We start from the raw sequence: 57,671 nt of genomic DNA, 5'->3' as shown, positions 1-57,671 counted from the left end.
GTGCATTTGCCCTACGAATTGACCGTCAGAGATCACCGTTACCGTTCCGGTAACGATGCCCCTTTCTCTTCAAGATGCTTTCAATTTCAACGTTTGAATTTCAGTAAGATGGAGCACCTTCTGCTACCAAAGTCCCGCGGGTTCCCGACCCCGTGCTACTCATTTTTCTGTAGGGTCCCCAGCACCGTCTGGCCATAAAGCGATGTCGAGTTTAGATAAGGGATATAGCTGAATGTAAACAATATGAGGTTTTTTTCTGAAAAGACCTCCGTCGCGTGTCTTAATGAGCCTGAGACGTTCAGGTTCATAAGAAATGCCATCAACCAAGCATGCCTCAGCTACTTTAGGACTTTGCAAACGCAGACTGGAATAGTTCCGCTTCACCCAGCCACGTACAATCATTTTTAGAACTCGTTCGTGACCTTCGCAATATTTTGCTGGCAAGAACCCAACGACATTCAGGAAGTAACCAATGAGCGAAGCACCTTTATAGTTTGGAGCCGCATCCATGCTCCGCAGCTCGTCATAGAACAGCCGACGAATCTTATGCTTTATAACCTTTCCTGCAGGACCACTAAACTTATAGCCTGCCAACTCACCCCAAACGTAGTTATGCTGAATAGTCCAACACAATGATTCGGGAGCCTTTACTCTTGAAGCTGAAAAAATCACTGAATAAGCCAACCTCGCGACATCATCGTAAACAGTTTCAAATCGTCTGGAACTACTGATTCTAAGAGGCAAATACTCGGGTATATTTTTTTTATTTAAGAGCTGAACTGCGTCACAAATAAACTCAATGACCACCCGCAACTTCTCATGCTCAACCTGCCCCCTCAAATATTTTTCGACCTCATTGAGCCTATGCAGATCTGACACTGCCCCCGCGATGTGATTCAAGGCTATTGATAACGAAGAGGACCTCTTCCAAATATCTCTATTGATCAGATCACCAAAAACCATTAATACAACGCGACAGTAAGCTTGCCACTTAGGTGCATCCCACTTCCACTGCCCAGCCATGTCTGGAGTCAGCAAAGTTCCAATTCCCTCCACTAACCTAGAATCAGAGAACATGGCATGACTTAGTGGCTTATGGTAACCCAGCAAACCCGACTCAAATACATCAGTCTCATGATATAAAAATGAATCGCTATAATCCAAGGCCTCAGACACTAAGTTTTTTGAAAACGTTTCTATTTGTATGCCGTATTTTTGTTGCTTACCCGCTGCTTGAAAAAAAGCTAGCGCGGTTCCCGGGGATGACTGAACAATAGCCCTACAAAATTTCCTATTAGCAATTAACAGCAATAATATATTTGCATATGCCTCGACCTCTACTGGAGCATTCTTAGAACCTTTTGACGCAGAGTCCTCTTTCGAGCGGGTAGTCTTTTTAAAATCTGTCGCATGCGTAACCAAACTCTCAGCCGAATAAGAAAGCTCATCAGCAATTACAGATAATTCTGCCGTCGAACCTTTAAGAATGACCTCATAGAGTGCACTCGCAAAATGCTTCGCGTTATTTTTTGCATAAATCGGAGGCCTTATGAAAGCGTACCAAGCCCAGGTTAAAAAGGTAGCTATATAAATACCACCTAAAATGGCCTGCCACTCCGTTGGTGTTATTATCCCACCTTTCGGGACTAGCCAGCCTTCGGCACGCCAAAGATCAGTTAGTAGCGTCAATATGCCGATCATTGCTACTACAAAGAAAGTGACCTTACGAAGTGGCAAAGGAGCTGCCGCGATTCGAAAACGATAGAGAACGTCCGCGGTGGTCCATGCAAGCACCATCAGAGCAAGCCCAGCCAGAAACTCTGACACGCCGAAAATTTTCTGCCCACTTGGGTCCAATGCAACAAAACACCCAATCCGGTAACATATTTCTGTAGACAACGAATCCCCCTCCTGTCACTACTTCCTATGGCGATCTTGATGCCGTACACGTGAGTCAGCAATGTCTTGTTGCCAAATCTGCACTTTTTTGCTTCAAGAAGGATTTGCTAGCAGCAGTATTGATCATGTATCCCCCGTTGTATCCCTAACTGTATAATGCGCTCGCAAGGTACGAAAAACATGGATGACTCGAGTCTCCCTCGGGCACCAAAATTAAGAAAGGTCTTGCTTAGCAAGGCCTTTTTTTCGTCTGTCGGAAAGAGCCTCCTCTTCACTTAATGGCCACCTGCTCACCAGCGATGAGACCGGTTGCGCGATAAACTTGGCGAAGTATTTATCGCTAAAAGCGAAGAACTTCAGACGCTCGCCACAAGCTCAAAGCCTGCTGGCGATTTCTTGCCACATATGGTCGTAGTTGTATTTCAACCAACGAATCAGCAACTTGTCGAACAACCTGCGAAACCAATTACGCTGCCGCGCCGCAAGCCTTTCCTCTATCTCGCCCCTGAGCCAATCAGGGTCAAAACCTGTCCAGACAGTCGGCAAGACCGCTGCAATGTTCATAAAGCACACCGGCGCAACTTCTGAATAAAAAATCTCGTAGAGCACCGCTGGATCGACGCCTTTTAGCTGGCATGCGATGTAATCGTAATCAGTGGGAAAATGGTTGAACGGTTCGGACAGTGCAGCTCTAACGTTTGTCAGTTGTGGTTCATTCAGAAAATGCTCCAACGGGAAAACCCCTCCATTTGCGTTCCACTGGCGCGGCGCAGTTCAAACGACGAGCCGATACAGGAACTCAGATATCTGGATCAGGCGCACGCGGGGCTTGAACAACTCCCCCAAACAAACGCTCAGCTATCTGACGACCTCGTTCCTGGCCCTCCTCCGTCAACCAGATCGATTTGTTCCTGTTTACCGGATTACTGATGAGACCCTGTTCATGCAATCGGTTCATGACTTCAAAATCGAAGCCTTTCCATGCATTGCCGTCGTCGGAACTGAAAGCGGCCAACAGGGCAAGCACAGCCTCTTCAATCAACTTTTCGTCGTATTCCATGATCGTCGCTCCGCTCATGTGCCTGAACTATCGTTGAGTTTGTCTGGCAGCTCATACTCGCTGGCCATCCTGAGAAACTCGTTCTGTTGCTTAGGTCATTGAATGTCTCGGCGCTGTCCGTGCAACCTGTTTTGCCTAAGGACTGCGCCTGATGCGTCCGCTCAGTATAATCACGCCCGCCCGCACGCGGTCTGCCGTCCGTAGCGGCTTTCGTTGGTCGTTCCGACTTTCAAGACTCATGCTTAAGGACCTCCAAGGCCAACCATGGAAACGTCACTGGAAACCGTCGCCCTGTTCTCTCTCAAACTCGCTTACGAGGAGGAAGGCCTGAGTCCGATTCTGCGGGATGACATGGTCATGGGTGACTATCAGAAAGACGTGTTCGAACTGCTGGTGCGCCGGGGTGATGTCGAGACCATCCAGTTCAAGATGAACGAGTGTCTGGGCTTGGCGATGGATGCGTTGGGCGGTGTCGAGAAACCGTTGGGGCGGGAGCTGCACAAGCTGTCGGCCGATTTCCGTCAGGCGCAGTCGCTGGAGCAGCTTGATCAGCCGCTCCTCGCGCTCAAGGGTTATCTGAAAGACATCCTCTGATCCATCGCGCCGTCCGTACAGTCTTTCAGCGTCGAGCCTTCAAAACCCGAATATCCGTGGGAAATCCATCCGCCCCCACAATCTTCTTCCAGCCCACATACTGAAACTCGCCCCGCTCATCGATGTAATCGCCCTTCTCCACTGACCGACCACCGACGATCGCCACGCGTTTTTCCTCGCCACAGCCGCCATCCGACGGGCGCACGGTATAGATCACATACGGCTTCACATACTGCGTGGCGCGGAAGTGTTGGCCGCAGATTTCGTCGACGGTGATCAGCATGGTTTTCAGGCGGGCTTCGCCGTCCATGTCTTCGTGGAGTTTGAGGAAGGAGATGTCGCCGACGTCGCTGTAGCCGAGTGACCGCGCACGTTTATATTCGGGGGAGTTCTGGTGGGCGATGCGGCCTTGCTCGGCGGCCTGGTTCATTCTGGCGGCGAACTCAGCATTACCTTGCGCAATGGTTGCCTCGGCCTGGGCGGCGACGTTTTCGCATTGCGCGAATTCGCGGGAGCCGAGGTATTGGGGCGTCAGGTTCGAGCGGCGCTGGTTCATGCTCCGCAGGCTGTTGTCGAGGTCGCCGATCACCTCATAGGCGCTGGGTACGCGACCGCTCTGGACGTCGGCGATTTTTTCCTGCATTCGCTTGCAGTTGGCGAGGTAATACTGCCAGCTGCTTTCCGGGGGCTCCTTCCACTCGGCGAATGCCGGGGTAATGACAGCGGCGCACGTGATTGCACAGAGCAAGCGCAGAACGGAAGCGGCTTTTGGCATGAGTAGTCCGTTACAGGAATCAAGAAAGTGGCGCGACGCTACTATTTTGCTATCGTGCCGTCCACTGTCGGCAAGGTGCCGAGCGTTTGTACCGTGACGGGTTTCGAAGGATGGATACGATGGATGTTGTGTTTTTCTTTATCGCCTGGATAGGCATGTGGGTCTGGGTCGTCAGGCAGCGTGGTGCGTGGAATCTGCTACTCGCCAATGTGTTGGGTGCTGCCAGCGGCATGATTGTCGGCCTGGTGGTTTCGCAGCTTTGTGTCGGTCTGTTGGGCTCTAGCCGGCCACCGGTCCCGGGGGTCATGGGATCGCTTCTGGAAATGCTGGCGACTGCCGCGGCGCTGACCGGCGTATGGATGCTGGTGGCCCGTCGCTCGCAGGTCGAACACCCTGTCGCGCGTCAGCTACTGGCCGGCCTTTGCGGCGTTGTGGCCGGCATAACGGCGATCATGTTTTTTGTTCAGATCAATCCGCCCAATCTCGGCATGTGAATGTCTTCGTGGCGTCAGACCTCTATTTTGATATCTTGCCGTCCATCTTCAGCACTCACCGCCAGTGGGTGCTGTTTTGCAGGCTATTGAAGGGTTAAGGAAAGGATCGAATGGAGTTTCTGAGTTTTCTGGCATTTATCGCCGCCTGGGGTTTGATGTGGCGCTGGGTGGTGAAAAACCGCGGCAGCTGGAATCTGTTTTACGGCAACATCGTTGGCGCGGCGGGCGGTTTTATCGTCGGCATGGTGGTGCTGTCGATCTTCCTGTCGTTGTTCCCGTCGGCGCATAAAGCCGAAAAGGCGCCCGTCGAAGACGTGATCGCACAGAACGATGCCACCACCAGTCTGTTGCCCGAAGCCGAGTCGGATTCAACGTCCGCGGTGCTGGAAAACGCGCCGGGCTTTGCCGCGATCGAGCCGGATAACCAACCTTCTCCGCCGGATTCCGCACTGCTGCCGAATTACGCCAGCCGGGCGCCGAAATCGATATCGGAAAAAACCGTCCTGGATCAGAGCGACGCGCAGGGCCGTAAAGCGCTCACCGCGCTGCGCGACAAGCTTGGGCAAAATGCCGACAGCGATAAATCGATGCTCGCGTATGTCATGTGCGGCACGGTGGTCACCAGCACACTGCGCTTCCCAGCGTCGGAGCGCTTCGCCGACAGTTCTGCCATTGTCACCAAGCGCTTCAAAGATCAGGTCTACACCCTCAGCAACAAGGTCACCGCGCGCAACATGAACGGCGATGACGTCACTTATCGCTTCGACTGCTCGGTGCAGGAGCAATCCGCGTCCGCCGAATGGCGACTGCTGGCGCTGAAGCTGCAGAAGGCTGACTCTTAAGCCTCGTTTAAGGGTTCAAGGCGCCGGCTGCGCTATCATCGCCGGCTTGTGCGCCTTGAGTTCTTTGCCCCCGAATGTCCTCGATACCTGCTGACCTGAATCCGATGCCTCCCGTCTTGGCCGGCCCACTGCTGCGCCGGCTGGAACCAACGCGCGTGGTGCTGTGGCTGGTCGGTACGCGTCAACTGTCGCTGACGTTGCGCCTGCAAGGCGTAGGAGACATCCCTCTCGATGCCGGGAAGTGCACGGTCATTTCTGTAGGCCGTCATGCGTTCGTTCATTTGATTGACGTTGTGCTGGACAGCGCCCTGCCCTGTGAGACCGTTGTGGGTTACGACTTGCTGATCGATGGCCAGCAGCGAATTGCCGACTGGGCACCACATCTGGTGTATGGCGATGCTACTTGCCCGAACTTCGTCGTGCGCTCACGGATCGATCAGTTGCTGCACGGCTCCTGCCGCAAGCCGCATCATCCGGCGGCAGACGGTCTGCTCTGTGTCGATCAGTTGCTGGCGATAGAAACCGATCCACAACAACGCCCCGCCCTGTTGATGATGAGCGGCGACCAGATCTACGCCGACGATGTTGCCGGCCCGATGCTGCGGACGACTCATGCGTTGATCGAGCGCCTCGGCCTGTTCGACGAACATCTCGAAGGCGCGGTGGTCAGCGACAGCGCCAAGCTCTACGAACACCCGGCCAGCTACTACCACCGTGCGGATTTGTTACCCGCGCTGGAGAGCAACGAGACCTTGCGCGAGCGATTTTTCGGCGGTGCGCGCAAGCCGATTTTCACCAGCAGCAGCGCCGACAATCATCTGGTCACGTTCGCCGAAGTGATGGCGATGTACTTGCTGGTGTGGTCGCCGGTTGCCTGGACGCTGATCAATCCTGCTGTTCCGTCCCTGACGCCTGAACGCTTGAAGCGCTACACCCTGGAGCAAACCCGCATTGATGGCTTCAAGGCCGGTTTGGGCAACGTCGCCCGAGCCTTGGCGCACCTGCCGAGCCTGATGATTTTCGACGATCACGACATCACCGATGACTGGAATCTTTCCGCGCAATGGGAGGAAACCGCCTACGGCCATCCGTTCTCCAAACGCATCATCGGCAACGCCTTGATTGCGTACATGTTGTGCCAGGGTTGGGGCAATAATCCGGATGCGTTCAAGGATGTGCTGGAGAACACACGACGTCTGAGCGCCAGCGGTAACGATCGTTATCTCGACAGCCCGGTGCAGGACGCGCTGATCGATGACTTGCTGCGCTTTCAGCATTGGCATTTCGTGCTGCCGAGCAGCCCGGCGCTGGTAGTGCTCGACACCCGCACCCGGCGCTGGCGCAGCGAGATGGCACTCAAGCAACCCTCCGGTTTACTGGACTGGGAAGCGCTGAGCGAACTGCAGCAGGAACTGCTTGATCATCCGTCAGCAATCATCGTTTCACCGGCGCCGATCTTCGGCGTGAAGCTGATTGAAACCGTGCAGAAGGTTTTCAGCTGGTGCGGTTATCCACTGCTGGTCGACGCCGAAAACTGGATGGCTCATCGCGGTGCGGCGCAGGTGATCCTGAACATTTTCCGACACACCCGCACACCCGGAAACTACGTGGTGCTGTCCGGCGATGTGCATTATTCCTTCGTCTACGAAGTGCTTATCCGACACCGCAAGGCCGGGCCACGGATCTGGCAGATCACCAGCAGCGGGATCAAGAACGAGTTCCCGAAAACCCTGCTGGAATGGTTTGACCGCCTCAACCGCTGGCTCTACTCGCCGCGCTCGCCGTTGAACTGGTTCACCAAACGCCGACGCATGCGCATCATGCCCTATACCCCGGAACATGCCGAAGCGGGTGAGCGGCTGTGGAATTCGGCGGGGATCGGCCAGGTGTTTTTCAATGCGCAGGGACAGCCGAGCGAGATCATTCAGCACAATTCGAACGGGGCGGTGAAGACGCGGATGCTGGCGCCGGAGTTGGGGGATTATCCTGATTGATATGGTTTCCTTTTGCCCATAGTGAGATTGCAATGACGATACCTTCGCGATTACTTATCACCCGCGACAGCGTACATGCCGGCGATGATTGCGAGGCTCCCCATGCGCGCTGGATCAACCTGCAAGTGAGTGAAACCCTGGAGGATGCCCTGCGCCTACTACTCCACAATGGTTATCTGCCAAGCATTGCTGGTGGATGTGCGACCTGGATCGTACGCGGCCCTCAGGCCCTAGCTGTAGTTGCCCAACAATGGCGGGAGCCGCGTTTTCTGGTCGACGCCCAGTCGACACTGGTCAATTTGGAAGAGTTGAGATTTGTATATTGGTGCCAGGTAGATCCAGAGATTGTTTTCGACTGCCTGCTAACAGGCGCCGAACTTCCTGACAGATACAGCGGATTTAAGACGTCAAAGTAGTCGGAAGGGGATTACAGTTTTTAAGGAAACATCTCTGGAATCGCTGGTTCATACTCTGCCTCCCTTACACAGGAAGCAGAGCCATGCGAAAAAGAAAGCCAGACCCTTTAGAAATCGATACAACGACTTACCTTTTAAGCTCCCCGGCCAATGCTAGAAGGCTGCTGAGATCTATCGCAGAAATGCACAATGGAATTCGTGCAAATACGGACGCCTCTTCGTTCAATTTCGTGCCTCTCAGTCAGTTGAGACCGCCAGCCCCACACCTCTGACAATCATCCCCACCTCCCGCTCATCAATCGTCAGCGGCGGCAACAGCCGTATCGTCTTGCCACGCGTCACGTTGATCAGCAATCCATGATCCCGCGCCGCAATCAGCGTCAGATCGCGGATCGGCTGCTTCAACTCGATACCAATCATCAAGCCCTGCCCGCGAATCGCCAGCACATTGGGGTTGTCTGCCAGTTCGGCGCGCAGGCGGGTCAACAGGCGCTCACCCTGCACCCGGACATTTTCCAGCAAGCCCTGTTCTTCGATGATATCCAGCACCGTGCAACCGACCCGGCAGGCCAGCGGGTTGCCGCCGAAGGTGCTGCCATGGCTGCCGGGAGTGAACAGGTCCGCCGCTCTGCCCCGTGCCAGGCAGGCGCCGATCGGCACACCGTTGCCGAGGCCTTTGGCCAGGGTCATGACGTCCGGCACGATACCTTCATGCTGGAACGCAAACCACTGACCGGTGCGGCCGATGCCGGTCTGGATTTCGTCGAGCATCAGCAGCCAGGCGCGCCGATTGCACACTTCCCGCAGAGCTTTGAGGTAGCCGGGCGGCGCCAGTTGCACGCCGCTTTCGCCCTGGATCGGCTCGACCAGAATCGCCACGATGCGCTCGCCATGCTTTTGCTGCAGTTGATCCAGCGCCGCCAGATCACCGAAAGGCACTTTGACGAAATCCCCCGGCAGATCATTGAAGCCCAGCCGCACCGCCGGGCCATCACTCGCCGACAACGTGCCGAGCGTGCGGCCATGAAATGCGTTGGCCATGACCACCACCAGCGGCTGTTCGATGCCTTTGCTCCAGCCGTACAAGCGCGCAAGTTTCAGTGCGGTTTCATTGGCCTCGGCGCCGGAGTTGTTGAAGAACGCCCGGTCCATTCCCGACAGCTGCGTGAGTTTCTGCGCCAGCTGTTGCTGCCAGTCGATGCTGTACAGATTGGAGGTGTGCAGCAGCATTCCGGCCTGCTCACTGATGGCCGCGACGATCCGTGGGTGCGAGTGCCCGACATTGGTCACCGCAACCCCGGCGACAGCATCCAGGTATTCACGACCGGCCTGATCCCACAGGCGAGTGCCCAGACCTCTGGTGAAACTCAGAGCCAGCGATTGGTAGGTGTTCATCAGGGCGGCGGTCATGACTTCAAACTCCAGTGAAGGTCGGTGTGTTTGCAGTATGGTTAGCCACCAGAACTGGATAAACTCGGCAAAACTTCATTCATTTAAAAGCCGAGCTTGATAATGGACCTGTTGCAGGCAATGAGCGTGTACGTGAAGGTCGTGGAAGCCGGAAGCATGACGGCAGCCGCGTTGCAGTGCGAAATGTCCACGACCATGGTCGGAAATCACCTGCGCGCACTGGAGCAAAGGCTCGGCGTGCAGTTGCTGCAGCGCACCACCCGCCGTCAGCGACTGACCGAGTTCGGCAGCGTTTACTACCAGCGCTGTCTGGATGTTTTGGGTCTGGTGGCCGACTCCGAACGCTTGGCCGAACAGGCCCTAGACGAGCCGCGCGGCCTGTTGCGCATCACCGCGCCGCTGACCTTTGGTGTCGAACGCCTGGCGCCGGCGCTCAGCGAGTTTTCCTTGCAATACCCGCAGGTGAAAATGGATGTGGTGCTGACCAACCGCCGTCCGGATCTGCTGGAAAGCGGCCTCGACGTAGCGTTTCGGCTGGGACATTTCGAGCAGTCGAACCTGATCGCCCGGCCGCTGATCGACTACACCCTGACCGTGTGCGCTTCGCCGGCTTACGTCGCCCGACGCGGCATGCCGATCACCCCGCAAGACCTGCAGCAACACGACTGCCTGTCGTTCGCCTACCCTGCCGGCGATGACTGGCAATCAGTGGAAAAACGCTGGCGCCTCAGCGGCCCGGACGGCGAGATTCTGGTCGACGTCAGCGGCCCGATGCTGATGAACACCTCTGCCGGCCTGCATCAGGCAGCGCGCACCGGCATGGGCATCGTGATGCTACCGGATGCGCTGGTGGAACAAGACCTGCGCGACGGCAAACTGGTGACGGTGATCCCCGATTACCAGCCACCAAGCCGTCCGTTGCATTTGCTGTACGCGCCGGATCGTTATCGTTTGCCCAAACTGCGGCGCTTCGTCGAATTCGCGATGAAAACCTGGGGCAGATCCTGACTCAATTGCTATCGACTACGCTCCGGTGATTGCCGACAAGGATGCTGCCACGTGATGAAGAACGACCATACCGTACGCGATCTGTTGCCCGACGAAGTGGAGCCAGTTCGGCTGTTTCTCGGCCTACATGGCTGGGGACACCGGACAGGCTCCAGCGACTATTTCGCCCAACTCATCGAAAACTCGCAACGCACTTCCGTCGCACTGAGCGGCGAGCAAATCATCGGGTTCGCCCGAGGCATCACCGATGGTTTGTCTAACGGTTATCTGTCGATGGTGGTGGTCGATGACCAGTATCGCCGTGCTGGCGTCGGGCGCGCACTGGTCGAGCATGTCATGGGTGACAACCCCGAGATCACTTGGGTACTGCGCGCCGGGCGCGAAGGTGCGGAGGCGTTTTTTGCCAGTTTGGGGTTTGAAACATCGGTGATTGCCATGGAGCGCCCAAGGCTCAAGTAACACGTGAGAAATCAACTCCCGCTTTTCACCAACACCGGCTTCTCCTGATAACGCTGCGCGAACAACTGCTTCAACTGCGCGACCTTGGGCATGTCGTTGATCACGATGTACGGATAGCTCGGGTGTTCGGTGAGGAAGTCCTGGTGATAGTCCTCCGCCGGATAGAAGCCGTTGTAGGTTTCCAGTTGGGTGACGATCGGTTTGCTGTAGGCATGTGCCGCGTCGAGTTGGGCGATGTAGGCCTGGGCCACCCGTTGTTGATCGGCGTTGACCGGGAACAGCGCCGAGCGGTATTGCGTGCCGCTGTCGGGGCCTTGGCGGTTGAGTTCGGTCGGGTTGTGGGCCACCGAAAAGTAGATCTGCAGCAGGCTGCCGTAACTGACTTGCGTCGGATCGAAGGTGACTTGCACTGACTCGGCATGACCGGTATCGCCTTCACTGACCCGCTCATATTCCGCCGTGTTCGCCGCACCGCCGGCATAACCGGAGACAGCTTTCTGCACGCCTTTGACGTGCTGGAAAACCCCTTGTACGCCCCAGAAACAACCACCGGCGAACACCGCGGTTTCACTGTGCGCCTCAGTGGTTTCGTCGAGGGCTGGCGGCGGGATGACCACCGCGTCCTCTGCACCGAAAGAGAACGCCGAGCACTGACCGATCACACCAGCCATGGCGACGCCGAGCAGTGCACGGCGCCAGTTGTTTTGAGCTTTCATGTTGCGCACTCCCGATCAGCCGAAGGTGAAGGCGTAAGCCGATACGCCCGGGTCAAGAAATTCGATGGTGAAGGTCCGGTCCTTCACCTCGTCGGTTTGCCGCACCAATTGGTACAGGCGCTGTTCGGTCACGCGACCGCTGCCATCCGCAGCGACATCCACACCATGGGCGGCACCCGGCGCCTGACCGTCAATCGAGACTTTGAAACGCACCGGTTTGCCATCCGTGCCCGGGCCCAGCACCAGATGCAGGTCGCGGGCATGGAAGCGGTAGACGATGCGGCTGGCCGGCGCGCTGGCGGTAGCGCGCTCGGCACCGACGGCCCACTGGCCGCCAAGGCTCCAGTCATTCAAAGTCAGGTTGGCCGGTGGGTTATAGGTCGCGACCTTGTCAGGCACCAGCCCGGTTTCCGGTACGAAGTGTTCCGCACGCTGGTAGCCGACGTAGGTTTCCGGTGACAGCACCTGATTCATGTCCGGCGCCTGTTGCACGCCTTGGGCATCGGCGTTGATCAAGCCGTCGGCGACGGTTTTCGCCCCGGCCTCACGCAGCAACTGCTGTATGACCCGTTCCGATTCGGCGTAATCCCCTTCGCCAAAATGGTGGTAACGAATCCGTCCTTGAGCATCGGCAAAATAATGCGCCGGCCAGTATTCGTTGTTGAAAGCACGCCAGATTTTGTAGTCGTTATCGATGGCGACCGGATAGTTGATACCCAGCTCCTTCATGGCTTTGGTGACATTGCCGACATCGCGCTCGAAAGCGAATTCCGGGGCGTGCACGCCAATCACTACCAGGCCTTGATCGCGGTACTTTTCCGCCCAGGCTTTGACGTATGGCAAGGTGCGCAGGCAGTTGATGCAGGAGTAGGTCCAGAAATCCACCAGCACCACTTTGCCCTTCAATGCCTGGACGTTCAGCGGTGGCGAATTGAGCCATTGCACGGCGCCATTGAGCGGCGGCAACTGGCCTTCGACCGGTAGTGTTCCCGGTGCCTTGTCGGCAACTTTCATCGCCCCGCCGGCAGCAGGAATCTGCGCCATCATGGTTCCGTTGCCCGTCGGCGATTTGCTGGTCAGCTTGCCGACCAGCGCCTGTTCAATCCCGCCCGTGGAAGCCGTCGACAGCCGCGCCAACAGCCCGGTGTCGAGGCCCAGCGCAATCGCTGCGACACCCGCGAGCATCGCCGCCCCCAACCCGCGCCGGATCCATTCACCGGTGCCAATCGAGCGCTTCATCAATGCAAAGACCTTACCGCCCAGCAGCAGCGCCGCCGCCAGTGAAGTCGCGGCGCCCGCCGCGTAGGCGAGCAACAACAGCGTGGTGGCGATGCTTGCCCCTTGCAGCGCGGCGCCGGTCAGAATCAAACCGAGGATGGGCCCGGCGCACGGCGCCCAGAGCAGACCCGTGGCGACGCCAATCAGAAACGAGGCGCCGGGACGCGGACGATTGTCCTGGCCCGCGGCTTCGGACAGCCGACTGCCGGCCGAGACCAGCGGTCGCGTCAGGCGCTCGGCGAGGCGCGGCAGCAGCAGCGTCAGCCCGAACAGTGCAACGAACAGCAACGCGAGCCAGCGCCCGTACTGATTGACTTGCACCACCCAACCGCCGCCCACCGCCGCCAGTGTGGCGACGAGGGCGAAAGTCAGCGCCATCCCGGCCAAGAGCGGCAAGCCACTCTTGATAAACGGCTGCCCGGTGCGAGCGAAGACAAAAGGCAGAACAGGCAGGATGCACGGACTGACGATCGTCAGCACACCGCCCAGATAAGCGAGAACCAAGAGCCACATGGTGTCGTCCTGTAGAAAGTGAACATCGAAAAATGGCCATGGCTCATGCCGCCACGGGTTTGAACGTCATCGCCAGGCCATTCATGCAATAGCGCAGGCCGGTGGGTTTCGGGCCGTCGTCGAACACATGTCCCAAGTGCCCGCCGCAGCGTCGGCAGTGCACTTCATTGCGTGACATGCCTAACGATCGGTCCTGACGCGTGGCCACCGCATGTTCCAACGGTGCCCAGAAACTCGGCCAGCCCGTGCGGCTGTCGAACTTGGTCGCCGATGAAAACAGCGCCAGATCACAACCCGCGCAGGCGAATGTGCCGTTGCGATGTTCGTTGTTGAGCGGGCTGGTATAGGCCCGTTCGGTGCCTTCATCGCGCAGGATGGCGTACTGCTCATCCGAGAGCAGCGAGTGCCATTCGCTGTCGCTGTGGCTCACCTCGAAAACCTCATCGGCATGGGCTTGCTCGATCAGTGCGGAGCCCGAGGAAAATTTTGGCAATACACCCGCCACCAGAGCTGCAACCCCCAGCCCGCCGCTCGCTACGAGAATCTGTCGCCGTGAAAACATGGCCTTCTCCAAAAATTCCAGGTGCCTGTCATGGAACACAGCCTAGGCTTGGGTTGATCGCCAAATCCTCACGGGAAGTTAACGAATTCGTGATAACTCGCCCCGAGGAAAACCCGCACAATGCGCTCACTGCGCCGAAGGATTGAGCTTGATGGAATTAACCAGACGCATCCTCGTGGTCGAGGATGACCAACACATCGCCGACTTGATTTGCCTGCACCTGCGCGATGAACATTACGACGTCGTGCACAGCGCCGACGGCGACGAAGGCATGCGCCTGTTGCAACAGGGACAATGGGATGCACTGATCCTCGACCTGATGTTGCCGGGCGTCGATGGCCTGGAAATCTGCCGCCGCGCCCGGGCGATGGCGCGCTATACGCCGATCATCATCACCAGCGCCCGCTCCAGCGAATTGCACCGCATTCTGGGTCTGGAGCTGGGTGCCGACGATTACCTCGCCAAACCGTTTTCAATGCTAGAACTGGTGGCCAGGGTCAAAGCCTTGCTGCGCCGGGTCGACGCCATGGCGCGCAACCTGAAGATGGACGCCGGCAGCCTCAGTCTCGATGGCCTGAGCATCGACCCGATCACCCGCGACGTCGCCCTCAACGGTGCGCGTCTGGACCTCACTCCGCGAGAGTTCGACTTGCTGTATTTCTTCGCCCGACAGCCGGGCAAGGTGTTCTCACGCATGGACCTGCTCAACGCGGTATGGGGTTACAGCCACGAAGGCTACGAGCACACGGTGAACACCCACATCAATCGCTTGCGGGCGAAAATCGAAAGCGATCCGGCGCAACCGACGCGCATCCTCACTGTGTGGGGCCGCGGCTATAAATTCGGCACGGAACAACCATGAGACTGAACCTGTCGCAGCGCCTGTCGCTGGTGTTCGCCGTTTTGCTGCTGGTGTGCTGCGGCACCTCGGCGTGGCTGCAGGTGCGCTCCAGCAAGATGCATGAACTGGAAGTGGTGCAAGGCCTGTCGCGGGACCTGGCGCAGCACATCGCCCATGACACGGTGCTGATGGACAGCAATGGCCTGATGCCCGGCGCCGTGCGCGAACTGTTCAGCAAGCTGATGCTGGTCAACCCGAGTGTCGAGGTGTACCTGCTCGACCCCGAGGGACGGATTGTCGGCAATGCGGCGCCGGAAGGACATCTGCGCCGTGAGACGGTCGATCTGGCGCCGATCCGCCGGCTGCTCGATGACCAGCCGTTGCCGATCCTCGGCGATGACCCGCGAAGTGCCGACGGGCGCAAGGTCTTCAGTGCCGCGCCGTTACGGGTCAACGGCAAGCCCGCCGGTTATCTGTACGTGGTGTTGCTCAGTGAAGAACACGATCGTTTCGCCGAACGTGGCGCGACCAGTGCCGCGCTCAACACTGCATTGCTGTCGATCGGACTGGTCGCATTGCTATGCCTGATCGCCGGTCTCACGGCGTTCAACCTGATCACCCGGCCACTGCGCCGATTGACCGAAACCGTCAGCCGCTTCGACATTGATGGCGCGCCGCAACCTCTGCCTGCACCGTCAGCGACTGTGGATAAAAGCGCTGACCCGGATGAAATCGCCGTACTCGATGGCGCCTTCCGGCAGATGCAAAACCGACTGGGTGATCAGTGGCGCTCGTTGACCCGCCAGGATCAGGAGCGCCGCGAACTGGTGGCGAACATTTCTCACGACCTGCGCACACCGCTGGCCTCGTTGCACGGCTATCTGGAAACCCTGTCACTCAAGGACGCCACACTCACCGCCGAAGAACGCCGGCGTTATCTGGGCATTGCCCTCGATCAAAGCCGCAAGGTCGGCGGGTTGGCGCAATCGCTGCTGGAGCTGGTACGTCTGGAGCACGGTTTCGTGCAGCCGGTACTGGAGCGCTTCTCGCTGATCGATCTGCTGCAGGACATTTTCCAGAAATTCGAACTGGCCGCCGAAGCACGCCACGTCGAACTCAAGGCCAGCTTCGGTCCGAACCTGCCGACGGTGTGCGCCGACCTTGGGTTGATCGAACGGGTGCTGACCAACCTGGTGGATAACGCCTTGCGCCACACGCCTGCGGGCGGTGAAATCGAGCTGGATTTGAAACCCCTGGGCGCCTTGGTCGAAGTCACGGTCAGCGACACCGGCCCCGGCATCGCTCCGGATCTGCGCGAAGGTCTGTTCCTGCGTCCGTTCAATATTGGCGGCGCGCGGCGTGACGGTGGACTGGGCCTGCGGATCGTCCACCGCATCCTGCAACTGCACGGGCGTGAGATTCAGTTGATCGATGTCGCCGGGCGCGGGGCGACTTTCCGCTTCACGCTGCCGACCGATCAGCAAACCGCTGAACAGTGGATGGTGCGCTCGATGAACCTGAACACGCCGGACAAATAATCCGCACCACCGGACTGTTGTTCCGTGACAACGCCGCCCCGCTCCCCTAAATTAACCGGCCTGAAAAAGACCTCGCGCTTTCTCGTTTCCACTCAAGTTAAAAAAGTAGTGAAATTTCAATGTCCGATTTCAACACCGCTGAATCCGTAGTCACCGAATCGTCCAAAGCGGAATACGAAAACTCCATCAATCTTTCACAACACCTTCCACAAGCCAAAATCATCAGCGAGATGGTGCTGGATGCTTTCCAGTCGACCCGCGAAAGTGACCAGATCCGCGAGCTGCGCGCCGCGATCCGTCAGGCGCACGACAGCTTCGATGACGACAAGGCCTACGAGCTGATGGGCCAGCTCAAGGCGCTGAAAGACGCCGAGGCCGCCGACCTCGCCGCCCTCGAAGACCTGAGCAGCAAGTTTTCAATCGGCCGCATCCTGTCCTGCTTCAAGGACGATCCGGCGTTCCAGGAAATCGTTTACGGCCTCGCGCTCAAAGTGCTGAATCAGACACACCAGGCGATCAGCAATCCGAGTGGCGGCAAGGGCAAGGCTGCCAAGAAGAAAGAACTGGAAATCTTCACCATCAGCAAGGACGGCAGCAGCGTGACCCTGCCGCTGCGCACTCCGCGTTCGCGTCTGAACGTTGACCGTGAAGCGCTGGAATTCCTCGGTTTCACCTTCATCGGTGAAGGCGAAGAAGCCGAGCTGGAAAGCGAAACCTTCGTCGACAACGCCGGCACCGAACACGCGATCAACCGCAAGAACATCATCACCGCCCTGCAACAGCAGACCGCGTTCGATGGTTACAGCATCGCCGCGCAGTAATCCCGGCGCCGCCAAAAAAGCCCCGCTCTGAGATTCAGGCGGGGCTTTTTGTTGGGCGGCGCGGCGGTCAGACTTCTGGCTGCAGCGCCGCGATCATGTCGACTTCAATCGCGGCGTTCTTCGGCAACTGATAGACACCGACCGTGGTGCGGGTGTGCCGGCCGGCATCGCCGAGCACATGGCTGAACACGTCCGATGCGCCGTTTGCCACTTCGCTCAGGTCAACGAAGTCCGGGGTCGACTTCACATACACCGTGACCCGCAACAACGCCCGAATCTTGTCCAGCGACCCCACCGCATCGACAATCAGCGCCAGGCAGCGCATGGCACTGATGCTCGCGGCAGCTTGGGCGTCCTTGAGGGTCAACTCCAACCCCACGCGACCGGGATAAAGAATCTTGCCATTGACCCGCGGCACCATGCCACTGATGTACAACTCATCGCGATGGCGGATCAGCGGCGCGTAATTGCCGCCGGCGGTGTTCTCGCCGTAGATGTCGTAGTTCAGCTCGTGTGCCAGGGCAATGAAGCGTTCGTCGCAGGTCATCCTCTCAGTCATTTCGCCCAGCCTTTTGATCAGTGCATGAAGAATCGCAGGTTAAGACCGATGATTGCCGGAGATTCGATTTGTGGCAGGTCATCGACATAGTTGGATCCAAATCTAGGTGTTTCACGAAGTGATAGCAACCGGCCGCTGAGGCATCCTTCGCCACATTTTCACGGTGTGCCGCCATCTCTGCGACGCCCTGCATTAACTCAGCAAACAGATCGCGCTTTTTCATCCAAACCTGCCCCATTAGAAAATAGCCTCTGGGATCCTAACTAATGAAAAGTTTTCTGAAGGTAGGAGATCTCTCTATAAGCAGGCAGTCGTTTCCCAAAGACACGCTCAACCTTAAATAGCACCCAACAAAAAACCCCGCACATCTCTCAATGTGCGGGGTTTTTCTTGAAGCCATCCAGCCTTACGGCGCGTACGTCAGCAGCAGCTCGGCGGGCACCTTGAAGTCCAGGGACATCATGACGCTCAGGGCGGTGATGGTGAAGATCGAGAACACGAACAGCTTGCGTGCCCAGACCGTGTCATCCACCGCCTTGTAGCCGGTCCAGGCCATGTACAACCAGTACATGCCCATGGCCGCGGCAACGGCGAGGTAGCTCATGCCGGCGTAACCGCTGAAAGTCAGCATCAAGGTCGCCACGAGGAACGCCAGGATGTAGAGCAGGATGTGCTTCTTGGCCACTTCGATTCCGCGCTTGACGGGCAGCACCGGAATCGATGCGGCCAGGTAGTCGTTGAAACGGAAGATCGCGATGGCGTAGGAATGCGGCATCTGCCACAGGCTGAACATCACCAGCAGGGTCAGTGCGGCCATGTCGAAGCTGTTGGTTACGGCAACGTAACCGATCACTGGCGGCATGGCGCCCGACAGACTGCCCACCAGCGTGCCGTGAACCGACTTGCGCTTGAGGTACAGGCTGTAGAAGCCGACGTAGATGATGAAGCCGATTACCGCGAACAGGGCGGCCAACGGGTTGGCCACCTTGTACAACAAGGCAACGCCGAGAACACCCAGGATGGTCGCGTAGACCAGGGCCAGTTTCAGGGAGATCAAGCCCTGCACCAGCACCCGGTTCTTGGTGCGTTCCATCTTCAGGTCGATGTCGCGGTCGATGCAGTTGTTGAACACGCAACCGGAGGCCACAACCAGGGAAGTGCCGATCATGGCGGCCAGGAACACCGCCAGATCTACATGCCCTTTCGAGGCCAGGAAGAACCCGCCTGCCACAGAAAGCACGTTACCGAAAATGATCCCCGGTTTGGTGATTTGGATAAAGTGCTTGAGCGACATCGGGTCTACCTCACTTCGCCATCATGTACGTGTGGATGCTGAACATGATCCACAGCGACAGGCCAACCAGCAGCAGGATCACGATGGCCGTAAAGACAAACGCGATCACGTTGTTACGTTGTGCAATCGAACGGTCCAGGTGCAGGAAGTAGTACAGGTGAACAATCACCTGGATTACTGCGAACAGCAGGACGATTGCCAGCGTGGTCGACTTCGGCAAGGTCGGGAACATCACCAGGCCGAACGGGATGGCAGTCAGGATCACCGACAGGATGAAGCCGATGGCGTACGACTTTACGCTGCCGTGGCCAGCATCATGGCTGTCATGGGAGTGTGCATTAGCCATTACAGAGTCCCCATCAGGTAAACAACGGTGAATACGCAGATCCACACCACGTCCAGGAAGTGCCAGAACAGGCTCAGGCAGCTCAGACGGGTCTTGTTGGTCGCCGTCAGGCCGTGCTTGTTGACCTGGTACATCATGATGCCCATCCAGATCAGACCCGCGGACACGTGCAGACCGTGGGTACCGACCAGGGTGAAGAACGCCGACAGGAAGCCCGAACGGCTAGGACCGAAGCCCTCGGAGATCAGCAGGTGGAACTCGTTGATCTCCATGGCGATGAAGCCTGCGCCGAGCAGGAAGGTCATGAACAACCAGCCCAGAACCTGCTGCTTCTTGCCTTTGTACAACGCCAGCATGGCGAAGCCGTAGGTGATCGAACTGAACAACAGCAGAGCGGTTTCGCCCAGCACGTATGGCAGTTCGAAAATGTCGTGGCCCGACGGGCCACCGGCGACGTTGTTTACCAGTACTGCGTACACCGCGAAGATCGACGCAAACAGAATGCAGTCGGTCATCAGGTAGAGCCAGAAACCGTATACGGTCATCTCGCCCGAGTCGTGGTGATGGTCATCGTGCCCATGGTCACCATGGGCGTGTCCAACATTGGTCACTAAGTTCGACATGGTTTAAGCCTGTTCCAACGAGGTTACACGGGTGGCATTGGCCGGGATTTTCCCTGCCGCGACCAGACGCTTGTGCTGCTCGGCTTCGATGCGCTCGATCGTTTCAACCGGAACCATGTAGCCCTGGTCGTCACGTGCGGCGTGGATCACGAAGTAGATGACAGTGCCGGCCAGGCTGGCGATCGCCAACCACCAGATGTGCCAGATCATCGCGAAACCGAAGACGGTCAGCAGTGCGCCCATCACCACGCCAGTGGCGGTGTTGTTCGGCATGTGGATCGGCTCGTACTTGGCCGGAGCCTGGTACGCAGTACCGTTTTCCTTGGCTTCGGTGAACGGGTCGATGCAGTCAGCCTTAGGCAGCACAGCGAAGTTGTAGAACGGAGGTGGCGACGAGGTCGACCATTCCAGAGTGTGGGCATTCCACGGGTCACCGTGTTCGCACATGTTCTCTGGCTTGTTGCGGTCACGCACACTGACGTACAGCTGGATCAGTTGGCAGGCGATACCGACAGCGATCATCACCGCACCGAACATGGCAACGTACAGGTACGGTACCCACTCAGGGTTGGTGGTGGCGTTCAGACGACGGGTCATGCCCATGAAGCCCAGTGCATAGAGCGGCATGAACGCGACGAAGAAGCCCGAGATCCAGAACCAGAACGCTGCTTTACCCCAGCCTTCGTGCAGCTTGAAGCCGAACGCTTTCGGGAAGTAGAAGCCGAAACCTGCGATGTAGCCGAATACTGCGCCGCCGATGATCACGTTGTGGAAGTGCGCGATCACGAACAGGCTGTTGTGCAGAACGAAGTCAGCACCCGGGATGGCCAGCAGTACGCCGGTCATGCCGCCGATGGCGAAGGTCACCATGAAGCCCAGGGTCCACAGAACCTGGCTGGTGAAGCGCAGACGGCCCTGGTAGATGGTGAACAGCCAGTTGAACAGTTTCACACCCGTCGGGATGGAAATCAGCATCGTCGCCAGACCGAAGAAGGCGTTGACGCTGGCACCCGACCCCATGGTGAAGAAGTGGTGCAGCCAAACCATGAAGCCCAGTACCGAGATCGCGCCCGAAGCGTAGATCATCGAGTGGTGGCCGAACAGTTTCTTGCCGGTGAACGCCGAGATCACTTCCGAGAAGATGCCGAATGCCGGCAGGATCAGGATGTAAACCTCAGGGTGGCCCCAGGCCCAGAACAGGTTGACGTACATCATTGGATTGCCACCAAGTTCATTGGTGAAAATGTGGAAATCCATGTAACGGTCGAGGGTCAGCAGTGCCAGGGTAGCGGTCAGGATCGGGAACGAAGCCACGATCAGGACGTTAGCCCAGGTGCAGGTCCAGGTGAAGATCGGCATGTCCATCAGTTTCATGCCAGGGGTACGCATTTTCAGCACGGTGGCGAGGAAGTTGACCCCCGTCAGCGTCGTCCCTAACCCGGATAGCTGTAGCGCCCAGATGTAGTAGTCCATCCCCACGCCAGGGCTGTACTGCAGACCCGACAGCGGCGGATAGGCAACCCAACCAGTCTTGGCGAATTCGCCGACACCCAGCGACAGGTTGATCAGCACCACGCCGGACACCAGCAGCCAGAAGCTCAGGGAGTTCAGGAACGGGAAGGCAACGTCACGCGCGCCGATCTGCAGCGGCACTGCAAGGTTCATCAGGCCGGTGAAGAATGGCATCGCCATGAAGATGATCATGATCACACCGTGAGCGGTGAAGATCTGGTCATAGTGTTCAGGTGGCAGGTAGCCAGGCGAACCCTCGGTGGCCATGGCCAGCTGGGTACGCATCATGATGGCGTCGGCGAAGCCACGCAGCAGCATGACCATGGCAACGATGATGTACATCACACCGATTTTCTTGTGGTCGACCGACGTCAGCCACTCGGTCCACAAGTAGGTCCACTTCTTGAAGTAGGTGATTGCAGCGAACAACGCCAGACCACCGAGCGCGATCATCGAGATGGTGACCATCACGATCGGCTCGTGGAAAGGGATCGCTTCCCAACTTAATTTACCAAACATCGTTTACTCCTCTGCCCCGGCAGCTGAATGCGAATTCGAGTCCATGTCCGTTGCCGCCACTTCTTTCTCTTTCTTCTCGTGCTTCAGCGGCTTGCCCGGTTTCATGCCTTCGTACTTGTCGACGATGGTCTGGAACAGGTTCGGCGTGACCGAGGAGTAGAGCTCGACTGGATTGTTCTGGCTTGGCTTGGCAAGGGCTGCGTATTCAGCTTGTTCAAGCTGTTTAGGTGCCTTTTTGACTTCACTTACCCAGGCGTCGAAATCTTCCTGAGAAGTTGCGATCGCTTTGAATTTCATACCGGTGAAACCAGCGCCGCTGTAGTTGGCGGAGATACCGTCCATTTCAGCGTTGCGGTCAGCGATCAGGTGCAGCTTGGTGGTCATGCCCGCCATCGCGTAGATCTGGCCGCCCAGGCCCGGGATGAAGAACGAGTTCATCACGGCGTCGGAGGTGATCCGGAAGTTGACCGGAGTGTGCGCCGGGAACACGATCTTGTTGACCGTGGCAATGCCTTGTTCCGGGTAGATGAACAGCCACTTCCAGTCCAGCGCAACGACTTCGATGGTCACCGGCTTGACGTCGGATTCAATCGGACGGTACGGGTCCAGTTTGTGGGTCGAAATGTAGGTGATGTAACCCAGGGCGATGATGATCAGAACCGGGATGGTCCAGACCGCCACTTCGATTTTGGTCGAGTGCGACCATTTCGGGGTGTAGACGGCATCCTTGTTGGACGCGCGGTACTTCCAGGCGAACAGGAAGGTCATGACGATAACCGGCACAACGACCAACAGCATCAGCAGCGTGGCGGTGATGATCAGGTTGCGCTGTTCCAGGCCGACCTGGCCCGTTGGATTGAGCAGGGTCATGTTGCAGCCTCCCAGCAACAACGTGCCGAGCAGCGGCACTAGGCCTAGTAATCTGGGGTACCTGTTTTTACTCATCTCACGACCTCTAAAGCAGCTTGCGCAATGCAGTTGGGTTTTGATCGCCAACACTTCACCCTGCCAAGGGTTGGCATTTTCTTTGGATTGAATAAGGGCCGCCCGTCGCGCGTCAGACGCTCGACAAAACCATGGACAGCGGTCAGTTCTTATTCGAATTCGTGGTCAAAGGCCTTGTTACAGACCAATTCCATTTGGTGCGGAAAGTTGGAAGGCACCGACACCTGGGTGTCGCAAAAGCCTTTCGGCCCGCTCGACACCCGACTTCCTGTCCAGTTCCTTAATAAAGGCTGAACAGTGCCGGGAATTCAGTGCGGGCGATTGTAGATAGGTAGCGCCCTATACACCATGTCTTATCCCGAAATAATTTTTATCGCTCAGAGCAACAATCCATCACCGTTTTTGCAAAAGTTCCGCATGTTATCGAAATCGATTCTCAACAAAAACACCAAAAAATGTAGGCCTATACACCTCAGTTCAGACAGCTCCGAAGGGATTTTCCCGGCAGCGAATCGGCGCAAAGCCCGATATTCAAAGGCCTCTGGCCATCTGCCAGAGCCTGTTAAAACTGCCTGATCTGGCACCTGCGTGCAAAACCAGAAAAATGCCGAAACAGACCAATCCTTTTTTGTAACATTACGCCAATCCGGGTCGCCGAAAGGCCCTGCGACAGGGCGCGTGTGACAACATGTCGCACACCTGCCGCACTCTCCATTGCCGTTCGTCACGGTGATTTCACAAACACTCTGAAATGCAAAACGCCCCGAGCGGCTGATCCGCTAATCGGGGCGTTTTCTGTATCGGCCAATCTGCCGAAGAGTTGATTCAGCGCAGTGCTTTTCGGTTACGCGAGGTCAGCAGCGGCACCAGAATCACCACCAGCACGAACGCCACCAGCGCCCATTGCGCCAGCGACAGACCGAGGATCGGCGGGTACGGCGTCGAGCAAAAACCATCGACCTGGAAGCCCAGCGGGAAGATCTTCGCCAGCGGCAGGTCGTCGACAATCGGCTGCAACACATCGATGCCGCAGCTCACCGCCGGATAGAACTGGGTGTACACGTGATGCCCGGCAACACCGGCGCCGGCGATCGCGCAGATCACCACCAGCACTTCGAACACCGTGATGCTGCGGCGGGTGCGCATGGCCGCGCCGATAAAGGCGAACAACGCAATCAGCAGCAATGCATAACGCTGCAGGATGCACAGCGGGCATGGTGCCTCGCCCAGCACGATCTGCATGTACAGCGCGCCACCAATCAACGCCAGGCAGATGATGCCCAGCAGCACCAGAAAGCGCCGCTCACGTCCCAGTCGAATCGTTTCCTCGCTCATCGCGTTTCCCTTGTATGTCCATGGTTCAGCTGGCTGGCGGCTGCGCTTGCAGTTGCGCCAGCAGGCTGATGTTGTCTTCGATATGCCAATTGGCCGCGATGCGACCGTTGTCGATCTGATAGATATCGGTTGCCCGGAAGTCTACACGCTGGCCCTGTCCTTTGAGAGTCTTGAACGTCCCGCTGAAGTGCCCGCGAAAGTGCAGATGCACCACCACGCGGTCACCGGCAATGATCATTTGCTCGATCTCGCAGCTCAGGTCCGGCACCGCCGTGCGAAAGAACTTCGATGCCAGCAACGGCCCGGTCGGCCCCTGCACCCGACCTTCAGGCGGGGTCTTGTCGACAAACTGCGGCGACAAGGCGGCCGTGGCCAGGGCCTCTTCCCCACTGTTCCAGAAACTGCCGTAACGCCGCGCCGCCAACTCCATTGCATCGCGCTGAGCCTTTGGCAGGCTCTGATCGACGATCAGGGTCTGTGGCGTGATCAATGCCGATTCGGCCGCAGCAAACGGACTGGCCAGCAAAGCAGCCGACAGGCCAAGCATTGCCAGGTTCAGACGAGAGGAGAAGATGATGTGCGACATGGGGGCGATCCTGATCAGTTAAACGAACGAGCGCCTATCATCAGCATCGGGGAATAAACGATAAACCGGTTAAGAAACGATTAACCTTTAAACAGAATTTAAGAATCGAGACCGCGTAACGGCCTTCGCGAGCAGGCTCACTCCTACAAGAGATCTGCTTCGTACACCATTTTCATGTACGCCACCGCCCCTGTAGGAGTGAGCCTGCTCGCGATAAAGGCGACTCAGTCCTAAGGATTATTCCAAAGCCGCCGCCGGCCCGAAGAACTCATACCGGCTCTGCTGCTCCGGCACACCCAGCGCCTTCAAATGCCGCTTGATCGCTCCCATGAAGCCCTTCGGCCCGAGGAAGTAAGCGTCGACGTCACGTTGCGCCGGCAGCCATTCACCCAATTGCTCTTGGCTGAGGATCCCGACCTTGTCCGCCGCCGGACTCACGCCGTCGTCTTCGGCGTAGCAATAGAAGCGCTTGAGCTGCGGATGACGCGCCGCCAGCCCATCGATCCAGTCGCGGAACGCATGCACGCTGCCGTTGCGCGCGCAGTGGATAAAGTGCACCGGGCGCTCGGTTTGCAGCGCTGCTTCAAGCATCGCTAGAGTCGGAGTGATGCCGACCCCGCCACTGATCAGCACCAACGGTTTGTCGCTGGCAGTCAGGGTGAACTCGCCCGATGGCGGGAACAGCTGGATGCTCGCGCCGACGTGCAATTGATCATGCAAGTGGTTGGACGCACGACCACCCGGTTCGCGTTTGACGCTGATGCGGTACTGACCTTTATTGGCCAGTGCCGACAGTGAGTAATTACGGCGGATTTCTTCGCCATCAAGGATCAGCTTCATGCCAATGTACTGACCCGGTTCTGCGGCAAGGATCGGGCCTTTGTCCGCCGGCTCGAAGTAGAACGAAATGATTTCCGCGCTCTCCTCGACCTTGTCCACCACGATGAACTCCCGCGCGCCACGCCAGCCGCCGACTGCCTGTTCTTTCTGGTCGTAGATCGCGGCTTCAGCGCCAATCAGAATCTCGGCCAGTTGCCCGTACGCCGCGCCCCACGCGCTCATGACTTCAGGCGTAGCGATCTCGTCGCCGAGCACTTCGGAAATGGCGCGCAGCAGGCAGGTGCCAACAATCGGGTAGTGCTCCGGGAGGATTTGCAGGGCGACGTGCTTGTTGATGATCTTCGCCACCAAATCGCCCAACTGGTCGAGCTGATCGATGTGCCGGGCGTACATCAACACGCCATTGGCCAGCGCACGGGGCTGGTCGCCACTGGCCTGATGCGCCTGGTTGAACAGTGGGCGCACCTCAGGGTATTCGGAGAGCATCATGCGGTAGAAGTGGGTGATCAGCGCTTCTCCGCCGCTTTCCAACAGAGGCACAGTGGATTTGACGATGGCACGATCCTGGACGCTAAGCATAAGAATGACTCCTGAGCTTTTTGAGAATTACCTTAGGCTTATCAGTTTTCGTGCCAGATCATTTATCGTTATGAATCAATGACTTATTTTTTACGTAGTCATTTAGACTCAAAGCGCTTTATAGTCATCACGACTACATCGAGTCTCTTTGACTACAAGACCATGACCGCCAAATCCCTGCTCACCGCTCTACTGCCACTGGTCTCCGACCTGTCCCGCGAACTGCCCGAGGGCGAGCGCTATCGGCGCCTGCTTGAAGCCATGCGCGCCCTGCTGCCGTGCGATGCCGCCGCTTTGCTGCGCCTGGACGGCGAATGGCTGGTGCCGCTGGCGGTGGATGGTTTGAGTACCGACACTCTCGGCCGGCGCTTCAAGGTCAGTGAACATCCTCGTTTCGAGATCCTGCTGGACGGCGCCGGGCCAACGCGGTTCGCCGCCGACAGCGACTTGCCCGATCCTTACGACGGTCTGGTCGATGGTCTGGGCGATCACCTCGAGGTACATGACTGTCTCGGCTGTCCGCTGTTCGTCGATGAAAAACTCTGGGGCCTGATCACCCTCGACGCGCTCGATCCGGAGCGTTTCGAGCCGATCGAACTCGACGCCTTGCAAGCCTTCGCCAGCCTCGCCTCGGCCACGGTCAACGCCGCCGAACGCATCGAACGCCTGGCGCTGCGTGCCGAAGACGAGCACCAGCGGGCCGAGGTCTACCGCCAAGCCAGCGGTCAGCAGCAGCGTGAAATGATCGGCCAGAGCAAGGCGCACAAACGGCTGGTGGAGGAAATCAATCTGGTCGGCGGCAGCGACCTGACCGTGCTGATCACCGGCGAAACCGGTGTCGGCAAGGAGCTGGTGGCGCAAGCGATTCACGCCGCCTCGCCGCGCGCCGACAAACCGATCATCAGCCTCAACTGCGCCGCTCTGCCCGATACGCTGGTCGAAAGCGAACTGTTCGGCCACGTGCGCGGCGCCTTTACCGGCGCCACCAGCGACCGCCGCGGCAAGTTCGAACTGGCCAATGGCGGCACGCTGTTTCTCGATGAAGTCGGCGAACTGTCGCTGACCGTACAGGCCAAGTTGCTGCGCGTGCTGCAAAGCGGCCAGTTGCAGCGGCTCGGCTCGGACAAGGAACATCAGGTCGATGTGCGCCTGATCGCCGCGACCAACCGCGATCTGGCCGAAGAAGTGCGCAGTGGCCGCTACCGCGCCGACTTCTATCACCGCCTGAGCGTGTACCCGCTGCGAGTGCCGGCGCTGCGCGATCGCGGCCGCGATGTGTTGCTGCTCAGCGGCTTCTTTCTGGAACAGAACCGCTCGCGCATGGGCCTCAACAGCCTGCGCCTGAGCAGCGACGCCCAGGACGCGTTGCTCGCCTACACTTGGCCGGGAAACGTGCGCGAGCTGGAACACTTGATCGGCCGCAGCGCACTGAAGGCGCTGGGCAATTGCAAGGTAAGGCCGAAGATCCTCAGTTTGAGCGCGGCGGATCTGGATTTGCCGCGGGAGGTTGTGGATAACTCGGTTGAGCCGGTTGCCGAGGTGCCCGCGATGCCGCTGATCAGCGGCGATTTGCGCAGTGCCACCGAGCAATATCAGCGGCAGTTGATCAGTGCTGCGCTTGAGCGTAACCAGGATAACTGGGCGAGTGCGGCGCGGGAGTTGGGGCTGGACCGGGCGAATCTAGGGCGGCTGGCTAAACGCCTTGGGATGAGATAGACCTCCATTGTGGCGAGGGAGCTTGCTCCCGCTCGGCTGCGCAGCAGTCGCAAAAGCAGCGGACATGACCCACCTGATACACCGCGATGGATGGTTATGGGAGCGCTTCGCACTCCAGCGGGAGCAAGCTCCCTCGCCACACCGTTTGACCCGGATTGAGGATTGAGCCTAAAGCCTGCCCCCGACAAGTCGATAACCCGGCATCAATAGTTTCTGGCGATTTGCACCCTCGCCCCATCACCTTTTTCCACAGAAGGTTTTTATGTCTTCCAACAAAGCCCGCGCAGATTCACTTTCGCTTCTGCTGTTTACCTTGCGCAGCGGCAAGCTGATGGCGATCAACCTGCTGAAAGTCAGTGAAATCATCCCCTGCCCGCCGCTGACCAAAATGCCCGAGTCGCATCCGCACATCAAAGGCATCGCCACCCTGCGCGGCGCGTCGCTGTCGGTGATCGACCTCAGCCGTGCCATCGGCGAGCGACCACTGGAAGACCCGAACGGCGGCTGCCTGATCGTCACCGACGTCAGCCGTTCCAAGCAGGGTCTGCATGTGCAGGCGGTGAGCAAAATCGTCCATTGCCTGACCACCGACATCAAGCCACCGCCGTTCGGCTCCGGCGGCTCGCGTGCCTACATCACCGGCGTGACCTCGGTGGACGGCACACTGGTACAAGTGCTCGACATCGAAAAAGTCATTCACAGCATCGCCCCGGCGCAGATCGAAATGGCCCCGACCGACCTGAGCATGGAGGACGCTGAAGTGCTGGGCAACGCACGGATTCTGGTGGTCGACGACAGCCAGGTGGCGTTGCAGCAATCGGTGCACACCCTGCGCAACCTAGGCCTGCAATGTCACACCGCGCGCAGTGCCAAGGAAGCCATCGACTGCCTGCTGGATCTGCAAGGCACCGCGCAGCAGATCAACCTGATCGTCTCCGACATCGAAATGTCCGAAATGGACGGCTATGCCTTCACCCGCACCCTGCGCGAGACGCCGGACTTCGCCCACCTCTACGTGCTGCTGCACACCTCGCTCGACAGCGCGATGAACAGCGAGAAAGCGCGTCTGGCCGGGGCCAACGCGGTGCTGACCAAGTTCTCCTCGCCGGAACTGACCCAGCGCCTGATCGAAGCGGCCAAACACGTCGCCGCCAACGGTCACTGAGTCTTGGGCCAGACATACTGCTTTCTGATGCGGCGCGACCTTCGCCAAGGCGTGCCGCCGATCCACTGGCCGGAAGGCATTGAGCTGAGCACCTATCGTCCGGAACTGGCGGCGGCGGTGCATCAGCTGATGCAACTCGGCTACCGCGAAGGCGGTGGTCGCGTGCCGGCACTGGAGGAGTGGCAGCAGCGGTTTGAAAGCGATGCCGAATACGATCCTGAATTGTGCTTCATCGCCCGCGATAACGAAGGCGTGATCGGCGTGGCGCAATGCTGGACCAGTTCGTACATCAAGAATCTGGTGGTGCATCCGCGCGCTCAGGGCCGAGGTTTGGGTCGGGCGTTGCTGTTGAATGCATTCAAGGTGTTTCAGCAAAGGCGCGAAGGATTTGTCGATCTGAAGGTGCTGGAAGACAATCTGCGGGCGCAGCGTTTGTATGAGAGTGCCGGGATGATTGTGGTTCGCCGGGAACTTGTGCCGGACTGATCGACCGTTTTCGCGAGCAAGCCCGCTCCCACAGGGGGAACGCATTCCTAATTGTGGGAGCGGGCTTGCTCGCGAAGAGGCCGGCCCAGGCAACTTCTCCCCCTCAGGCATACTCAAACCTTGGCCAAACCAAGGATGCCCAACCATGAAAACCCTCTCCCTGAGCCTGCTCTGCCTCACCGCCCTGGCCTCACAGGCCCACGCCTCCAGCCCCGACGCCTGGGCCGCTTACGATAAAACCGTGCTCGCCAGCTGCACCAAGGCCAGCGGCCTGAAAGACGCCAAACCCGTCGGCACACCCGCGCAATTCGATGACCGCGTCGGCTACACCGCCGTGCTGTTGCAAGGCCAATACCCGCAAAAACACATGAAAGGCCAGCAAGGCACTGAGCTGTGCCTGTACAGCAAAAAGTCGAAAACCGCGTTTGTCACCGAATGGGACTCGATCCGCCCGACCGCCAAGCCTTGAGGGCTGGCGCACAACTTGCTTCGATCAGCCTCAGCCTGGCGACTTTACGTCGCCGTTTCACACTCTGATTGAAGATTGATCGTGCAATGAATACGACCTTTTCCTGCGTCGGTTGCGGCAAATGCTGCACCGACCACCATGTGCCCCTGACCCTCGCCGAAGCCCGCATGTGGGCGGCGGATGGCGGTCAGGTGATCGTGCTGGTGGAGGCCTTTCTCGGCAACGGCCTGGGCCTGCCGGCGCAGCAGCGTGAACACGCCGAACGGCGTTCGCTGGTGGTACGCAGCGGCACGACCGAGGCCCACGTGGCAATCACCTTTGCCGCGTACAACGTCGGGCGCTGCCGGAATCTTGACGAAGAAAACCTGTGCCGCATTTACGAACGCCGACCGTTGGTGTGCAGGATTTATCCGGCAGAAATCAATCCGCACATCCCGCTCAACCCGGCGGCCAAGGATTGCCCGCCGGAGTCGTGGCAACAGGGGCCGCTGCTGATTGTCGGCGGGGAGCTGGTCGATCAGGAACTGGTGGCGTTGATCCAGCGTTCGCGTCAGGCCGATCGCGATGACATCCGGATCAAGGATGCAATCTGCGCGGCGCTGGGGATTCGCACCACGGCGCTCAAGGGCGATGGATTTACCGCGTATTTGCCGCAGATGGACGCCTTTGCGGCCGTGATCGATCAGGTGTCAGCACAGCCGCTGAGTGAAGCGTCCAGCGAATGGCTGTTTCATTTGTCCGGGGATGATGTGGCCGGGCAGTTGCTTGCCGCCGGGGCGCAGGTGGTGACTGAGCCGGCGCAGACGTATGCGTTTATTTCGCTGCGCGCGGCTTGATCCGGATTTTGTACTGCCTGCAATGGCCGCTTCGGGAGCAAGCCCCCTCCCACAGGGTTTTGAGTTGCACACAGAATAAATGATCAACTCACAAACCTGTGGGAGAGGGCTGCTCCCGAAGAGGCCGGCCCAGATAACCTCAATCCCGAACCTGTCGCCGTCCCCAGAACTCCCGCGCCAGCAACCGCAAATCCCCCGCCAGCCCCGCCACATCTTCAGAATTGCGCTGACTCTGCCGCCCCTCATCCACCGTCAATTCCGACGCCGTGCGAATGCTGACGATGTTGCGATTAATGTCCTCGCTCACCGCACTCTGCTGCTCCACCGCCGCGGCAATCTGCAGGCTCATCTCGGTGATCTGCTCGACCCGCTCGCTGATCCCGTCCAGCGCCCGCGCCGCGCGCTGAGCCTGTTCGACGCTGTTATCCACATGCTCGCTGCTCTGCTGCATCACCAGCACCGCATCGCGCGCACCGTTTTGCAGGGTGCTGATCATCCGCTGGATCTCGTTGGTCGACTGCTGCGTGCGTTGCGCCAACCCGCGCACCTCATCGGCCACCACTGCAAAACCGCGCCCGGCATCACCAGCGCGCGCCGCTTCGATCGCCGCGTTAAGCGCCAGCAGATTGGTCTGCTCGGCAATGCTGCGGATCACCTCCAGTACTCCGGAAATCTCGCTGCTGTGGCCTTCGAGCTGATGAATCACCTCGGTCGCCCGCCGCAACTCCTCGGCCAGACGCAACACCGCACTGCGACTCTCGCCGACCAGCCAATGCCCTTCGCGGGTTTCCGTGCCGGCCATGTCCGCCGCCACCGAGGCCTGCTGCGCATGGCTGGCAACTTGCGCGACGCTGGCGGCCATCTGATGAATCGCCGCCGCCACCTGATCGGTTTCCGCCTGTTGCGCCAGCGAACTGTTGTGACTGCTTTGCAGATGATCGACCAATTGCGCCGCATGCCCGGCCAACTGTTGCGACGCATCACCGATGCGCCCGACCACCGCGCCGACCTGGGCTTCGAGCATCTGCAGGGCGAATTCAATCTGGCCGATTTCATCGCGGCGCCCGGTGTAAATGCTCTGACTCAACGGATTGTCCGCGACCTGCCGCGCCCGTTCGCTCAGCCGCTCCAGCGGCCGCAAGATCCAGCGCACGCCGAACGTGCAGAGACTGCTGCCGACAACAAATGCCAGCCCATCGATCCATGCCGACTCCGGACGCAACCAGGCCTCGATCCCCAGCACCAGCCCCAGCAACGCACTGGCCAACACCGTGATCCTGCCGCGCAGACCTAAAGTGGGCAGCCGCCGCCGTCCCTTCAACTCTCCACGCAACTGCGCGTACACCCGCTCCGCCGCCGCCACCTGCCGTGCATCCGGCCGGGTGCGTACCGACTGATACTCCACCGCCACGCCGCTCTGCGTAACCGGCGTGACATACGCGCTGACCCAATAATGATCGCCATTCTTGCAACGATTCTTCACCAGCCCCATCCACGAGCGCCCGCCCTTCAGCGTCTGCCACATATGCGCAAACGCCAGCGCCGGCATGTCCGGATGGCGCAACAGGTTGTGTGGCTTGCCGAGCAATTCGTCGCGACTGTAGCCGCTGATCCTGATGAAATCGTCGTTGGCGTAAGTGATCGCGCTGGTCAGATCAGTGGTCGAAAGAATGTTCGCGTCCGGCGCCACATCGACGTTACGGCCGGTTACCGGGAGATTGATCTTCATGGAAAGCGCGCTCGTTTTATGGGAAGAGTCGGCAGGGCTGCTGACTCTAAGCGCACCAATTGGTCAAATATTGATCTGGCTCAGGATCTGAGCACTTAGCCATCACTGCGACCGAAAATCGCAGTCGATGGCTGAAGGCGGGATAAAACTCAGCGCTTGCCCATCGAGCGACGGGTGCCCGGCGGCGCCATGCCCGGGGTCTTGGTGTGGCCGTTCTTGGCGCCGTTCTTGTACCACGGCTGATTCGAACCCTTGGCCGCCGCCAGTTCACCCGGTTTGAACGGGAACTTGAAAGCCGGAATCTCGGGTTTGGTTTCGCTGGCGTCAGTCAGCTCGGCCGGGACATCGCTTACGGCGTCGTCAACCGGCGGTTGGGTCGGGGAAGTCATAAAAGCTCCGCAAAGCAAAAAAGTCGGGCCCGAACAGTGAGCCGCGAAGGCGCGCAGTATACCTGCGCGCCTTGCGACAGCACCTGAAGATTTGCAGCGCACGCCGAACGGTTTAGAGGTAGGTGATGGTGCAATGTTTCCTAAATTGGGAATGATCGGTCCCTTTTTGGGACCGGCTAACACCAATAGCCGGCAGAGATGCGTCGCCCGCACAGGCGTCTTCGCGAGCAGGCTCGCTCCCACAGGTGGACTGCGTTTCAACCTGTGGGAGCGAGCCTGCTCGCGATGAACGATGACGCGGTGCTCGGACGGATCAAGTGCGTGGATCAACCCGATCCAGCGCCCGGTTCACAGCCAGTTCGGCGAGCATGACGATCTGCTGGATCGCCAACGCCGTGCTGCGTTGCGGGCCGCCGAGTTCATTGGCGAAATTGCTGGCCATGGCACTGGCAGAGGCCAACGATTCGTAAGCGTGGGCGAGCAGGGTTTCGGTGTCGATGCCTGGGTTGACCAGAAACATGGTGCTTGGCTGTCGCGGCTGGACGGGTTGCGGACTGAGGTAAAAGTCGAGCGCGCGTTTGATGGCTTCGCGGTTTTGGGCGAGGTCTTCTGCGCGGATGGCTTCGGCGAGCGGGGTTGTGGTTTCGGGGGGAGGGTCTGGGATCAGTTTATCCATGGGTAGCTCCTACTTGTATTTGGGAGCCAGCCTTTGTCGTTTCCACACGACAAAAGGTGGCAACTGTGCGCGGGGTGGAAAACCGATAAGTAGGCAACCGGCCAGACCGAAGTCTGCCCACGCACAGCCGCCGCGACGCAGTTTGCAGACGAAAAAAGACGTCGGCAACGATTACGGTGCTGGTGCATTGTTTCTACTTGAATCGGGTTTCCACACCCGATCGCTGAATTTGCAGCGACAACCAAAGACTAGAGAGCGCTTCCGACGGACAACCTGAAAACCTTGTGGGAAGGTTCTGGTTGTTTGGCACAGAATTAAACAGTTCAACGTAATCGGCTGACTGGACAGACCTCTTCGCGAGCAAGCCCGCTCCCACCGTTGAACCGAGTACACCTGCCAGAGATTGGTCGGCTGTCAGGCCGCCATCGCTGGCAAGCCAGCTCCCACAAAAGAGCAAAAGCAAGATCAAAAGATCGCAGCCTGCGGCAGCTCCTACAGGGAAGATAAGTACAACCCGCACGCGGCGCATGCCGCCCCACTCCAGGATGAGCGCAAGCTCGGCTGTCGCTCTTGATCTTGATCCACGGGCGACGTCGGAAGGCTGAGTGGAGGGATTGATCCGGGGGTGGGAGCGCAGCGACCGTTTGGCGAAGCCAAACACAGCGAGAGGAGGTGCAGCGAAGCAAACCGTAGGCGCTGCCCCCGGATCAATCCCGCAGCGAAGGGACCCCGAGCCCCAGCGAGCGGGCCGAACGCAGGAGCAAGCCTTTTTGGTTACTTTTTCGGCGTCTGGAAAAAGTGACTCGCCGTAAGGGCGAAACCGTAATCAGCCACACCCGCAGAAACGGATATACACCCCGGCGAAACTGACAGCGCTGACAGCCAGCCGTCACCCTACTGACCTGCAGACAGGTTTATAAAGACAACAACCCTGCCCAAACTCCGTCCGGCGCCCACCCCGCATGCGAATCAAGAAAAACCAAGCCCTGCTAGCCCTAGTGATCGCCCTGGCCGCCGCAGGCGCATGGTGGGCAATGAAACCCGCCCCGACCAAACTGGCCACCCCAACCGCCATCCCGGTCCGCGTCGTCACCGTCAGCGAAAAAGACGTCCCCCGCTACACCAGCGGCATCGGCTCCGTACTCTCATTACACAGCGTCGTAGTACGCCCACAAATAGACGGCATCCTCACCAAAATCCTCGTCAAGGAAGGCCAACTGGTAAAGGCCGGCGACCTGCTCGCCACCATCGACGACCGCTCGATCCGCGCCAGCCTCGACCAGGCCCGCGCGCAACTGGGCGAAAGCCAGGCGCAACTGCAAGTCGCCCTGGTCAACCTCAAACGCTACAAACTGCTCAGCGTCGACGACGGCGTCTCCAAGCAGACCTACGACCAGCAACAAGCACTGGTCAACCAACTCAAAGCCACCGCCCAAGGCAACCAGGCCTCGATCGACGCGGCGCAGGTACAACTTTCTTACACGCAGATCCGATCCCCGGTCACCGGCCGCGTCGGTATTCGTACAGTCGATGAAGGCAACTTCCTGCGCATGACCGACACCGCCGGCCTGTTCACCGTGACCCAGATCGACCCGATCGCCGTGGAATTCTCGCTGCCACAGCAAATGCTGCCGACCCTGCAGGGCCTGATCAACGATCCGCAGCACGCACAGGTCAAGGCCTACATCGGCGCCGATACCGACGGTGAAACCGGCAACCTGCTCGGCGAAGGTCACCTGACCCTGATCGACAACCAGATCAACGCCAACACCGGCACCATCCGCGCCAAGGCCGAATTCGACAATGCCAGCCAAAAGCTCTGGCCGGGCCTGCTGGTGACGGTAAAAATTCAGACGGCACTGGATAAGAATGCGCTGGTGGTGCCGCCTACCGTCGTACAGCGCGGTCTCGACCAACACTTCGTTTACCGCGTGAATGGCGACAAAGTCGAAGCCGTACAAGTGCAGATGGTCTATCAGGGCAGCGGGCAGGACATCATCAAAGGCGTGAAAACCGGTGACGTGCTGGTGACCGACGGCCAGTCGCGGCTCAAACCCGGCTCGACCGTGCAGGTCATGAGTGAACCGCCACAGGTGGTGCAAGCGGAGCCGAAACCATGAAGGCGCACAAAGGCGTCTCCACCTGGTGCATCGATCACCCGGTCGCGACGATTCTGTTGACCATCGCTTTGGTGCTGGTCGGCGTAATTGCCTTCCCGCGCCTGCCGATTGCCCCACTGCCGGAAGCGGAATTTCCGACAATTCAGGTCTCGGCGCAGTTGCCCGGCGCCAGCCCCGACACCATGGCTTCGTCCGTGGCCACGCCGTTGGAGGTGCAATTCAGCGCCATCCCCGGCATGACCCAGATGACCTCCAGCAGCGCGCTCGGCTCCAGCCTGCTGACCCTGCAATTCACCCTCGACAAGAGCATCGATACCGCCGCTCAGGAAGTCCAGGCCGCGATCAATACCGCCGCCGGCAAGCTGCCCAAGGACATGCCGACCCTGCCGACCTGGAAGAAGGTCAACCCGGCCGACAGCCCGGTGCTGATCTTAAGCGTCAGCTCGACGCAAATGCCCGGCACCGAACTCAGCGACCTAGTGGAAACCCTGCTCTCGCGTCAGATCAGTCAGATCGACGGCGTAGGACAAATCAACATCACCGGTCAGCAACGTCCGGCGATCCGCGTGCAAGCCTCGGCCGACAAACTGGCGGCCATCGGCCTGACCCTGGCCGACATTCGTCTGGCGATCCAGCAGACCAGCCTCAACCTCGCCAAAGGTGCGTTGTACGGCGAATCGAGCATCTCGACACTGTCGACCAACGACCAGTTGTTCAAACCCGAGGACTACAGCCAACTCATCGTTTCCTACAAGGACGGCGCCCCGGTTCACCTGCGGGATGTCGCCAAAGTCGTCAACGGTTCGGAAGATGCCTACGTGCAAGCCTGGGCCGGTGATCAACCCGGGGTGAACCTGGTGATCTCGCGCCAGCCCGGCGCCAACATCGTCGAAACCGTCGACCGCATTCAAGCCGCCCTGCCCGGCCTCGAAGCCATGCTCCCGGCCTCGGTGCAGGTAAAAACCCTGATCGACCGCACCCAGACCATTCGCGCCTCGCTGCATGAAGTCGAGATCACCCTGTTGATCGCGATCCTGCTGGTGGTGGCGGTGATGGCGCTGTTCCTGCGGCAGTTGTCGGCGACCATGATCGTCTCGGCGGTACTCGGCGTGTCGCTGACTGCCAGTTTCGCCCTGATGTACCTGCTGGGATTCAGCCTGAACAACCTGACGCTGGTGGCGATCGTCGTCGCGGTCGGGTTTGTCGTGGACGATGCGATTGTGGTGGTGGAGAACATCCACCGGCATCTGGAGGCCGGCGACAGCATGCGCGAAGCGGCGGTCAAAGGTGCCGGCGAGATCGGCTTTACTGTGGTGTCGATCAGTTTCTCGCTGGTGGCAGCGTTTATTCCGCTGCTGTTCATGGGCGGTGTGGTCGGGCGGTTGTTCAAGGAATTCGCCCTGACCGCGACCTCGACCATTCTGATTTCGGTGGTGGTGTCGCTGACCCTCGCGCCGACGCTGGCAGCGCTGTTCATGCGCAAACCGGTGCACCACGCCCACGACAAACCGGGCTTCAGTGAACGCTTGCTCGGCTGGTACGAAAAAGGTCTGCGCCGCGCCCTCGCCCACCAGAAACTGATGATCGGCGTGTTCGGCCTGTCGCTGGCACTGGCGATTGCCGGTTACATCTTTATCCCCAAGGGTTTCTTCCCGGTGCAGGACACCGGGTTTGTCCTCGGCACCACCGAAGCCGCTGCGGATATTTCCTACGGCGACATGGTGAAAAAACACTTGGCCATGGCCGAAATCGTCGCCGCCGATCCGGCCGTTCAGGCGTTCTCGCACTCGGTCGGTGTGTCCGGCAGCAACCAGACCATCGCCAACGGCCGCTTCTGGATTGCCCTGAAAAAACGCGGCGACCGCGACGTCTCGGCCAGCCAGTTCATCGACCGGATTCGTCCGCAACTGATGAAAGTCCCGGGCATCGTCCTGTATCTGCGCGCCGGCCAGGACATCAACCTCAGCTCCGGCCCGAGCCGCGCGCAGTACCAATACGTGCTCAAGAGCAACGACGGCGCAACCCTCGCCACCTGGACCCAGCGCCTGACCGAAAAACTGCGTAGCAACCCGGCGTTCCGCGACATTTCCAACGACCTGCAACTGGGCGGCAGCATCACCCACATCAGCATCGACCGCAGTGCCGCCGCGCGTTTCGGCCTGACCGCCAGTGATGTCGACGAAGCGCTGTACGATGCGTTCGGTCAGCGCCAGATCAACGAGTTCCAGACCCAGGTCAATCAGTACAACGTGATTCTCGAGCTGGACACCAAGCAGCGCGGCAAGGCCGAAAGCCTCAACTATTTCTACCTGCGCTCGCCGCTGAGTGGCGAGATGGTGCCGCTGTCGGCGCTGGCCAAATTCGATGCGCCGACCATCGGCCCGCTGTCGATTGCCCATGACGGCATGTTCCCCGCCGCCAACCTGTCGTTCAACCTCGCGCCCGGCGTGGCGTTGGGCGACGCGGTGATCCTGCTCAATCAGGCCAAGGCCGAGATCGGCATGCCGACCGCGATCAGTGGCAACTTCCAGGGCGCGGCGCAGGCATTCCAGAGCTCGCTGGCCAGTCAGCCGTGGCTGATTCTCGCGGCGCTGGTGGCGGTGTACATCATTCTCGGCGTGCTCTATGAGAGCTTCGTGCATCCGCTGACGATCATTTCGACGCTGCCGGCGGCCGGTCTCGGCGCGGTGATCATGCTGTGGATCTGCGGTCAGGATTTTTCGATCATGGCGTTGATCGGACTGGTGCTGCTGATCGGTATCGTCAAAAAGAACGGCATTCTGATGATCGACTTCGCACTGGAAGCCCAGCGCAATCGCGGACTGGCGCCGCAGGATGCGATTTTCGAAGCGTGCCTGACGCGGTTCCGGCCGATCATCATGACCACCCTCGCCGCCCTGCTCGGCGCGTTGCCGCTGATGCTCGGTTACGGCACCGGCGCAGAACTGCGCCAACCGCTGGGAATCGCGGTGGTGGGCGGCTTGCTGGTCAGCCAGATGCTGACGCTGTTTACCACGCCGGTCATATACTTGTGGCTTGAGCGGCTTTTCCACAGGCCCAAACCAATGCCCGCGACGGCACTGGCGACCACAGACTGAGGCAGGGTCATGCGCGTTCTGATTATCGAAGACGAGGAAAAAACCGCGGACTATCTGCACCGCGGTCTGACGGAACAGGGTTACACCGTGGACCTGGCCCGCGACGGCGTCGAAGGCCTGCACCTGGCGCTGGAAAGCGACTACGCGGTGATCGTCCTCGACGTCATGTTGCCGGGCCTCGATGGTTTCGGCGTGTTGCGCGCATTGCGTGCACGCAAGCAGACCCCGGTGATCATGCTCACCGCCCGCGAGCGTGTCGAAGACCGGATCAAGGGCCTGCGTGACGGCGCCGACGATTACCTCGGCAAGCCGTTTTCCTTCCTTGAACTGGTAGCCCGCCTGCAAGCGCTGACCCGGCGCAGCGGCGGCCATGAACCGGTGCAAGTGAGCATCGCCGACCTGTGGATCGATCTGATCAGCCGCAAGGCTACCCGCGCCGGCACCCGCCTGGATCTGACGGCGAAAGAGTTCTCGCTGCTCAGTGTTCTGGCGCGCCGGCAAGGTGAAATCCTCTCGAAAACCGCGATTGCCGAGATGGTCTGGGACATCAATTTCGACAGCGACGCGAACGTCGTCGAAGTCGCGATCAAGCGTCTGCGCGCCAAGCTCGACGGGCCGTTCGACGAGAAACTGCTGCACACGATTCGTGGCATGGGTTATGTGCTGGAGAGCCGTGGTGTCCAGTAATTCGATTGCCCTGCGTTTGAGCGGGATGTTTACGCTGGTGGCGCTGCTGGTGTTTCTGTTGATTGGCGGCGCGCTGTATCAGCAGGTCGACAAAGGCCTGGGTCTGCTGCCGGAAGCCGAGCTGGATGCGCGTTACAGCGTACTGGAGTCGGCGCTCAATCGTTATGGCACGCCTGAGCATTGGGTGAAGATCAACGCCAAGCTCAAGCTGCTCGGCGAGGAAGACAAGCGCATTCGTTTCTGGGTGGTCAGCGGTGATCCCGGTTACGAGTACGGCGAGCCGGACGCGCGGATCCGCGCCTTCGCCAAAGGCCCAACCGGCATGCATGACCTGCAGTTGCCCGAGCATCCTTATCCGCTGAAAGTGCTGCTGACCGAGTTACCCGCCAAGGACCAACGCCCGCCGCTGCGCTTCATGATCGGCATCGATACCGAGACTTTCCACGAGACTCAGCACAGCCTGCTGATCGCCTTGGTCAGCCTGGCCATTGTCGGCGTGCTGCTGGCCTCGGCGCTGGGTTACTGGGTGGCGCGGATCGGTCTCAAGCCGCTGATCAAACTGTCTCACGAAGCCCAGCGCCTGGCACCGCCACTACGGGCCGGACGCCTGCGCATGTCACCGTTGCCACCGGAGCTGGAGCAGTTTGTCGACTCGTTCAACTCAACCCTGGAGCGGGTCGAACAGGCCTATTCGCGCCTGGAATCGTTCAACGCCGACGTCGCCCACGAACTGCGCTCGCCACTGACCAACCTGATCGGCCAGACCCAGGTTGCACTGACCCGCGGGCGCTCCGCCGAGCATTACTTCGAAGTGCTGCAATCGAACCTCGAAGAGCTGGAACGCCTGCGTTCGATCATCAACGACATGCTGTTTCTGGCCAGCGCCGACCAGGGCAGCAAGGCCACCAAACTGACCGAGACTTCTTTGGCCGATGAAGTCGCGACCACGCTGGAGTACCTGGATTTCATCCTCGAAGATGCGCAAGTGCAGGTGCACGTCAGTGGCGATGCGCAGGTGCGGATCGAGATCGCGCATCTGCGTCGGGCATTGATCAATCTGCTGAGCAACGCCGTGCAGCACACCGAGCCGGGCCAGGTGATCGAGGTGTGCATCGAAGTTGAAGAGCATCAGGTCAGCATCGGCGTGGCCAATCCGGGCTCGCCGATTGCCAGCGAGCACTTGCCGCGTCTGTTCGAACGCTTCTACCGGGTCGATGCCTCGCGCAGCAACAGCGGCAACAACCATGGGCTGGGGCTGGCGATCGTCAAGGCGATTGCGTTGATGCATGGTGGGGATGTGTTTGTGCGCAGTGATCGGGGGATGAATACCTTCGGCATCCACCTCCCGGTCTAACTGAAAAGCAAAATCCCTGTGGCGAGGGAGCTTGCTCCCGCTCGGCTGCGCAGCAGTCGTAAATCCTGCACACGCAGTTTGTCTGAATGAACGTGATTACCGGGTTTAGGGCCGCTTCGCAGCCCAGCGGGAGCAAGCTCCCTCGCCACAAGGAATGGCGTTCACCCGAGGTTGATCTTTGCTTTTGCTGTAACAGTCATTTATGAAAATCACGCTGTTTCCCAACGCCCGGCGACCTTATCTTTGCCCGCACCAAACAGCACTTGCCAAGCAAGAAGGTTTTCAAGATGTCCAACAGTATGGGTATTGCCAGCGCTTTCGTTTTGTCCTCATTGATCCTGTCGCCGATGGCGATGGCTGAAGAATCGCAAGCGTTTGTAGCGCAGAATGCCGCTCGCGCTCACGCCTTCGAACAATCTCAGGCAGAAGTGATGGCCAAGTCGCAGGACGCCTCGCAAGCCCCTCAAGCCGCCACTTCCCAGGCTCAAGCGGCCGAGAAAGACAGCTGAGTCGCGCACCGCGAAACATTTCCCTCGACGCGGTTGTTTGGCTCTTCCCGTTCAACCGTCGTCCTTCCAGGCCGCTGCCTTTCAGCGGCCTTTTTTCGTTGTGGTCTGAAAGCCGTTTGGTTCGTCTGTAAAAAACAAGAAACATCCCGCACCTCAAGATATTGAAGTGTCAGTTGACCCAAGGAGCTCCGTCGCAAGTGCGTTACCCAGTCCGTTTCACCCCGCTGTTCATTGCAATTGCCGCAACGATTGCCCCCGCCGCTCACGCCGACGAAGCCGCCAAACAAGGCTTCATCGAAGGCTCGAGCCTCAACCTCAACGCCCGCAACTACTACATGAATCGCAACCGTCTGCAGCAGACGGACGACAACATCGAGTGGGGCCAGGGTTTTCTCGGGATCTTCCAGTCGGGTTACACCGAAGGCACGGTCGGCTTCGGCATCGACGCCCACGCCATGCTCGGGCTGAAGCTCGACGGCGGTGGCGGTACCGATGGTTCGAGCATCCTGCCGATCAGCGATGGCAACGGCAAAGCGCCGGGCTCGTTCTCGACTGCGGGCGGCACGTTGAAGATGCGCGCGTTCGATACCGAGCTGAAGGCCGGTGACCTGTTCCTCACCAACCCGGTGATTGCCGGCGGTGATTCGCGCATGCTGCCGCAGACCTTTCGTGGCGTGAGCCTGACCAACCACAGCTTCGACGGCTGGATGTTCGAAGGTGGCCAGGCCAGTTTTACCAAGCCGTACAATCAGAGCGGTCGCCAGCGCATCGGCACGTCCTACGGCAAACTCGCCGAGGGCGACGAAAGCCGTCACCTGAACTGGGCCGGCGTGTCCTGGAGCGGCGTCGAAGGCCTGACCAGCAACCTGTACGCCGCCGAGCTGAAGGACATCTGGAACCAGTACTACTACGACCTGGATTACACCTGGCAGTTGAACGATCTGGTCAGCCTCAACCCGGGCCTGCACTTCTATCACACGCAGGACACCGGCGACGCGCTGCTGGGTAACATCGACAACAACACTTACAGCCTGCATTTCACCGTCGGCATCGGCAACCACAGCGTCACCGCTGCGTACCAGCGCGTGAACGGCAACACGCCGTTCGACTACATCAGCCAGGGCGACAGCGTTTACCTCGACAACTCGCAACAGTATTCGGACTTCAACGGCCCGAACGAGCGCTCGTGGAAGCTCAAGTACGCCTATGACTTCGCCGGTCTCGGTGTGCCGGGCCTGACTTCGGCGGTTTCCTATTCGCGCGGCACCGTGGACCTGACCAAGGTCGATCCGGGCAGCAAAGGCTATGCCTCGTGGTACAGCGCTGACGGTCGCAACGCCAAGCACTGGGAACGCGACCTCGATCTGAAATACGTGGTGCAGAGCGGTCAGGCAAAAGACCTCGCGGTACGCCTGCAATGGGCGACCAACCGGGGTGGCAACGGTTACGGCGCGATTGATACCGATACCGATGAATACCGGGTGATTGTCGACTACCCGATCAACGTCTTCTAAGATCCCCCCTGCACCACGGTCTTGAATTTAGAGATGTACCCTGTGGGAGCGGGCTTGCTCGCGAATGCGCGGCATCAGTCGACATCAATGTTGAATGACACGGCGTATTCGCGAGCAAGCCCGCTCCCACAATGGAATACCGTCACTGACTTGATGCAACTACGCTAATAAGATCCTCCCAACCGACAGCCCCCATCATGATCGCGAGCCGTACCCCACCTCTGGCGGGCAAGACCGGACGCCCCGAATTGCTGCTGATCTGCGGCAGTTCGCTGACCGTGATCGCGATTCTGTGCATCGTCACTTTTCTGCTAATTCGTGAGCACGCCAACGCTCAGGAATCGGCCACCCGCAGCGCCACCACCATCGCCCAGTTGATCGACGCCGACGTCCTGCGCACGGTCGAGCTGTACGACCTGACCTTGCAAGGCCTGATCGCCGCCGCCCAGCGCGACGACTTGCACGATGTCACCCCGCAGATCCGCCATCTGGCACTGTTCGACCGCTCGACCACCGCACGCTTCAAGGGCGACATCCTGCTGCTCGACAAGCACGGCGATGTGGTCGCCGACTCATCACGCATCGAACCCAAACCGGGCAACTTCGCCGACCGCGATTATTTCCTCGCCCATGCCTTCAACCGTGACACTGGCATGTTCATCAGCCGCCCGTTCAAGACCCGCTGCGATTGCGACGAAGCCAATCAGTGGCGCATCAGCTTCAGTCGGCGGATTTCCTCGGACACCGGTGAGTTCGCCGGCGTGGCGGTGGCGTCGATGAAGCTCGACTACTTCGATCAACTGTTCAACAGCCTCGATATCGGTAAAGACAGCACGCTGAACATCATCAACAGCGACGGCGTGCTGCTGGCGCAGAAGCCTTATCTGCAAAGCGACTCCATCGGCAAGAGTTTCGGCAACCGGCCCAACGTGGTGCGGATTCTAGGCGACAAGGACGGCAGTGGCAGTTTCACCAGCACTTCGAGCATGGATCATCAGCAACGGCTCTACACCTACTCGCGGGTCGGCAATCTGCCGTTGACCGTTATGGTCGCGCTGTCCAGTGATGAGGTGTTCGGCACTTGGCGCCGCACCGCGCTGTTGATCAGCGGCGCCACCGGCGTGCTGTGTGCCGGGCTGCTGTGGCTGACCTGGCTACTTGCCCGCGAACTGCGTTTGCGCCAGCGCGCCGAACGTGAACTGGCGCAACTGGCCGCCACCGATGCGCTGACCGGCGTGGCCAACCGGCGGATGCTCGATCAGGCGCTGCGCCACGAATGGTTCCGCGCCCAGCGTTCGGGCAAGCCGCTGTCGGTGATGATGATCGACGCCGATCACTTCAAGGCGTTCAACGACCGGCATGGGCATCAGGCGGGTGATCAGGCGCTGCGTGAATTGGCCAAGGTGATCACGGCGAACGTACGACGACCAGGGGATCTGGTCGCCCGTTACGGCGGCGAAGAGTTCTCGGTGATCCTCGCTGAAACCGACAGCAGCGGCGCACGGCAGATTGCCGAGCATATCCGCCAGGCGGTCGAGCAGATGCCGTTGGTCGACGGGGCCGAACGGCCGATGACGGTGAGTATTGGCATCGCGACGTGGACGGCGGCGAGCGAGATGACGCTGGAGCAGTTGTTGTTTGCAGCGGACAAGGCGCTGTATCAGGCCAAGGAAGGTGGGCGTAACCGGATAGTAGTGGCTGGCTGATTTTTGCGGCGATTGAACTGGCCTCTTCGCGAGCAAGCCCGCTCCCACAGGGGAATGCATTCCAAAATGTGGGAGCGGGCTTGCTCGCGAAGAGGCCTGTACAGGCAACATCAAATTCAAGGCATAAAAAAAGGCCATCCGAGGATGGCCTTCAAAAAACTAGAGAGGTTTTTTACTTACACTGCCGCAACCGGGCGCATGTAAGAGATCGGTGCAGTGCTGGCGTCTTCGAACGTCACGACTTCCCACGCATCTGTCTGCTCAATCAACTTGCGCAGCAGCTGGTTGTTCAGTGCATGACCGGACTTGAAGCCTTTGAACTCACCAATCAGGCTGTTACCCAGCAGGTACAGGTCGCCAATCGCATCGAGGATCTTGTGCTTCACGAATTCGTCTTCGTAGCGAAGGCCGTCTTCGTTCAGTACACCATCGGAATCAACCACGATCGCGTTTTCAACGCTGCCGCCGAGTGCGAGGTTGTGCTTGCGCAGGTACTCGATATCACTCATGAAACCGAAAGTACGGGCGCGGCTGACTTCTTTTACGAACGAAGTGCTGGAAAAATCCACGCTTGCACTTTGGGTGCGGTCCCGGAAAACCGGGTGATCGAAATCGATCTCGAAGCTCACCTTGAACCCTTCGAAAGGGACGAAAGTGGCGCGCTTGTCGCCGTCTTCCACTGTCACTTCACGCAGGATGCGGATGAATTTCTTGGCGGCGTCCTGCTCTTCCAGGCCAGCCGATTGAATCAGGAATACGAACGGTCCAGCGCTGCCATCCATGATCGGGACTTCGGACGCGGAGAGCTCGACGTAGGCGTTATCGATGCCCAGGCCAGCCATGGCCGAGAGCAAGTGCTCTACCGTGTCCACTTTGACGTCGCCGTTGATCAGCGTCGTCGACATAGTGGTTTCACCGACGTTTTCCGCGCGGGCAGGAATCTGCACCACAGGGTCGAGGTCAGCGCGACAAAACACAATGCCAGTGTCGACAGGCGCAGGCTTGAGGGTCAGGTAGACCTTCTCCCCGGAATGCAGGCCTACACCTGTGGCACGGATAATATTTTTCAGTGTGCGTTGTTTAATCATGGCTTGGGCCGCTTCAGCGCAAATTGCGAACTGGTATCAACAAAGGCTGGCGATAATAGCAGACCGAGCCTTTGCTGAACACCAATCACCGTCATAGCCCTGATACATTCCATCAATCGGCCTGACGACGCAGGAATGCCGGGATGTCCAGGTAATCCAGATCGTCCTGCGGGTTCATCTTCGCGGCAGTCGCAGCACCGGCCTGAGCCTGGTTGCGCATGACGGTCGGACGGTCCAGGTCACGGTAGTTCACCGCCGGAGCTTCCTGACGCGCAGGAGCCGGTTGTTGAACCTGAGCGGCAGCCATGGAGGTGTGAACGGTGTTGTCGATGACCTTCACAGGCTTCTCGATTTTCGCGCCCAGACCGGTGGCAACCACGGTGACGTGCAGTTCGTCGCGCATGTCCGGATCGATAACGGTACCGACCTTGACCATTGCGTGCTCGGAAGCGAAGGCTTCGATGATGCTACCCACGTCGGAGTACTCACCCAGGGACAGGTCAGGACCGGCGGTGATGTTCACCAGGATGCCGCGTGCACCTTGCAGGTTCACGTCTTCCAGCAGCGGGTTGCGGATGGCCGCTTCGGTCGCTTCACGTGCACGGTTCGGACCGCTGGCGCAGCCAGTGCCCATCATCGCCATGCCCATTTCGCTCATCACGGTACGCACGTCAGCGAAGTCGACGTTGATCATGCCCGGACGCTTGATGATGTCGGAGATACCGCGGACGGCACCGGCCAGTACGTCGTCAGCCTTGGCGAAAGCCGACAAGAGGCTTGCGTCTTTACCGAGGATGGTCAGCAGCTTCTCGTTAGGGATAGTGATCAACGAGTCGACGCTTTCGGAAAGCATGCGGATGCCTTCGTCGGCGATCTGCATACGCTTGCGGCCTTCGAACGGGAACGGACGAGTCACGACCGCAACGGTCAGGATGCCCATTTCCTTGGCCACTTCGGCGATGATCGGCGCAGCACCGGTACCGGTACCGCCGCCCATGCCAGTGGTGATGAACACCATGTTGGTGCCCTGCAGGACTTCGGCAATGCGCTCACGGTCTTCGAGAGCGGCCTGACGACCTACTTCAGGGTTGGCGCCGGCGCCCAGACCTTTGGTCACGCCGGTGCCCAGTTGCAGGATGGTACGCGCGCCGATGTTTTTCAGCGCTTGAGCATCAGTGTTGGCGCAGATGAATTCGACGCCTTCGATGTTGCTCTTGACCATGTGGTTGACAGCGTTGCCGCCGCCACCGCCAACACCGATAACTTTGATTACCGGGCTTGCGGGGATGTTGTCTACGAGTTCGAACATTTTCCCTCTCCTTACATTCTCTAGTTTTTTCGCCTACTGCATTTTTGTAACGGTGTTGCGGTAAAGCTTTAGAAGTTGCCTTGAACCCACTTCTTCAATCGGTCCAGCAACGGCGCTTGTGGCTCATCGTTGCTGTAGCTGTCGCGACTGCCGATGCCCGAGAACGAGATCCCGTCGGACTGCTTCTGCAGGCCGTACATCAACAAGCCAACGCCAGTGGAATAAATCGGGTTGCGCACCACGTCATCCAGGCCTTTCACGCCATGCGGCACGCCCAGGCGCACCGGCATGTGGAAGATTTCTTCAGCCAGTTCGGTGGCACCTTCCATCTTCGACGTACCGCCGGTCAGGACGATGCCCGCCGGGATCAGGTCTTCGTAGCCGCTGCGACGCAGTTCGGCCTGGATCAGGGTGAACAGTTCGTCGTAACGCGGCTCGACCACTTCGGCCAGGGCCTGACGCGACAGTTCGCGCGGTGGACGGTCGCCAACGCTCGGCACCTTGATGGTTTCGCCGGCACCGGCCAGTTTGGCCAGGGCGCAGGCGTAGCGGATCTTGATCTCTTCGGCGTACTGGGTCGGGGTGCGCAACGCCATGGCGATGTCGTTGGTCACCTGATCACCGGCAATCGGGATCACCGCGGTGTGGCGGATCGCGCCTTCGGTGAAGATCGCGATGTCGGTGGTGCCGCCGCCGATGTCGACCAGGCACACGCCCAGCTCTTTTTCGTCGTCGGTCAGTACCGAGTAGGCCGAGGCCAGTTGCTCGAGAATGATGTCGTCGATTTCCAGACCGCAGCGACGCACGCATTTTTCAATGTTCTGGGCAGCATTGACGGCGCAGGTGACCACGTGAACCTTGGCTTCCAGACGGACGCCGGACATGCCCAGAGGCTCGCGGACGCCTTCCTGGTTATCGATCACGTAATCCTGCGGCAGGGTGTGCAGCACGCGCTGGTCAGCCGGGATCGCCACGGCCTGGGCGGCGTCGAGTACGCGCTCCAGGTCAGCCGAGCTCACTTCGCGATCACGAATCGCCACGATGCCGTGGGAGTTCAGGCTGCGGATGTGATTGCCGGCCACGCCGACGAACGCCGAGTGAATGCGGCAGCCCGCCATCAGTTGGGCTTCTTCGATCGCGCGCTGGATCGATTGCACGGTGGACTCGATGTTCACCACCACGCCCTTCTTCAGGCCGCGGGACGGGTGAGTACCGATACCGACGATTTCCAGCGTGCCGTCGTCCGCGACCTCGCCTACCAGCGCCACCACCTTGGAGGTGCCGATATCCAGACCGACGATCATTTTGCCGCTTTGCACGTTTGCCATGGGTCCTGCCTCTTCTTAATTCTTTGCGACAGCGGGTTGGGCTGTCGTCGGCGCTACTGGTTCCCGCCAGCCAACAGCGAGGCCGTTGGCGTAGCGCAGATCGATGCGCGCAATGTTCGTAATCTGGTCTTTAAGCGTCTTGTCATAGATGGCAATGAAGCGGCGCATCTTTTCCACCAGGTTGCCGCGTCCCAGCAGCAACTCGATGCCGGGGCCGGAGCTGCCGGCACCGGTGGTCAGGAACCAGCTGCCACGTTCACGCAGTTCCAGGCGCGCGATCGAGAAGCCCAGCGGCCGGAGCATCTGGCTCAGCACCTGATACTGCTGCATCACTTGCTGCTGGGCCCGTTGTGGGCCGAACAGCTGTGGCAGGTGTTCGTAGTTCGCCAACTCCTTTGGCGTGAAGGCCTGACCCTGGTTGTTGAGCAGCGACTCGTCGCCCCAACGGGCCACCGGCAGTTGCTCTTCGAGGCGGATCACCACCTGATCCGGCCACACCCGGCGTACTTCGGCGTGGGCGATCCAGGGCATCTGCTCAAGCTCGGTACGCATGCTGGCCAGATCAATGGTGAAGAAGCTCGACGCCACGTACGGGGCGATTCGCTGCTGCACCGCTTGCTGACTGATGTAGCTCAGGTCGCCCTGCACGGCGATCTTGGTGATCGGCCGGTCGGCATACGGCAGCAAACGCTGCGCGCCTTCGTAGGTACCGAACCCGAGCGCCACCAGCAGCACCGGCCAGAACAGGCTTTTCAGAAAGCCGAAATTGGCTTTCGGCAGGCGCGCGGACATCGGCTCTTTGGCCACCATTCGGCTGGCACCCCGCGGCACCGGCTTGCGGCCGGGTGCGGGTGGCTGATGTCTGAGATGAGCGCCTTGCATGGTCTTAACCTCGCGCCTCTGTGTTACCGGAGCCTTCAACACTGGCGGCCAGAATGGCCAGAACCAGTTGCTGGAAGTCCAGACCGGCAGCACGGGCCGCCATCGGCACCAGACTGTGATCGGTCATGCCCGGTGCGGTGTTCACTTCCAGGAACCAGAACTGTCCGTCGGCGTCCTGCATCACGTCCGCCCTGCCCCAACCGGCAATACCCAGCGCCTCACAGGCCTTGGCCGTGAGATCCATGAGTTCTTGCTCTTTGGCGGCATCCAGCCCGCACGGAATGCGGTACTGGGTATCGTTGGCGATGTACTTGGCGTCGTAGTCGTAGAACGTGTGCGGTGTACCCAGGGCGATAGGAGGCAACACCTGGTCACGCAGGGTGGCGATGGTGAACTCCGGACCTTGAATCCATTGTTCAACCAAGACTTGCGAATCGTAGGTACTGGCCGCTTTCCATGCGTCGATCAACTCGGACGCAGAACTCACTTTGGCCATCCCGATACTTGAACCTTCATGCGCCGGTTTGACGATCAAAGGGAAGCCCAGTTCCGTCGCCGCGCAAATACAATCGGCTTCGCTGCACAGCACGGCGTGACGCGGCGTCGGAATCCCGAGGCTGTGCCAGACCTGCTTGGTGCGCAGTTTGTCCATCGCCAGTGCCGAAGCGAGGATGCCGCTGCCGGTGTAGGGAATGCCGGCGCATTCGAGCAGGCCCTGCATCGAGCCGTCTTCACCGCCACGACCGTGGAGAATGATGAACGCGCGGTCGATCTTTTCATTCAGCAGACGCTGCAGAAAATCCTCGCCGACGTCGATCCCGAACGCGTCCACGCCCGCGCTTTGCAGCGCGTCGAGCACGGCGTTACCGGATTTCAGCGAAACCTCACGCTCGGCACTCATGCCACCGAACAGCACGGCGACACGGCCGAAATCTTTCGGCGCGATGGTGGAGAACAGGTTGGCGTAGGCAGCAGTCATTTCAACTTCCCCTCGACCGACGCAGCCACGGCGCCGGCGAACAATTCACTTTTCAACAGCTTCGGCGCGAGACCGCCGATATCCCCGGCGCCCTGGCACAGCAGGATGTCGCCGGCACGCAGCAGCGGCTTGACCAGCGGCGCGAGGTCGACACCGCGCTCGATGTAGATCGGGTCGAGCTGACCACGCTGACGGATGCTGTTGCACAGCTTGCGGCTGTCCGCGCCCGGGATCGGCTCTTCGCCGGCGGGATAGACTTCCATCAGCAGCAGCACGTTGGCATCGGCCAGTACATTGACGAAATCGTCGTACAGGTCGCGGGTGCGGCTGTAACGGTGCGGCTGGTAGACCATCACCAGACGGCGCTCCGGCCAGCCACCGCGCACGGCTTTGATCACGGCGGCGACTTCGGTCGGGTGGTGACCGTAGTCGTCGACCAGCATCACGTTGCCGCCGTCCACCGGCAGTTCGCCATAGACCTGGAAGCGTCGGCCAACGCCCTGGAACCCGGACAGGCCCTGGACGATGGCTTCGTCGCTGACGCCTTCGTCGGTGGCGATGCAGATGGTCGCCAGCGAGTTGAGCACGTTGTGGTTGCCCGGCATGTTCACCGACACATCGAGCGGCTCGCGATCCGGGCGCAGCACAGTGAAGAAGGTCTGCATGCCTTGCTGGCGCACATTGATCGCGCGCACGTCGGCGTCTTCGCTGAAGCCGTAGGTCACGGTCGGACGCTTGACCAATGGCAGGATTTCGCGCACCACCGGATCGTCCAGGCACATCACAGCCAAACCGTAGAACGGCAGGTTATGCAGGAACTCGACGAAGGTTTTCTTCAGCTTGTTGAAGTCACCGTCGTAGGTCGCCATGTGGTCGGCGTCGATGTTGGTGACCACGGCCACCAGCGGTTGCAGGTGCAGGAAACTTGCGTCGCTTTCGTCGGCTTCGGCGATCAGGTAGCGGCTGGTGCCGAGCTGGGCATTGGTGCCCGCGGCATTCAGACGACCACCGATGACGAAGGTCGGGTCCAGGCCACCAGCGGCGAACACCGAAGCGATCAGGCTGGTGGTGGTGGTTTTGCCATGAGTACCGGCGACGGCGATGCCGTGGCGATAGCGCATCAGCTCGGCGAGCATCTCGGCACGCGGTACCACCGGGATACGACGCTCAAGGGCGGTCGCCACTTCCGGGTTGGAGGTGTTCACAGCGCTGGAAACCACCAGCACATCGGCGGTCGCAGCGTTCTCGGCACGGTGGCCGATATAGATGTGCGCACCGAACGATTCCAGACGCTCGGTCACCGGCGAAGCCTTCAGGTCGGAACCGGACACTTCGTAGCCCAGGTTCAGCAACACTTCGGCAATCCCGCACATGCCCACGCCGCCGATACCGACGAAGTGGATACGACGGATGCGGCGCATTTCCGGTTGTGGCATGGCTTTCTGATTCTCAACCATGAGCCACCTCCAGACAGGTATCGACCACGCTACGGGTGGCATCGGGTTTGGCCAGACGGCGGGCCGCTTGGGCCATTTCTTCGAGTCGTTGCGGTTGCATCAAGACCTCTGTCAGGCGCGCGGCAAGGTCCGCGGCACCAGTCGTTCTTTGCGGCATCACGAAGGCTGCGCCTTCACGGGCCAAATAATCGGCGTTGCGGGTCTGGTGATCGTCGATCGCGTGGGGCAAAGGCACCAGCATCGAGGGCAGACCAACGGCAGCCAGCTCACTGATGGTCAGCGCGCCAGCGCGGCACACCACCAGGTCAGCCCAGCCATAGGCTTGGGCCATGTCTTTGATAAAGGGCTGCACCTGCGCATCCACGCCGGCGGCGCGGTAGCGCTCTGCAGTCACTTCATCGTGGTTTTTGCCGGCCTGATGAAACACTTCCGGACGCAAATCGGCAGGGACTTGCGCCAAGGCTTCAGGCAGCAACTTGTTCAACGGTTCTGCGCCCAGGCTTCCGCCGAGGATCAGCAAACGCGCTTTGCGCCCGGCCAGAGCCGGTCGCGATGTTTCGAGGAACAGCTCGCTGCGCACCGGGTTTCCGGTGGTACGGCGGGTGTCCGACAGAGTAAAGGTGTCGGGGAACGCTTCACACACCCGGGCGGCGAACGGCACCAGCAACCGATTGGCGGTGCCGGCCACGGCGTTCTGCTCGTGAACGATCACCGGCACACCGGCCAGTTTCGCGGCAATCCCGCCAGGCCCGGTCACATAACCACCGAAGCCGACCACGCAGACTGGACGCAACTTGCGAATCAGCGCCCGCGCCTGCCACACCGACTTGAGCAACATGAACGGTGCCTTGAGCAGCGACAGCTTGCCCTTGCCTCGCAACCCAGTGGCATTGATGCGGTGCAGTTCCAGACCTGCAGCCGGCACCAGTTCGTTTTCGATTCCGCGTGGCGTGCCGAGCCAGTGCACGGTGTAGCCGCGCGCCTGGAATTCGCGGGCACAGGACAGCGCCGGGAACACGTGGCCGCCGGTGCCGCCGGCCATGATCAATACGTTAGCGCCCATGGTTCGGCTCCTCGGCGAAGTCGCTCTCATGGAACTCCATCTCTTCACTGCCCAGGTGGGTTCGACTCTCCCACTCGATCCTCAGCAACAAGCCAAGGCAGGCGCAGCAGATCACCAGGGAACTGCCGCCGTAACTGAGGAACGGCAGGGTCAGGCCCTTGGTCGGCAGCAGGCCGACGTTCACGCCGATGTTGATCAGGAACTGACCGATCCACAGGAACGACAGACCGTAAGCCACATAAGCGGCGAAGAACTGCTTGGCCTTCTCGGCCCACAGACCGATGTACATGCCGCGAATACACACGAAGACGAACAGCGCGACGGTGCACAGCGAACCGACGGCGCCCAGCTCTTCGGCCAACACCGAGAACACGAAGTCGGTGTGTGCTTCAGGCAGGTAGAACTGCTTCTGTACGCTGTTGCCCAGGCCAACGCCCAGCCACTCACCGCGACCGAAGGCGATCAACGCCTGCGACAATTGATAACCGGCGCCGAACTGGTCGGCCCACGGGTCGGCGAAGTTGGTCAGACGTGCCATCCGGTACGGCTGCATCTGAATCAGCAGCACCACGGCCCCGACGGCCAATACCACCATCAGCGAGAAGCGGAACAGCCCGACCCCGCCGAGGAACAGCATCGCCGCCGCAGCCCCCATCATTACCACGGTGGCACCGAAGTCCGGCTCCATCAGCAACAGACCCGCCATCGGCAGCAGCACGATGAACGGCTTGAAAAAGCCCATCCAGCTCTCGCGCACTTCTTTCTGCCGGCGTACCAGATACCCGGCGAGGTAGATCACCACGAAGACCTTGGCGATCTCCGACGGTTGCACGTTGAAGAAGCTGAAACCGATCCAGCGCATCGACCCGTTCACTTCACGGCCGATCCCCGGGACGATCACCATCACCAGCAGACCGAATGCGCCGATCAGCATCATCCAGCCCAGACGCTGCCAGGTGGCAATCGGAATCATCATGGTGATGATGCACGCGCCGAGGCCTAGCGCCACGTAGATCAGGTGGCGAATCATGTAATACAGCGCGCTGCCCGACTGCGCCGCCGCCACTTCAGTGGAGGCCGAGGCGATCATGATCAGGCCCAGGCCCAGGAGCGCCAGGCAACCGGCGAGCATCGGGAAGTCGAGGTCGATGCCACGCCCGGTGATGATCGGCGACGGGTACGGCTTGATGATATTGCGCAGGCTCATGCCAGATCCTCCACGGCGCGGACGAACTGGTGACCACGGTCTTCGTAATTCTTGAACATGTCGAAACTGGCGCAGGCCGGCGACAGCAGCACCACGTCACCCGGCTGGGCGACTGCGCGGCACTGCGCAACGGCGTCGACCAGCGAGGTCGCGCGAATCAGTGGCACGGCGTCACCGATAGCCTCACCGATCTTGTCGGAGTCGCGGCCCATCAGGATCACGGCGCGGCAGTTGGCCGCCACTGGATCACGCAGATCCTTGAACTCGGCGCCCTTGCCGTCGCCACCGGCGATCAGCACGACCTTGCCGTCGATGTCCGCACCCAGGCCTTCGATGGCAGCCAGAGCGGCGCCGACGTTGGTGGCTTTGGAATCGTTGTAGTAACCGACGCCGTCGAGATCACGCAGCCACTGGCAGCGGTGTTCGAGGCCGGTGAAGTTACGCAGGGCATCAAGCATGGCGTCGAACGGCAGGCCGACCGCATGTCCCAGCGCCAGCGCCGCGAGGGCGTTCGCCTGGTTATGCGCGCCGCGCACTTTCAGTTCGCGCACCGGCATCAGGTTCTGGAATTCGAAGGCCAGGTATTTCTCGCCGTCTTCTTCGCGCAGGCCGAAGGCCTTGAAATCCGGTTTGTTCAGGCCGAAGGTCCAGCAAGGCTGGCCTTCGCCGATCAGCGGACGACTGAGTGCATCCTGACGGTTGACCACGAACTGCTTCGCACCACGGAAGATCCGGTGTTTGGCCAGGTGATACGCTGGCAGGCCGCTGTAGCGGTCCATGTGGTCTTCGCTGATGTTCAACACGGTGGCCACTTCAGCGTTGAGCTGGTCGGTGGTTTCCAGCTGGAAGCTCGACAGCTCCATCACGTACAGCTCGACGTCATCACTGAGCAATTCCAGCGCTGGCGTACCGAGGTTGCCGCCGACCGCGACGCGTTTACCGGCCGCAGCCGCCATCTCGCCGACCAGGGTGGTGACGGTGCTTTTCGCGTTGGATCCGGTGATGGCCACGATCGGCGCCCGCGCGTTACGCGCGAACAACTCGATGTCGCCGGCCATTTTCACACCACGGGCGGCAGCGGCTTGCAGGGCCGGGGTCGCCAGCGCCAGGCCAGGGCTCACGTAGAGCTCGTCGGCACGGCACAGGAATTCGACGTCCAGCTCGCCACAACGCACTTCCACGTGCGGATAGTCACGCTTGAGCGTGGCCAGTTCCGGTGGATTGTCCCGCGTATCGGCGACGGCAAACGACACGCCCCGGTTCGCCAGGAAGCGAACCAGGGACATGCCGCTCTTGCCGAGGCCGACAACGATGCGGAAGTGGTCAGAAGCGATCAGAGACACTCGTTCTACCTCAGCTTCAGGGTGGCAAGGCCGATAAGCACGAGAATCACGGTGATGATCCAGAAACGGACGATCACGCGTGGCTCGGGCCAGCCCTTGAGTTCAAAGTGGTGGTGAATCGGAGCCATGCGGAACACACGGCGACCGGTCAGCTTGAAGGACGCAACCTGAATGACGACCGACAGGGTCTCCATCACGAACACGCCGCCCATGATGAACAGGACGATTTCCTGACGGACGATCACTGCGATGGTGCCCAGTGCCGCGCCCAGTGCCAGAGCACCGACATCGCCCATGAACACTTGCGCCGGGTAAGTGTTGAACCAGAGGAATCCGAGGCCGGCACCGATCAGTGCGCCGCAGAACACGATCAGTTCGCCCGCACCCGGCACGTAAGGGATCAGCAGGTATTCAGCGAATTTCACGTTACCCGACAGGTAGCAGAAGATCCCCAGACCGCCGCCGACCATCACGGTTGGCATGATCGCCAGACCGTCGAGGCCGTCGGTCAGGTTGACCGCGTTGCTCGAACCGACGATCACGAAGTAGGTCAGCACGATGAAACCGGCCCCCAGCGGAATGCTGTAGTCCTTGAGCATGGGCAGGATCAGCGTGGTCTCCACCGGCGTGGTCGCGGTCATATAAAGGAAGATCGCTGCGCCCAGGCCAAAGACCGACTGCCAGAAATATTTCCAGCGGCTTGGCAAGCCACGGGAGTTCTTCTCGATCACTTTGCGGTAATCGTCGACCCAGCCGATGGCGCCGAACAGCAGAGTCACCAGCAGAACGACCCACACGTAGCGGTTGCTCAGGTCAGCCCACAACAGAGTGCTGACACCGATGGAAGACAGAATCAACGCGCCGCCCATGGTCGGCGTACCCGACTTGGACAGGTGCGATTGCGGGCCATCGTTACGAACGGACTGGCCGATCTGACGGTTCTGCAGGGTGCGGATCATCCACGGGCCATAGCACAGCGACAAAACCAGCGCGGTCAGCACACCGAGGATCCCGCGCAGGGTCAGGTACTGGAAGACCGCGAAGCCTTTGTAGAACTGTTGCAGATACTCCGCTAGCAGCAGCAGCATTAATGTTTCTCCAGACTGGACCCGCACAGAGCCGCAACGATGTTTTCCATCGCTGCACTGCGCGAACCCTTGATCAAAATGGTGGTATTTGTGTCCTGCTCGGCGTCGAGGGCCTGGATCAGTTCGGCTTGCGTGCCGAAGTGATGCGCCTCTTTGCCGAATGCGTTCACGGCGTGGACCATGTTCGGCCCGACCGCGTAAAGCGCGGAAACCTTGCCCCGGGCGTATTCGCCCACGTCGCGGTGCCCCTGCTCCGCCCAGTCGCCCAACTCGCCGATATCTCCGAGCACCAGGACGGTGCGGCCGGAAAAGCCGGCGAGTATATCAACGGCAGCGCACATGGAGGTGGGGTTTGCGTTGTAAGTGTCATCGATCACGCGCATGCCGTTCTTCGCCAGTTGCGCGACGGTGCGACCCTTGACCGGTTGTACCGCGCCAAGCCCGGTGGCGATGCCGAACAGCGACACGCCCAGGGCGTGAGCGGCAGCGGCGGCAGCCATGGCGTTGGCGACGTTATGGGTGCCGAGCAGGTTCAGTTGAACGTGCTCCACACCTTCAGGTGTATGCAGGTTGAAGGCCGGGCAACCCCGGGCATCGGTGCTCAGGTCGCTGGCGTAGAAATCTGCCTGAGGATTGTTCAGGGAGAAGGTCAGCACTTTGCGTGCGCCGGCGCGGAGCTTCCAGATACCAAAGGCCTTGTCATCGAGGTTGAGCACGGCGACGCCATCCGCTGCCAGCCCGTCGATGATCTCGCCTTTGGCTTCGACGATTTTTTCCGGCCCGCCGAACTCGCCAACGTGAGCGGTACCGGCGTTGTTGAGGATCGCCACGTGTGGCTTGGTCAGCCCGACGGTGTAGGCGATTTCGCCCAGACGCGAAGCGCCCAGTTCGATTACGGCGGCGGTGTGTTCCGGGGCCAGTTCGAGCAGGGTCAGCGGTGCGCCCAGATCATTGTTCAGATTGCCGCGCGTCGCCAGCACCGGACCGCGGGTACGCAGGATGCTCGCGAGCATTTCCTTGACCGTGGTCTTGCCGCTGGAGCCAGTGATGGCCGCGACTGGCTGGGTGAATGCGGCACGGTTCAACGCACCCAACTGGCCGAGGGCCTGGCGGGT

At 59.7% G+C, this 57,671-nt stretch carries 53 protein-coding genes and 1 pseudogene (1 of these 54 running past the window's edge); 22 read left to right on the top strand and 32 right to left on the bottom strand.

From position 1 onward, the window contains the following. Positions 1-159: 159 nt before the first annotated feature. From VLA07_RS05520 to VLA07_RS05510, 3 genes are all read right to left on the bottom strand, one after another. Positions 160-1,899, bottom strand: a complete 1,740-nt coding sequence (locus VLA07_RS05520; protein WP_333988569.1) for a hypothetical protein — start codon at positions 1,897-1,899, stop codon at positions 160-162. 375 nt (positions 1,900-2,274) lie between these two features. After that, on the bottom strand, positions 2,275-2,631 hold the full coding sequence (locus VLA07_RS05515) for a DUF7079 family protein (protein ID WP_247842114.1): 357 nt from the start codon (positions 2,629-2,631) through the stop codon (positions 2,275-2,277). Between the two features lie 67 nt (positions 2,632-2,698). Next, a complete protein-coding gene (locus VLA07_RS05510) occupies positions 2,699-2,959 on the bottom strand; it encodes a DUF6429 family protein (RefSeq protein ID WP_027612145.1) in 261 nt (86 codons plus the stop codon). Between the two features lie 264 nt (positions 2,960-3,223). Here VLA07_RS05510 and VLA07_RS05505 point away from each other — a divergent pair, with 264 nt between their 5' ends. After that, complete coding sequence (locus VLA07_RS05505; RefSeq protein ID WP_103369541.1) at positions 3,224-3,553, top strand: hypothetical protein; 330 nt, start codon at positions 3,224-3,226, stop codon at positions 3,551-3,553. A 25-nt stretch (positions 3,554-3,578) separates the two neighbouring features. On the opposite strand, the gene VLA07_RS05500 is transcribed toward VLA07_RS05505, so the two are convergent. Further along, positions 3,579-4,328 (bottom strand): hypothetical protein, encoded by a 750-nt coding sequence (locus VLA07_RS05500; RefSeq protein ID WP_333988568.1) that lies wholly within the window; start codon positions 4,326-4,328, stop codon positions 3,579-3,581. A 119-nt stretch (positions 4,329-4,447) separates the two neighbouring features. On the opposite strand from VLA07_RS05500, the gene VLA07_RS05495 reads away from it, so the two are divergent. The 4 genes from VLA07_RS05495 to VLA07_RS05480 all read left to right on the top strand — a co-directional run bounded on the left by VLA07_RS05495 (position 4,448) and on the right by VLA07_RS05480 (position 8,074). Beyond that, positions 4,448-4,822, top strand: a complete 375-nt coding sequence (locus tag VLA07_RS05495; protein ID WP_103369543.1) for a hypothetical protein — start codon at positions 4,448-4,450, stop codon at positions 4,820-4,822. A 110-nt stretch (positions 4,823-4,932) separates the two neighbouring features. Continuing rightward, positions 4,933-5,664, top strand: a complete 732-nt coding sequence (locus VLA07_RS05490; RefSeq protein ID WP_333988567.1) for a hypothetical protein — start codon at positions 4,933-4,935, stop codon at positions 5,662-5,664. A 74-nt stretch (positions 5,665-5,738) separates the two neighbouring features. Beyond that, on the top strand, positions 5,739-7,658 hold the full coding sequence (locus VLA07_RS05485; RefSeq protein WP_333988566.1) for an alkaline phosphatase D family protein: 1,920 nt from the start codon (positions 5,739-5,741) through the stop codon (positions 7,656-7,658). A 32-nt stretch (positions 7,659-7,690) separates the two neighbouring features. After that, the gene (locus VLA07_RS05480) at positions 7,691-8,074 is read left to right on the top strand and encodes a hypothetical protein (protein ID WP_097086172.1); all 384 of its coding nucleotides are present in this window, start codon (positions 7,691-7,693) and stop codon (positions 8,072-8,074) included. A 237-nt stretch (positions 8,075-8,311) separates the two neighbouring features. On the opposite strand, the gene VLA07_RS05475 is transcribed toward VLA07_RS05480, so the two are convergent. Beyond that, positions 8,312-9,484 carry an aspartate aminotransferase family protein gene (locus VLA07_RS05475; RefSeq protein ID WP_333988565.1) on the bottom strand — a complete coding sequence of 391 codons (1,173 nt, stop codon included), beginning with the start codon at positions 9,482-9,484 and terminating at the stop codon, positions 8,312-8,314. Positions 9,485-9,586: 102 nt separating this feature from the next. Here VLA07_RS05475 and VLA07_RS05470 point away from each other — a divergent pair, with 102 nt between their 5' ends. Both VLA07_RS05470 and VLA07_RS05465 read left to right on the top strand, forming a co-directional pair. Next, positions 9,587-10,492, top strand: a complete 906-nt coding sequence (locus VLA07_RS05470; protein WP_027612153.1) for a LysR family transcriptional regulator — start codon at positions 9,587-9,589, stop codon at positions 10,490-10,492. 54 nt (positions 10,493-10,546) lie between these two features. Further along, a complete protein-coding gene (locus VLA07_RS05465) occupies positions 10,547-10,951 on the top strand; it encodes a GNAT family N-acetyltransferase (protein WP_333988564.1) in 405 nt (134 codons plus the stop codon). Between the two features lie 11 nt (positions 10,952-10,962). Here VLA07_RS05465 and msrA read toward each other — a convergent pair whose 3' ends face one another. From msrA to msrB, 3 genes are read right to left on the bottom strand one after another with little or no spacing between them, the layout of a single operon-like run. Continuing rightward, a complete protein-coding gene (msrA, locus tag VLA07_RS05460) occupies positions 10,963-11,667 on the bottom strand; it encodes a peptide-methionine (S)-S-oxide reductase MsrA (protein WP_333988563.1) in 705 nt (234 codons plus the stop codon). A gap of 15 nt (positions 11,668-11,682) precedes the next feature. Further along, a complete protein-coding gene (locus tag VLA07_RS05455) occupies positions 11,683-13,458 on the bottom strand; it encodes a cytochrome c biogenesis protein DipZ (protein WP_333988562.1) in 1,776 nt (591 codons plus the stop codon). A 43-nt stretch (positions 13,459-13,501) separates the two neighbouring features. Then, the gene (gene msrB / locus VLA07_RS05450) at positions 13,502-14,020 is read right to left on the bottom strand and encodes a peptide-methionine (R)-S-oxide reductase MsrB (RefSeq protein ID WP_247268071.1); all 519 of its coding nucleotides are present in this window, start codon (positions 14,018-14,020) and stop codon (positions 13,502-13,504) included. A gap of 151 nt (positions 14,021-14,171) precedes the next feature. Here msrB and VLA07_RS05445 point away from each other — a divergent pair, with 151 nt between their 5' ends. The 3 genes from VLA07_RS05445 to VLA07_RS05435 all read left to right on the top strand — a co-directional run bounded on the left by VLA07_RS05445 (position 14,172) and on the right by VLA07_RS05435 (position 17,220). After that, a complete protein-coding gene (locus VLA07_RS05445) occupies positions 14,172-14,882 on the top strand; it encodes a response regulator transcription factor (protein ID WP_333988561.1) in 711 nt (236 codons plus the stop codon). Then, positions 14,879-16,399: a sensor histidine kinase gene (locus VLA07_RS05440; protein WP_333988560.1), complete on the top strand. Its 1,521-nt coding sequence runs from the start codon at positions 14,879-14,881 to the stop codon at positions 16,397-16,399. The genes VLA07_RS05445 and VLA07_RS05440 overlap by 4 nt, the downstream gene beginning before the upstream one ends. Before the next feature lie 119 nt (positions 16,400-16,518). Beyond that, on the top strand, positions 16,519-17,220 hold the full coding sequence (locus tag VLA07_RS05435; RefSeq protein WP_333988559.1) for a hypothetical protein: 702 nt from the start codon (positions 16,519-16,521) through the stop codon (positions 17,218-17,220). Positions 17,221-17,287: 67 nt separating this feature from the next. Here VLA07_RS05435 and VLA07_RS05430 read toward each other — a convergent pair whose 3' ends face one another. The 9 genes from VLA07_RS05430 to hmpA form a co-directional block, all read right to left on the bottom strand. Beyond that, entirely contained in the window at positions 17,288-17,779 is a 492-nt protein-coding gene (locus VLA07_RS05430) for a RidA family protein (RefSeq protein WP_333988558.1), read from the bottom strand. A gap of 406 nt (positions 17,780-18,185) precedes the next feature. Continuing rightward, on the bottom strand, positions 18,186-19,073 hold the full coding sequence (gene cyoE / locus VLA07_RS05425) for a heme o synthase (RefSeq protein WP_003227980.1): 888 nt from the start codon (positions 19,071-19,073) through the stop codon (positions 18,186-18,188). 10 nt (positions 19,074-19,083) lie between these two features. Next, entirely contained in the window at positions 19,084-19,419 is a 336-nt protein-coding gene (gene cyoD / locus VLA07_RS05420) for a cytochrome o ubiquinol oxidase subunit IV (protein WP_003227981.1), read from the bottom strand. After that, the gene (gene cyoC / locus VLA07_RS05415) at positions 19,419-20,042 is read right to left on the bottom strand and encodes a cytochrome o ubiquinol oxidase subunit III (protein WP_003227982.1); all 624 of its coding nucleotides are present in this window, start codon (positions 20,040-20,042) and stop codon (positions 19,419-19,421) included. Before cyoC ends, cyoD begins: the two co-directional genes overlap by 1 nt. 3 nt (positions 20,043-20,045) lie before the next feature. Continuing rightward, complete coding sequence (gene cyoB, locus VLA07_RS05410) at positions 20,046-22,073, bottom strand: cytochrome o ubiquinol oxidase subunit I (RefSeq protein WP_007968380.1); 2,028 nt, start codon at positions 22,071-22,073, stop codon at positions 20,046-20,048. A 3-nt stretch (positions 22,074-22,076) separates the two neighbouring features. Continuing rightward, positions 22,077-23,018 carry a ubiquinol oxidase subunit II gene (gene cyoA / locus VLA07_RS05405; protein WP_027612162.1) on the bottom strand — a complete coding sequence of 314 codons (942 nt, stop codon included), beginning with the start codon at positions 23,016-23,018 and terminating at the stop codon, positions 22,077-22,079. 825 nt (positions 23,019-23,843) lie between these two features. After that, positions 23,844-24,353: a disulfide bond formation protein B gene (locus tag VLA07_RS05400; protein WP_025109264.1), complete on the bottom strand. Its 510-nt coding sequence runs from the start codon at positions 24,351-24,353 to the stop codon at positions 23,844-23,846. A 25-nt stretch (positions 24,354-24,378) separates the two neighbouring features. Next, complete coding sequence (locus VLA07_RS05395) at positions 24,379-24,939, bottom strand: ester cyclase (protein ID WP_247268076.1); 561 nt, start codon at positions 24,937-24,939, stop codon at positions 24,379-24,381. 237 nt (positions 24,940-25,176) lie between these two features. Continuing rightward, positions 25,177-26,358: an NO-inducible flavohemoprotein gene (gene hmpA, locus VLA07_RS05390; protein WP_108183734.1), complete on the bottom strand. Its 1,182-nt coding sequence runs from the start codon at positions 26,356-26,358 to the stop codon at positions 25,177-25,179. A 162-nt stretch (positions 26,359-26,520) separates the two neighbouring features. Here hmpA and norR point away from each other — a divergent pair, with 162 nt between their 5' ends. The 5 genes from norR (at position 26,521) to VLA07_RS05365 (ending at position 31,030) form a co-directional block, all read left to right on the top strand. Further along, positions 26,521-28,074: a nitric oxide reductase transcriptional regulator NorR gene (gene norR, locus VLA07_RS05385; RefSeq protein WP_333988557.1), complete on the top strand. Its 1,554-nt coding sequence runs from the start codon at positions 26,521-26,523 to the stop codon at positions 28,072-28,074. Between the two features lie 262 nt (positions 28,075-28,336). Further along, a complete protein-coding gene (locus VLA07_RS05380; RefSeq protein ID WP_027612166.1) occupies positions 28,337-29,239 on the top strand; it encodes a chemotaxis protein CheV in 903 nt (300 codons plus the stop codon). 27 nt (positions 29,240-29,266) lie between these two features. After that, entirely contained in the window at positions 29,267-29,725 is a 459-nt protein-coding gene (locus VLA07_RS05375; protein ID WP_135296522.1) for a GNAT family N-acetyltransferase, read from the top strand. Between the two features lie 145 nt (positions 29,726-29,870). Then, on the top strand, positions 29,871-30,194 hold the full coding sequence (locus VLA07_RS05370) for a hypothetical protein (RefSeq protein WP_007968394.1): 324 nt from the start codon (positions 29,871-29,873) through the stop codon (positions 30,192-30,194). Between the two features lie 86 nt (positions 30,195-30,280). Continuing rightward, positions 30,281-31,030 (top strand): YkgJ family cysteine cluster protein, encoded by a 750-nt coding sequence (locus VLA07_RS05365; RefSeq protein ID WP_333988556.1) that lies wholly within the window; start codon positions 30,281-30,283, stop codon positions 31,028-31,030. 139 nt (positions 31,031-31,169) lie between these two features. On the opposite strand, the gene VLA07_RS05360 is transcribed toward VLA07_RS05365, so the two are convergent. From VLA07_RS05360 to VLA07_RS05350, 4 genes and pseudogenes are all read right to left on the bottom strand, one after another. Beyond that, positions 31,170-32,276, bottom strand: a complete 1,107-nt coding sequence (locus VLA07_RS05360) for a methyl-accepting chemotaxis protein (protein ID WP_442969538.1) — start codon at positions 32,274-32,276, stop codon at positions 31,170-31,172. Positions 32,277-32,477: 201 nt separating this feature from the next. Then, positions 32,478-32,759: pseudogene (locus tag VLA07_RS27140) on the bottom strand (PAS domain-containing protein); the annotation flags it as partial. A gap of 149 nt (positions 32,760-32,908) precedes the next feature. After that, entirely contained in the window at positions 32,909-33,148 is a 240-nt protein-coding gene (locus tag VLA07_RS05355) for a hypothetical protein (protein WP_041071739.1), read from the bottom strand. Positions 33,149-33,461: 313 nt separating this feature from the next. Continuing rightward, the gene (locus VLA07_RS05350) at positions 33,462-33,824 is read right to left on the bottom strand and encodes a DUF6124 family protein (RefSeq protein WP_103369286.1); all 363 of its coding nucleotides are present in this window, start codon (positions 33,822-33,824) and stop codon (positions 33,462-33,464) included. Between the two features lie 962 nt (positions 33,825-34,786). Between VLA07_RS05350 and VLA07_RS05345 the strand changes: the two genes are divergently transcribed. The 7 genes from VLA07_RS05345 (at position 34,787) to VLA07_RS05315 (ending at position 44,812) form a co-directional block, all read left to right on the top strand. Then, the gene (locus VLA07_RS05345) at positions 34,787-35,944 is read left to right on the top strand and encodes an efflux RND transporter periplasmic adaptor subunit (RefSeq protein ID WP_333988554.1); all 1,158 of its coding nucleotides are present in this window, start codon (positions 34,787-34,789) and stop codon (positions 35,942-35,944) included. Next, on the top strand, positions 35,941-39,042 hold the full coding sequence (locus VLA07_RS05340; protein ID WP_247268082.1) for a multidrug efflux RND transporter permease subunit: 3,102 nt from the start codon (positions 35,941-35,943) through the stop codon (positions 39,040-39,042). Before VLA07_RS05345 ends, VLA07_RS05340 begins: the two co-directional genes overlap by 4 nt. A gap of 9 nt (positions 39,043-39,051) precedes the next feature. After that, positions 39,052-39,729 carry a heavy metal response regulator transcription factor gene (locus VLA07_RS05335; protein ID WP_007916978.1) on the top strand — a complete coding sequence of 226 codons (678 nt, stop codon included), beginning with the start codon at positions 39,052-39,054 and terminating at the stop codon, positions 39,727-39,729. Next, positions 39,719-41,083, top strand: a complete 1,365-nt coding sequence (locus tag VLA07_RS05330; RefSeq protein WP_333988553.1) for a heavy metal sensor histidine kinase — start codon at positions 39,719-39,721, stop codon at positions 41,081-41,083. Before VLA07_RS05335 ends, VLA07_RS05330 begins: the two co-directional genes overlap by 11 nt. 287 nt (positions 41,084-41,370) lie before the next feature. After that, the gene (locus VLA07_RS05325) at positions 41,371-41,592 is read left to right on the top strand and encodes a hypothetical protein (protein WP_027612176.1); all 222 of its coding nucleotides are present in this window, start codon (positions 41,371-41,373) and stop codon (positions 41,590-41,592) included. Between the two features lie 197 nt (positions 41,593-41,789). After that, a complete protein-coding gene (locus tag VLA07_RS05320) occupies positions 41,790-43,106 on the top strand; it encodes an OprD family porin (protein WP_150368491.1) in 1,317 nt (438 codons plus the stop codon). Positions 43,107-43,303: 197 nt separating this feature from the next. Then, positions 43,304-44,812 (top strand): sensor domain-containing diguanylate cyclase, encoded by a 1,509-nt coding sequence (locus tag VLA07_RS05315; protein WP_333988552.1) that lies wholly within the window; start codon positions 43,304-43,306, stop codon positions 44,810-44,812. Positions 44,813-44,988: 176 nt separating this feature from the next. Here VLA07_RS05315 and lpxC read toward each other — a convergent pair whose 3' ends face one another. From lpxC to VLA07_RS05260, 11 genes are all read right to left on the bottom strand, one after another. Beyond that, a complete protein-coding gene (gene lpxC / locus VLA07_RS05310) occupies positions 44,989-45,900 on the bottom strand; it encodes a UDP-3-O-acyl-N-acetylglucosamine deacetylase (protein ID WP_007961638.1) in 912 nt (303 codons plus the stop codon). 112 nt (positions 45,901-46,012) lie between these two features. Continuing rightward, on the bottom strand, positions 46,013-47,209 hold the full coding sequence (gene ftsZ, locus VLA07_RS05305) for a cell division protein FtsZ (RefSeq protein WP_007961637.1): 1,197 nt from the start codon (positions 47,207-47,209) through the stop codon (positions 46,013-46,015). A 68-nt stretch (positions 47,210-47,277) separates the two neighbouring features. After that, positions 47,278-48,537 carry a cell division protein FtsA gene (ftsA, locus tag VLA07_RS05300; protein ID WP_003228014.1) on the bottom strand — a complete coding sequence of 420 codons (1,260 nt, stop codon included), beginning with the start codon at positions 48,535-48,537 and terminating at the stop codon, positions 47,278-47,280. Positions 48,538-48,552: 15 nt separating this feature from the next. Further along, the gene (locus VLA07_RS05295; RefSeq protein ID WP_007961636.1) at positions 48,553-49,419 is read right to left on the bottom strand and encodes a cell division protein FtsQ/DivIB; all 867 of its coding nucleotides are present in this window, start codon (positions 49,417-49,419) and stop codon (positions 48,553-48,555) included. Positions 49,420-49,423: 4 nt separating this feature from the next. Further along, entirely contained in the window at positions 49,424-50,398 is a 975-nt protein-coding gene (locus VLA07_RS05290) for a D-alanine--D-alanine ligase (protein WP_097086206.1), read from the bottom strand. Continuing rightward, on the bottom strand, positions 50,395-51,855 hold the full coding sequence (gene murC / locus VLA07_RS05285; protein WP_007961634.1) for a UDP-N-acetylmuramate--L-alanine ligase: 1,461 nt from the start codon (positions 51,853-51,855) through the stop codon (positions 50,395-50,397). The genes VLA07_RS05290 and murC overlap by 4 nt, the downstream gene beginning before the upstream one ends. Further along, positions 51,848-52,918, bottom strand: a complete 1,071-nt coding sequence (gene murG, locus VLA07_RS05280; RefSeq protein WP_333988551.1) for an undecaprenyldiphospho-muramoylpentapeptide beta-N-acetylglucosaminyltransferase — start codon at positions 52,916-52,918, stop codon at positions 51,848-51,850. The genes murC and murG overlap by 8 nt, the downstream gene beginning before the upstream one ends. Next, the gene (ftsW, locus tag VLA07_RS05275) at positions 52,908-54,125 is read right to left on the bottom strand and encodes a putative lipid II flippase FtsW (protein WP_003228018.1); all 1,218 of its coding nucleotides are present in this window, start codon (positions 54,123-54,125) and stop codon (positions 52,908-52,910) included. Before ftsW ends, murG begins: the two co-directional genes overlap by 11 nt. After that, positions 54,122-55,468 carry a UDP-N-acetylmuramoyl-L-alanine--D-glutamate ligase gene (murD, locus tag VLA07_RS05270; RefSeq protein WP_135296531.1) on the bottom strand — a complete coding sequence of 449 codons (1,347 nt, stop codon included), beginning with the start codon at positions 55,466-55,468 and terminating at the stop codon, positions 54,122-54,124. Before murD ends, ftsW begins: the two co-directional genes overlap by 4 nt. Before the next feature lie 5 nt (positions 55,469-55,473). Then, a complete protein-coding gene (gene mraY / locus VLA07_RS05265; RefSeq protein WP_025109289.1) occupies positions 55,474-56,556 on the bottom strand; it encodes a phospho-N-acetylmuramoyl-pentapeptide-transferase in 1,083 nt (360 codons plus the stop codon). Beyond that, positions 56,556-57,671 carry the 3' portion of a UDP-N-acetylmuramoyl-tripeptide--D-alanyl-D-alanine ligase gene (locus VLA07_RS05260; protein WP_333988550.1) on the bottom strand. The gene runs 252 nt beyond the window's last position, so 1,116 of the gene's 1,368 nt are visible here — the last part of the coding sequence; the start codon falls outside the window, past its right edge; it ends in the stop codon at positions 56,556-56,558. Before VLA07_RS05260 ends, mraY begins: the two co-directional genes overlap by 1 nt.

Origin of the sequence: Pseudomonas sp. S3(2024) (genome assembly GCF_036861315.1) — a bacterium.
Classification (GTDB): domain Bacteria; phylum Pseudomonadota; class Gammaproteobacteria; order Pseudomonadales; family Pseudomonadaceae; genus Aquipseudomonas; species Aquipseudomonas putida_A.
Note: the sequence above shows the minus strand (reverse complement) of the source record. Positions and strands in the feature narration are given on the sequence as shown.

Coding starts and splice junctions, on each gene's coding strand:
- VLA07_RS05510 (WP_027612145.1), bottom strand. CDS start 2,959: ATGGAATACGACGAAAAGTTGATTGAAGAGGCTGTGCTTGCCCTGTTG.
- VLA07_RS05505 (WP_103369541.1), top strand. CDS start 3,224: ATGGAAACGTCACTGGAAACCGTCGCCCTGTTCTCTCTCAAACTCGCT.
- VLA07_RS05500 (WP_333988568.1), bottom strand. CDS start 4,328: ATGCCAAAAGCCGCTTCCGTTCTGCGCTTGCTCTGTGCAATCACGTGC.
- VLA07_RS05495 (WP_103369543.1), top strand. CDS start 4,448: ATGGATGTTGTGTTTTTCTTTATCGCCTGGATAGGCATGTGGGTCTGG.
- VLA07_RS05490 (WP_333988567.1), top strand. CDS start 4,933: ATGGAGTTTCTGAGTTTTCTGGCATTTATCGCCGCCTGGGGTTTGATG.
- VLA07_RS05485 (WP_333988566.1), top strand. CDS start 5,739: ATGTCCTCGATACCTGCTGACCTGAATCCGATGCCTCCCGTCTTGGCC.
- VLA07_RS05480 (WP_097086172.1), top strand. CDS start 7,691: ATGACGATACCTTCGCGATTACTTATCACCCGCGACAGCGTACATGCC.
- VLA07_RS05475 (WP_333988565.1), bottom strand. CDS start 9,484: ATGACCGCCGCCCTGATGAACACCTACCAATCGCTGGCTCTGAGTTTC.
- VLA07_RS05470 (WP_027612153.1), top strand. CDS start 9,587: ATGGACCTGTTGCAGGCAATGAGCGTGTACGTGAAGGTCGTGGAAGCC.
- VLA07_RS05465 (WP_333988564.1), top strand. CDS start 10,547: ATGAAGAACGACCATACCGTACGCGATCTGTTGCCCGACGAAGTGGAG.
- msrA (WP_333988563.1), bottom strand. CDS start 11,667: ATGAAAGCTCAAAACAACTGGCGCCGTGCACTGCTCGGCGTCGCCATG.
- VLA07_RS05455 (WP_333988562.1), bottom strand. CDS start 13,458: ATGTGGCTCTTGGTTCTCGCTTATCTGGGCGGTGTGCTGACGATCGTC.
- msrB (WP_247268071.1), bottom strand. CDS start 14,020: ATGTTTTCACGGCGACAGATTCTCGTAGCGAGCGGCGGGCTGGGGGTT.
- VLA07_RS05445 (WP_333988561.1), top strand. CDS start 14,172: ATGGAATTAACCAGACGCATCCTCGTGGTCGAGGATGACCAACACATC.
- VLA07_RS05440 (WP_333988560.1), top strand. CDS start 14,879: ATGAGACTGAACCTGTCGCAGCGCCTGTCGCTGGTGTTCGCCGTTTTG.
- VLA07_RS05435 (WP_333988559.1), top strand. CDS start 16,519: ATGTCCGATTTCAACACCGCTGAATCCGTAGTCACCGAATCGTCCAAA.
- VLA07_RS05430 (WP_333988558.1), bottom strand. CDS start 17,779: ATGACTGAGAGGATGACCTGCGACGAACGCTTCATTGCCCTGGCACAC.
- cyoE (WP_003227980.1), bottom strand. CDS start 19,073: ATGTCGCTCAAGCACTTTATCCAAATCACCAAACCGGGGATCATTTTC.
- cyoD (WP_003227981.1), bottom strand. CDS start 19,419: ATGGCTAATGCACACTCCCATGACAGCCATGATGCTGGCCACGGCAGC.
- cyoC (WP_003227982.1), bottom strand. CDS start 20,042: ATGTCGAACTTAGTGACCAATGTTGGACACGCCCATGGTGACCATGGG.
- cyoB (WP_007968380.1), bottom strand. CDS start 22,073: ATGTTTGGTAAATTAAGTTGGGAAGCGATCCCTTTCCACGAGCCGATC.
- cyoA (WP_027612162.1), bottom strand. CDS start 23,018: ATGAGTAAAAACAGGTACCCCAGATTACTAGGCCTAGTGCCGCTGCTC.
- VLA07_RS05400 (WP_025109264.1), bottom strand. CDS start 24,353: ATGAGCGAGGAAACGATTCGACTGGGACGTGAGCGGCGCTTTCTGGTG.
- VLA07_RS05395 (WP_247268076.1), bottom strand. CDS start 24,939: ATGTCGCACATCATCTTCTCCTCTCGTCTGAACCTGGCAATGCTTGGC.
- hmpA (WP_108183734.1), bottom strand. CDS start 26,358: ATGCTTAGCGTCCAGGATCGTGCCATCGTCAAATCCACTGTGCCTCTG.
- norR (WP_333988557.1), top strand. CDS start 26,521: ATGACCGCCAAATCCCTGCTCACCGCTCTACTGCCACTGGTCTCCGAC.
- VLA07_RS05380 (WP_027612166.1), top strand. CDS start 28,337: ATGTCTTCCAACAAAGCCCGCGCAGATTCACTTTCGCTTCTGCTGTTT.
- VLA07_RS05375 (WP_135296522.1), top strand. CDS start 29,267: ATGCGGCGCGACCTTCGCCAAGGCGTGCCGCCGATCCACTGGCCGGAA.
- VLA07_RS05370 (WP_007968394.1), top strand. CDS start 29,871: ATGAAAACCCTCTCCCTGAGCCTGCTCTGCCTCACCGCCCTGGCCTCA.
- VLA07_RS05365 (WP_333988556.1), top strand. CDS start 30,281: ATGAATACGACCTTTTCCTGCGTCGGTTGCGGCAAATGCTGCACCGAC.
- VLA07_RS05355 (WP_041071739.1), bottom strand. CDS start 33,148: ATGACTTCCCCGACCCAACCGCCGGTTGACGACGCCGTAAGCGATGTC.
- VLA07_RS05350 (WP_103369286.1), bottom strand. CDS start 33,824: ATGGATAAACTGATCCCAGACCCTCCCCCCGAAACCACAACCCCGCTC.
- VLA07_RS05345 (WP_333988554.1), top strand. CDS start 34,787: ATGCGAATCAAGAAAAACCAAGCCCTGCTAGCCCTAGTGATCGCCCTG.
- VLA07_RS05340 (WP_247268082.1), top strand. CDS start 35,941: ATGAAGGCGCACAAAGGCGTCTCCACCTGGTGCATCGATCACCCGGTC.
- VLA07_RS05335 (WP_007916978.1), top strand. CDS start 39,052: ATGCGCGTTCTGATTATCGAAGACGAGGAAAAAACCGCGGACTATCTG.
- VLA07_RS05325 (WP_027612176.1), top strand. CDS start 41,371: ATGTCCAACAGTATGGGTATTGCCAGCGCTTTCGTTTTGTCCTCATTG.
- VLA07_RS05315 (WP_333988552.1), top strand. CDS start 43,304: ATGATCGCGAGCCGTACCCCACCTCTGGCGGGCAAGACCGGACGCCCC.
- lpxC (WP_007961638.1), bottom strand. CDS start 45,900: ATGATTAAACAACGCACACTGAAAAATATTATCCGTGCCACAGGTGTA.
- ftsZ (WP_007961637.1), bottom strand. CDS start 47,209: ATGTTCGAACTCGTAGACAACATCCCCGCAAGCCCGGTAATCAAAGTT.
- ftsA (WP_003228014.1), bottom strand. CDS start 48,537: ATGGCAAACGTGCAAAGCGGCAAAATGATCGTCGGTCTGGATATCGGC.
- VLA07_RS05295 (WP_007961636.1), bottom strand. CDS start 49,419: ATGCAAGGCGCTCATCTCAGACATCAGCCACCCGCACCCGGCCGCAAG.
- VLA07_RS05290 (WP_097086206.1), bottom strand. CDS start 50,398: ATGACTGCTGCCTACGCCAACCTGTTCTCCACCATCGCGCCGAAAGAT.
- murC (WP_007961634.1), bottom strand. CDS start 51,855: ATGGTTGAGAATCAGAAAGCCATGCCACAACCGGAAATGCGCCGCATC.
- murG (WP_333988551.1), bottom strand. CDS start 52,918: ATGGGCGCTAACGTATTGATCATGGCCGGCGGCACCGGCGGCCACGTG.
- ftsW (WP_003228018.1), bottom strand. CDS start 54,125: ATGAGCCTGCGCAATATCATCAAGCCGTACCCGTCGCCGATCATCACC.
- mraY (WP_025109289.1), bottom strand. CDS start 56,556: ATGCTGCTGCTGCTAGCGGAGTATCTGCAACAGTTCTACAAAGGCTTC.